The following is a 55758-nucleotide window of genomic DNA, read 5'->3' on the forward strand; positions in this document are numbered from 1 at the left end:
CCCGTTCTTCATCCTATCGGAGGACAGCCAGCCGGCCAGATGTTCGAACATCGCCGCCACATCTCAGGTGGCCACCGCTTCCGCGATTACTTCATGTTCGTTCCCTGACGCATGCCGGACATCGCTCATGGAACACGGTCGGCGAGCGCGGCCGAGTATCCCGCTTGCCGGCCAGCGAGCGCCCTGACCGGCCGCCTTATCGTACCGGCCGAGGCTTAGCTGGCCCGCAACCGGTACGACACTTGCCGGCCTGGCCGGTCGCCGCCGTCAAGCAGCCGGCCGGATGTTTTGGTTCACCCGGAAGAGGTTGTTTGGGTCGTATTTCTTCTTCAGCGTAGCCAGGCGCTCATAGTTGTCGCCATAAGCCGCCTTGAGCCTTGCATCGCCCTCGTCATCCATCATGAAGTTCAGGTAGGCGCCACCCAGGTCGAACGGATGCACGGCCTCCCAGTAGGCCTTGGTCCAGCGCGTCACCGGCCCCGCTTTCTGTGGGTCCGGATCGATCCCGGCGATGACCATCGACCAGGTCGCATCGCGATAATTCCAGGGTGTCTCGTCTTTGCCGACGCGATGGACCGCACCATCGATCGGATAGAGGTGCATGAGCGATAGCTCGCTCGGCGTCTTCGCCGCCTGCTCGAGATGGGCGTCGATCGCCTCGTCGGACAGCGTCTTGACGAAATCGCCCCGCCAGTACCACTGCATTCCCTTCGGGTAGAGCCCATCGAACATGCTCTGCACCGCGGGATAGGACATCGTTCCCATCCAGTTGAACCAGGGCGCGGGCAGCGCATCGAGCAGCGGGGCCAGCGCCTCTCTGCCCTTTTCCTCCGGGCCGTTGTAGCAGCACATCAGCAGACACATCCGCTTTCCCCAAAACTCTTCCGGGAAGGGTGCGCTCGAGAGGACGGTCTTGAGCCCGAGAAAGATCCCGAGTTCTTCGGGCGCGTTCGGCAGGAACTCGCGATAATGCTGCATGATGGTGCGGGCGTGGCGCTGATCCCATGCGATCGGCCCCGCAAAGACCATGCTGACCTGGTGGAGCTTGAACACAAAGCTGGTGACGATGCCGAAATTGCCGCCGCCGCCGCGAAGCGCCCAGAACAGGTTGGGGTTCCGCTCCTTGCTGGCGGTGACGAAGCTTCCATCGGCAAGCACGACATCGGCCTCGATCAGATTGTCGATGGTCAGGCCATATTTGCGCGTCAGATAGCCATGGCCGCCGCTCAGCGTCAGTCCGGCGACCCCGGTGGTCGAGATGATGCCCGCCGGTACGGCCAGGCCAAAGGCATGGGTGGCATGGTCGAGGTCGCCCTGAGTGCAGCCCGGGCCTACCCGCGCCGTGCGGGCATCCGGATCGACGCGCACGCCGTTCATCGCCGACAGGTCGATCACCAGACCGTCGTCGCAGCTCCCCAATCCTGGTCCGTTATGGCCGCCGCCACGTACCGCAACCAGCAAATTGTTGTCGCGGCCGAAATTCACCGCTGTGATTACGTCGGCGACGTCGACACAGCGGGCGATCATCAGCGGCCGCTTGTCGATCATGCCGTTGTAGAGCTTGCGGGCCTCGTCATAGCGGGCGTCGCCGGCGCGGATGACTTCGCCTCGCAGGCTTGCTGCGAATTTGGTGATGTCTTCATCGTTCATGACATTCCTCCCTGTTATTGGACCTGTCGGCCGGCCGATGAAACGCTAATCCCGCCCGCTGTTCCCGCAAATGTCACATCGTCCATTTCTGTTGCCCGATCGTTCAGAGTAGGATTAGACCGGATGGATAGTTGCTCGGGCGGCCATATTGCCGGATAGTTCGAGATGCCTGGCGGAAAAACTCGTTGTCAAAGGGAGTAGCCGATCGTTTCCGGAGGTGTAGTGCATGGATGTCCTTTCCGATGTGCTCCGAGCCGTTCGCCTCACCGGTGCGATCTATTTCGACGTCGACGCCAGCTCTCCCTGGGTTGGCGAGTCGCCGGGCACGGCCGACATTGCCGCCGCCGTCATGCCGGAGGCAGAGCACATCATTTCTTTTCATGCCGTGATGTCGGGCTCGTGCTGGGCCGCGCTGGGAGACGATTCGGTGCCGCCGGTGCTCGTCAACGCCGGTGATGTCGTTGTCTTCCCCGGTGGTGTTCCGAACGTGTTGAGCTCCTCGCCGGGGGCGCGGGGCGAACCCAATATGGCGATGTATTATCGGCCGATAGACGAGAGCCTGCCGTTCGCGGTGATCCATGGTGGCGGCGGAGACGAGCGGACCCGGTTCATTTGCGGGTATCTTGGCTGCGATGCACGTCCCTTCAATCCTCTCCTGGCCGCATTGCCGGCCATCCTGTGTGCCCGCAAGCCCGCCGATGGAAGCAGTTGGGTTATCGACCTTTTTCGGCTGGCGCTGGCCGAAGGTGGCAGTGGGCGGGCGGGCTGTGAAACGATACTCGCCAAGCTGAGCGAGCTGATGTTTGTCGAGATCATCCGCCGCCATCTCGAGACCCTCCCCGACGATTCGCGCGGCTGGCTGTCAGGCCTACGGGATCCACATGTCGGCGAGGCGCTCCGGCTCATCCACGCTCGCCCCAGGGAGGAATGGACATTGGACCGGCTCGCCCGCGAAGTAGGGCTCTCGCGCACGGCGTTTGCGAGCCGCTTTACCCACTATGTCGAGGTCTCGCCCATGCACTATCTTGCTCGCTGGCGTCTGCAACTGGCAGGACGCTTGCTCGAACGGCCCGAAATGAGCATCGCGCAAGCGGGTGCCGAGGTCGGCTACGAGTCGGAAGCCGCCTTCAATCGCGCCTTCAAAAAGTTCGTCGGCATTCCACCTGGCACCTGGCGAAAGGACGGTCGGCGTTGCTCGAGGCTCAGAGATTGCCCGCTGGCGTCGTGCAATAGGAAAGAACTGGCAGGGCGTTGACGCTTCGGTCTGCGTGCAGCGTCCCAATGCCCGAAAGCCCCTGGCACAAAGCGGTAGACGATGACCGGCCGCCGCGACGCTTTCGGCGAGGCGTTTCAGGCTTCGCGCCTCAATCCTTCGCGCGCTCGACATAGGCGCCATCGGCCGTCATCACCACCACGCGGGTGCCGGCGCTGATGTGTGGCGGTACCAGGGTGCGCACACCGTTGGACAGCGTTGCCGGTTTATACGACGAGGACGCCGTCTGGCCCTTGGTCACCGGCTCGGTCTCGACCACCTCGAAGGTGGCGCGCTGCGGCAGTACCAGCGAGATGGCGATGCTGTTGTATTGCGAGATCTGCACCGGCATGCCTTCCACCAGATAAGGCGCCATGTCGCCGACCACGCTTTCCGGCACCGCGACCTGGTCGTAAGTCTCCGGATTCATGAAGTGAAAGCCTTCGCCGTCACGGTAGAGGAACGTGTGCTCGCGCTCCTCGACATAGGCGCGCTCGACCTGCTCGGTGGTGCGGTAACGCTCGGAAACCTTTACCCCGTCGGAGATACGCCGCATGTCGAGCTGGGTGACCGGCGTACCCTTGCCAGGATGAATGTTTTCGGCAAAGAGGATCACATAAAGCTTGCCGTCCTTTTCGACGACGTTGCCTTTGCGTAAGGAGCTGGCGATGACCTTCACGGGTTTCCATCCTGATAAAATTTGTTGGCGCAAATCGGCTGGAGAGGCCGTTGCGTGCGGCCTAGCGCATCTTGGCCGCAATCGCCAGCCCTCTGTGCAATTCCCCTGAAGCCGATGACCGCCGCCTCGCCGTGGTGGACGCCGCATGTCCACGCCGACCGCCGGCCGCGGCTGATCCTGCGCAATGCCATTGCCGCCGGGATGCGCGACTGGTTCGCCCGCCGCGACTTCGTCGAGGTGGAGACATCGGCCCTGCAGGTCTCGCCCGGCAATGAAGCGCACCTGTCGGCCTTTGCCACCGAGGCGATCGGGCCGGACGGGCAGCGCCAGCCGCTCTACCTCCACACGTCGCCGGAATTCGCCTGTAAGAAGCTGCTTGCCGCCGGCGAGGAGCGCATCTTCAGCCTCGGGGCTGTCTGGCGCAACCGCGAGCGCGGCCCCTTGCACCATCCTGAGTTCACCATGCTCGAATGGTACCGCGTCGGCGAGACCTATGAGAGCCTGATGCGCGATTGCGCCGAGCTCGTAGCGCTGGCGGCCGAACGGGCCGGAGCGAAGCGTTTTAGCTTCCGCGGCCGTGAAGCCGATCCGTTCGCCGAGCCGGAACGGTTGAGCGTCGCCGAAGCCTTCATGCGCCATGCCGGCATCGATCTGCTGGCGACGGTTGCAGCCGACGGCAGCACCGACCGCGCGGGGTTGCATGCCGCCCTGGTCCAGGCCGGATTGCGGACCGCGCCCGACGACAATTGGGCCGACCTGTTCAGCCGGGTGATGGTCGAAAAAATCGAGCCGGCGCTGGGGCAGGGGCGCAACACCATTCTTTTCGGATATCCGATCTCGGAGGCGGCATTGGCCCGGCCGAGCGCCGACAATCCGCGCACTGCCGAGCGCTTCGAGCTCTATTGCTGCGGCGTCGAACTCGCCAACGCCTTTGGCGAGTTGACCGATCCGGCCGAGCAGCGCCGGCGCTTTGCCGCCGAAATGGATGAGAAGCAGCGTGTCTATGGCGAACGCTATCCGATCGACGAGGACTTCCTCGCCGCGCTCGCCATCATGCCGCAGGCGAGCGGCGCCGCGCTCGGCTTCGACCGGCTGGTGATGCTCGCCACCGGCGCGCTCAGGATCGAGGACGTGATCTGGACACCGGTGGCCGCTTCCTGAGGGATTGTCGATCTCGCTCGCCGTTCATCCGCCTGCGGCCTGCGGTTCTGTTTCGGCGCTTGATGCACCCGGTTTGCCCGCTTCTCCCATTGCAGAAGCGGCATCGGGACAATAGATGGGGCAGCAGCGGCTGCCCTTCAGCCGGCCGGAAATAACAGGATCATGCGCATGACCGATACGCTCGACGCAGCGAAACTGACCGATCGCGTCGCGGCCCTGGTCGAGGCTGCCAAACGGGCCGGCGCCGATGCCGCCGATGCCGTTGCGGTACGCGGCCGCTCGACCGGCGTGTCGGTGCGGCTTGGCAAGGTCGAAGGCACAGAGGCGTCCGAGAGCGAGGACGTCTCGCTGCGCGTCTTCGTCGGCAAGCGGGTAGCGAGCGTTTCGGCAACGGCGGCATCCGACCCCAATATGCTGGCCGAGCGCGCGGTCGCCATGGCCAAGGTGTCCCCCGAGGATCCCTATCAGGGCCTCGCCGACCCGGCCTTGCTGGTCAAGAAACCGCGCGACCTCGATCTGTTCGACGCCACGGAGGTATCGGCGGACCAGTTGAAGGAAGCAGCGCTTGCCGCCGAAGCGGCGGCGCTTGCCGTCAAGGGCGTCACCAATTCGGCCGGCAGTGGCGCCAGTGCCGGGCTCGGCGGCCTGGTGCTCGCCACCTCGCACGGCTTCGTCGGCCATTACGTCGCCTCGCGTTTTTCACGCTCGACCAGCGTGATCGCCGGCGAGGGCACCGGCATGGAGCGCGACTACGAATTCTCCTCGCGCCAGCATTTTTCCGATCTCGACGCGCCGGAAGACATCGGCCGCAAGGCCGGTGAGCGCGCCGTACGCCGCATTGGCGCGCGCAAGGCGGCGACCGGGCCTGTCGACGTGGTGTTCGATCCGCGTGTGGCGCGCGGCATTGCCGGCCACCTTGCCGGTGCCATCAATGGCGCCGCGGTCGCGCGCAAGACCAGCTTTCTCCGCGACATGATGGGCAAGAAGGTGGCTTCGGCCGCAATCACCGTCACCGACGAGCCGCTCCGGCGCCGTGGACAGGCCTCGCGCCCGTTCGACGGCGAAGGCGTCGAGGGCGAAAAACTGTTCATGGTCGACAAGGGCGTGCTCAACCACTGGTTCCTGTCGACTTCGGCGGCTCGGGAACTCGGCCTCGTCACCAATGGGCGCGGCTCGCGCAGCGGCTCGTCGGTCTCGCCGTCGTCGACCAATCTCGCCATCGAGCCCGGGGAAAATACGCCGGAAGAGCTGATCAAGTCGCTCAAGACCGGCTTCTACGTCACCGAAGTGTTCGGCCAGGGCGTCGACATGGTGACGGGCGAATATAGCCGCGGCGCTTCCGGCTTCTGGATCGAAAATGGCGAGCTGGCCTATCCCGTCGCCGAGGTGACCATCGCCTCCAATCTGAAGACGATGTTCCTCAACATGGTTCCGGCGAGCGATCTCGACCGCAATTTCGGCACCGCCGCACCCACGCTTTTGATCGAAGGAATGACCCTTGCCGGAGCTTGACCCGGCCGTCACGGCCGGCGCTACTGAAGACCTGGAGCTGCTGCGCGACGCCGCCCGCGAGGCGGGGCTCATCGCCATGCAGTACTTCAACAACAATCCGCAGGTGTGGATGAAGGGCGGCACCTCGCCGGTCAGCGAAGCCGATCACGCCGCCGACAAATATCTGCGCGAGACCTTGCTGGCGGCCCGGCCGGACTATGGCTGGTTGTCGGAGGAAACCGTCGACGACCCGATAAGACTTATCGCGCGCCGCACCTTTGTCGTCGATCCGATCGACGGCACGCGCGGCTTCCTCGAAGGCCTGCCGACATGGTGCGTCAGCGTCGCGGTGGTCGAGAACGGCCGCACGCTTGCCGGCGTGCTCGACTGCCCGGCGAAGGGCGAAATCTATTGGGCGCTGCCGGGCGAGGGCGCGTTCCTGAACGGCAGGCGCATCAGCGTGCGTCCGCCGTCGGAAACGGCCGAAATCGCCGGACCGAAGGCGATGATCGACCTGATGCCGGCGAAATGGCACAAACGGCTGAAGCGCGTGCTCTATATTCCTTCGCTCGCCTACCGGCTGGCGATGATCGCCGGCGGCCAGCTCGATGCCACCTTCGTCAAGGCCAACGCGCATGACTGGGACATCGCCGCGGCCGATCTCATCCTGCGCGAGGCAGGCGGCGCCTTGCTCGATCGGCATGGCCGCGCGCCGCTCTATGCCGGCGAAGTGATCCGTCACGGACCGCTCGCCGCCGGCAGCGGCGAACTCCTCGCCGTGCTCGCCGGCGTCATCGCCGGGCTTGACAATTGACCACTATCAATAGTTCCAAAGTCGGCGGCTTTGGTCTAGACCTGTCCCAAACTCACGATATGTGAAGGATCGACATGGCCGCTGAAGACGGAAAGAAACAGCTTTTGCACCTGGTGTTCGGCGGCGAACTCAAGAAGCTGGGCGGCGCCGAATTCCGCGATCTCGACGCGCTCGATATTGTCGGCATCTATCCGGACTATCAATCGGCGCACGCCGTCTGGAAGGCCAAGGCGCAAGCTAGCGTCGACAATGCCCATATGCGCTATTTCGTCGTTCACCTGCACCGCCTGCTCGACCCCGAAAACAAGGCTGTCGGTTGACATCGATGAACCATGAAGCGGTCAAGCGATCAGCCCCGCGGTCGGCGGTCAGACGTCGCAAGCCGAAGACGTTCTGGCGCAAGATCCGCGAACCGCTGGCGCAGTCGCGATTCGTCAAGAATGCGCTTGCCGCGCTGTTTGCGTATTTCGTCCGCCTTGTCCGCTTGACCAACCGCATGGTCGACGGATCGGCCAAGTTTTCCGGCGGCGCCTATGCGCAGCTCGAGCCTGGTATCATCGCGCTCTGGCACGGCCAGCACCTGCTGACCCCGGCTTACTATCCCAAGGGACGGCCGCTGGTTGCCATGGTATCGCGCAGCGCCGATGCCGAGCTCAACGCGCTGATGGTCGAGAAATTCGGCATCGAGGCGGTGCGCGGCTCTGGCGGGCGCGAAAGCGCAAGGCATCTCGACAAGGGCGGGGCCAAGGCGCTCATCGCCCTCAAAAAGTCGCTCGCCACCGGCAAGAATGTCGCCATGATTGCTGATATTCCCCACGGCACGCCGCGCGATGCGGGGCTCGGCGTCGTCCTTCTGGCGCGGCTGTCAGGCCGGCCGATCCTGCCTGCCGCGATAGCCACCAGTCGCCGCAAGGTGATCGAGGGCAGCTGGGACAAGACGACGATCAACTTGCCCTTCGGCCGCTCCTCGATTGTCGTCGGCACGCCTGTCTTCGTGCCGGCCAACGCCGACGCCGCGGAAATGGAACGCAAGCGCCAGGAGGTCACGGCCTCGCTCAATGCCGCGACCGCCGAGGCCTATCGCCTTGTGGACGGTTCGAAATGAGTATGCGCTGGGCCCGCGCCTTCCTGACGGCCTACCGCTTCGCCGGGGCCGCCGCTTACCCGCTGGTCGGACCTTACGTCGCCTGGCGCACTTCCAGAGGCAAGGAGGACCGCATTCGCCGGCGTGAACGCTACGGCGTCGCCGGACGCGAGCGTCCCGAAGGCCCGGTGATCTGGATCCATGCAGCCAGCGTCGGCGAGACCATCGCCGTCGTGCCGCTGGTCGAGAGCATTCTCGATTACGGCGTCAACATCGTGCTGACGACGGGCACGGTAACCTCGGCGCAGGTCGCCGAAAAACGGCTGGGCGACCGCATCATCCACCAATATGTGCCGCTCGACCTCAAGCCGGCGGTCAGCCGCTTCCTCGACCATTGGCAGCCGGACCTGGCGATCATCGCCGAATCGGAGATCTGGCCGATGACCATCCTGGAACTCGGCGCCCGCCGCGTGCCGCAGGTTCTGGTCAACGGCAGGCTGTCCGACCGCTCCTTCAAGTCCTGGAAGAAGCGCGCCAACATTGCCGAAGCATTGTTCGAAAATCTTGCCCATGTCGTCGCCCAGTCGGATCTCGATGGCGAGCGGTTCCTGTCGCTCGGCGCCCGGCCGGTCACCGTATCCGGCAATCTCAAGGTCGACACCGCGCCGCCGCCGGCCGACGAGCGGGCGTTGGCGGCGCTGAAACGCCAGATCGGCGGTCGCCCGACCTGGGCGGCGACCTCGACCCATGACGGCGAAGAGGCGGTCGCCGCCGAAGTTCACGCCATGCTGCACAAGCGCCACCACGGGCTTTTGACGATCATCGTGCCGCGCCATCCCGATCGCGCCGGGCAGCTGGCCGCCCAGATTTCCGGCATGGGCCTGAAGCTGGCGCAGCGCAGCAAGGGCGACAGGATCACCGCCGACACCGATATTCTGCTCGGCGACACGATCGGCGAGATGGGGCTTTATCTGAGGCTGACGGAAATCGCCTTTGTCGGCCGTTCGCTGACTTCCGAGGGCGGCCAGAACCCGCTGGAACCAGCCATGCTGGAGACAGCGGTGCTTGCCGGCCGCAACGTCCAGAATTTTCGCGAGGCCTATCAGCGCCTGCTCGATAGCGGCGGCGCCAAGCTGGTGCGCGACCGCGATATGCTGGCCGGCGCCGTTAATTTCCTTTTGACCAACGAGGCGGCCCGCCATGAGATGATGGCGGCGGGTGCGGCGACGGTCGACGAGATGCGCGGTGCGCTGGCGCATACGCTCAGGTCGCTCGAGCCCTATATCCAGCCGCTGGTCGTCAAGTCGCGCCTGAAGGGCGCGAACGGGCGCTGACGTGACCTCGGAAGCGCCACCCTTCTGGTGGGAAGAGCCGGACTGGCGTGTCACGGCGCTGTCGCCGCTTTCCGCCGTCTATGCGCTTGTCGCCGGTCGCCGCATGCGGCACGCGCCGCGCGAAAAGGTCGAGGCGCCGGTGCTCTGCGTCGGCAACTTCACCGTCGGCGGCACCGGCAAGACGCCGGTGGCGATCGCGCTGGCCGAGCAGGCCAGGCGCATGCAGCTCAATCCGGGTTTCCTGTCGCGCGGCCATGGCGGCTCCTTCGCGCAGCCGCATATCGTCGATCCGCACCACGACGCCGCCAAGCATGTCGGCGACGAGCCGCTGCTTCTGGCCGAACACGCGCCGGTCGCGGTGACGCCGAACCGGGCCGCGGGCGCCAGGCTTCTGCTGGAGAAGCTCGGCTGCGATTTCTTGATCATGGATGACGGTTTTCAGAGCGCGCGCATCCACATCGACTATGCGCTGGTCGTTGTCGATGCGCGCCATGGCATCGGCAATGGCCGCGTCATCCCCGGCGGGCCTCTGCGGGCAAAGATCGTCGACCAACTGGTCTTCACCAGCGCCTTGCTGAAGATGGGCGAGGGCACCGCGGCCGACACGGTCGTGCGCCAGGCAGCGCGCGCCGGCAGGCCGATCTTCGAGGCGCACACTGCCCCGAGCAGCAAGGTGACGCTGGCCGGCAGGCGTTTCCTGGCGTTCGCCGGCATCGGTCATCCCGATAAGTTTTTCGACACTGTCCGCGAGGCCGGCGGCGAGCTTGCGCTGACCAAATCGTTTCCTGACCATCATTTCTATGGCGAGGACGAGCTTGCCGAATTGGCGGCGACGGCACGTAAAGCCGGGCTTGGCCTCATTACCACCGCCAAGGACGCTGCCCGCCTGCGTCACGGCGCAGCACCGCCGGAATTCCTCGACGGGCTCGATGTGCTGGAGATCGACACCGTCTTCGAGCTCGACCATGTGCCGCAACGCATCATGGACGAGACGCTGGATGCCTGGCGGCAGCGCCGGCTTAAAGGCTGACCAGAAGCTTGAGCACCGAGGCAATGCGGGACTGGAATTTGCAGCTTTCCGCCGGTCGAACGTATTTTGTTCTTGCTTTGTGCCGGCAGCTATGCTAGTAATTTAGCTATGGTGATGATTCGCCGGTGACCCGCCCTCGAGCCTGAGGCGGGTTTTTTATTTCAAGATAGCCTCTAAGGTTTCGGTGTTGCCGGCCTGACGCCGCGGCAGAGGGCGCAGGATCGCAACGGGGCGACTTCCATTTGCGCTGGACTAGCGTCGGCGGCGCAGTTCCGGATGCGCTTCGATCTCGCGGCGCAGCGAGGCGGCGGCATTCACATAGGGTTCCTGCCTGGCGACACTCCAGTATTTGAGCTCGTCGAGCGGGATGCTCTCGCCGGTCACCGCGCAGCGCACGAAGGCGCCGGGGCTGGTCACCTGGAAGTCGCCGTCGAGATAGCGGATGCGGGCTTCCTTGCCGCCGGGTCCTTCGAAACGGTTCATCATGGGGTGGTGCCGAAATTCATGACGATGTCATCGCCACAAATTGCGGCGAGGTCAAGCTCGGTTGGCCTTGCCTGGTTCTGTTTCTGGTGGCACTTGCTCGAACAAGCCGGCAAACCGGATGCCAATGCATGTCGCGCAAAAGTGTGCAGCGGTTTTGCGCGACATGCATAAACACAAGAACCTGAAGCGCGTCGCATGAGGCCGGTCGAACGCAACGCGCCTTAGGCATCTCATTCTTCGGCGATGATAAACTCTTCGATCTTCTCCGCTGCTAGTCCTGCCTGGACCGCGATGCGCCGGGCGAGTTCGGCGGCGGCGGCGCGCGGGCGCCCCAGCGGCCGGTCGAGCCAGTAAGATATCGGGCTGAGCGCACTGCGCTCGTCTACGGCGACGATGCGGCCCGATTTCAATTGGTCCACCGTCAACGGCGGACGTGCCAGCGCAATACCGAGCCCGTGCGCGGCGGCGTCGAGCACGAGGTTGTAGTCCTCGAAACGGCGGTCGTGCGGCCGCGGCCGATAGTCCATCTCCTGCGCCGCAAACCAGGCGCGCCACGCCGAAGCGTCGGAATCATTGATAACCGGATAGTTGAGTAGCCGGGCGGGATCTCCGCGACCGATCTGCCTGGCCAGTCCCGGCGAGGCGACCGGGAACACATATTCTTCGAAAAGCTGCACCGAGATCCGGCCCGGAATGCGACCGCGCCCGCAGCGGATCGACAGGTCGATGCCCTCGTCGGCAAGATCGCCTTGGCGGATGTCGACGTCGAGCACGATACGCAGCTTGGACGGGTGGTTCTCCAGCGCCGCCATGCGCGGCATCAGCCACAGCCCGCTGACCGAAGGGATCGAGGTCAGCCGCACCACCGCCGTGCCGCGCGGCTCGACCCAACGGTCCGAATTGCTGGCGATCAGGGCAAAGGCTTCGGTGGTGCGCAGATGCAGGCGATTGCCTTCGACGGTCAGAGAGACGCCGCGGGCGCCGCGATCGAAGACTTTCAGCCCAAGCCAGCCCTCGAGCTTGGCGATCTGCCGGCTGACGGCGCCGTGGGTGATGTTGAGCTTCTCGGCCGCCGCCGAAAAGCTGCCGGTCCGAGCCGCGGCGTCGAAGGCGCGCAGCGTTTCGAGCGGCAGCATCGGGTCTAAGCTGTGATCCATAGTCACAGGTGATCCTCGATTTGTTCGTTTGTCAACCGACCCGCAATAGCGTTTCTCTACTTCATGGCATTGGATCGCGAGGACACCCAGATGAGCGCTTACACCGGCACGTTGAATACGACACAGCGCATGGATGCCACGGCTGCCATCGCGGTGGCGCTGACGGTGGTCGGCTGGGCCTCCGCCTTTCCGGCGATCCGCGCCGGCCTTGCCGCTTTCGGGCCGCTGGAACTTGGCGCGCTGCGCTTTGCCATCGCCGCGGTTCCGGCGGCGATCTTCCTCGCGGTCAAGCGGCCGGCGCTGCCCAGGCTCGATGAACTCTGGCGCTTTGTCTTCAGTGGTGCCGTCTTCGTCGCACTCTACACGGTGATGCTCAATTTCGGCGAGCTGACCGTTTCGGCCGGTGCGGCCGGCTTCATCATCAATGTCAGCCCGATCTTCACCGCCATCATGGCCATGGCGCTGCTCGGCGAACGCTTCTCGGGCCTGGCCTGGGCCGGCACATTCCTGTCCTTCGCCGGTATCGGGATCATCGCCATGGGCGAGGGGCAAGGGCTGCATTTCAACAATGGTGCGCTGCTTGTCCTCGGCTCGGCGCTGTGCTCGGCCGTCAACACCATCGTCCAGAAGCCGCTGTTTGCCCGCCATCACCCGCTGACCATCTCGGCCTCGAACATGGTGCTTGGCGCGCTCTGCCTGTCGCCGTTCCTGCCGAGCGGTCTGGCGCAAGCGGCGGTCGCCGACACCGCCGGGCTCGGCGCCGTCATCTTTCTCGGCATCGTGCCCAGCCTCATCGCCTATGCCGCATGGGCAACAGCGCTGTCCCGGCTGCCCGCGGCGCGCGCCTCGAACTTCCTCTATCTGGTGTCGCCGATGGCGACGCTGATCGGCTTCTTCTGGCTGGGCGAGGTGCCGACGCTGCTCGGCATCCTCGGCGGCGCACTGGCGCTCGGCGGCGTCATTGTGGTGAATTTGAAGAGATGAGCAAAGGGTTTGGGGCTGTGCCTGACTCGAAAAGAGCCGCTGTACAGCGGCTCTTTTCGTACCCCCACCCCGCTGCTTCGCAGCGACCCTCCCCACAAGGGGGAGGGTAAGCTCCTCGCGAGGCGTCGGCGGGTAGGCTCCCTACCTCCCCCTTGTGGGGAGGTCGGACCGAAGGTCCGGGTGGGGGCTGCGCCCTGCGAGTTTCTTATCGCCGCCCGAACAATCTCTCGATATCCGCGAGCTTGAGCTCGATATAGGTCGGGCGGCCGTGGTTGCAGGTGCCGGAGCCCGGCGTCGCCTCCATCTGCCGCAGCAGCGCATTCATCTCTTCCGGTTTGAGCAGCCGGCCGGAGCGCACCGAGCCGTGGCAGGCCATGGTCGCGGCTATCCTGTCCAGCCGCTCCTTCAGCGTGTCGACCGTGTCGTTGTCGGCGATCTCGTCGGCGAGATCGCGCACCAGCTGCTGGACGTTGGTCTCGCCGAGCATCGACGGCGTCTCGCGCACCGCGACGGCACCGGGGCCGAAGCGCTCGATGCCGAGGCCGAAGCGGGCCAGCGTCTCGGAATGCCTGGCAAGCCGCTCGGCATCCTCTTCCGACAGATCGACAATCTCGGGCAACAGCAGCATCTGCGACGGCACCGCGCGTGAGTGGAGGGCGTTCTTCAAGGCCTCGTAGACCAGCCGCTCATGCGCCGCATGCTGGTCGACGATGACAAGCGAATCCCTGGTCTGGGCGACGATATAATTCTCGTGCACTTGCGCGCGCGCCGCGCCCAGCGCCGTGCCGAGCAGCGTTTCCGCCGCTTCGTTTTGCCCGGCGCGCGCATCGGCGCTGTGCAGCGGCCCCGCGTCGAAGGCCGCCTGCTCGTCCTCGCCGAACCCGTCGCCCATATCAAGCGGCCGCTGCGGCGAACGGGCAGGATCGAACCCGGAAAAGCCCGATGCCCGATAGGCGGCCTCGTAGCTGCGGTGACCGTTGGCGGGGCCACCATGCGCAGAGGATGCCGCGCCTGGCCGGAACGCCGCCATCATGCCGGCGGCCCCGGTGGTGGCGGCGCGGATGCCGGCATTGGCCAGCGCTTCGCGGATAGCGCCGACGATCAGCCCGCGCACCAGCCCCGGGTCGCGGAAGCGCACGTCTGCCTTGGCCGGGTGGACATTGACGTCGACGATCGCCGGATCGAGCGTCAGGAACAGCACGCTGACGGCATGGCGGTCGCGCGGCAGCACGTCGGCGAAGGCGCCGCGAATGGCGCCGGCGATCAGTTTGTCACGCACCGGGCGGCCGTTGACATAAGCGTATTGCTGCAGCGCGTTGGCGCGGGTGAAGGAGGGGACCGAGACATGGCCGGCGAGATGCACGCCGTCCCGCATCGCGTCGATGGCGATCGCATTGTCGGGAAAGTCGACGCCCATCACCTGCGCCACCCGGCGCAACCGGCCTTCCGGGCTGTCGTCGGTCGCCGGCAGTTCCAGCGTCGAGCGGTCCGGGCCGGCCAGGGTGAAGCGCACGGCGGGGAAGGCGATGGCGATGCGCTTGACCACGTCGCCGATGGCCGAGCTTTCGGCGCGCTCACCCTTCATGAATTTGAGCCTGGCGGGTGTGGCGAAGAACAGGTCGCGCACCTCGACCGTGGTTCCGCGATTGGCCGCCGCCGGCCTGACCGCGGAGACGCGGCCGCCGTCGATGCCGATCTCGGCGGCGTTTTCACTGGACGCGGTGCGCGAGCGGATCGACAGCCGCGCCACCGAGCCGATTGACGGCAAGGCCTCGCCGCGAAAGCCGAGCGAGCGGATGTCGTGAATGTCGTCGGCGAGCTTGGAGGTGCAATGGCGCGCAATCGCCAGCGCCAGTTCCTTTTCCGGAATGCCCGAGCCGTCGTCGCTGACGCGGATCAGGTTCAGCCCGCCGCCGGCGGTCACGATCTCGACACGGCTTGCACCGGCATCGAGCGCGTTCTCGACCAGTTCCTTGACCACGCTTGCCGGACGCTCGATGACTTCGCCGGCGGCGATCTGGTTGATCATCGTTTCGGAAAGCTGGCGGATCGGCATGGGGCACTATAGGCGGATTCGTGGTCGATGCGGGAGGGCGGAATTGAGGAAATCCACGCAGCCGACTGCGGCCGTGCACTTCAACTCATGAGCTTGGGCAGCGCTGCCGACAGTGCATCGACGGCAAGGCGGACTTTCATCGGCAGATGAGGCGTCTGCAACCACAGGGCATGAACGTCGTAGAGAAACCGGGATTGTTCCGGCAACAGCGGGACAAGTGCGCCCGCCTGGATGCGCTGGCGAACCATCCAGTATGGCAGCCACGCGAGGCCCATGCCGGCGGCCGCGGCATCGGCGATGGCATCGAGGTCGTCGAGCCGCAATCTGCTGACTGGCCTGACCTCAATCGCGGGGTGGCCATTGCGCGGAAACAGCCACGGCTGAACGGCACGCCCGGAACGGCGGTAGATGATCGCCTGATGGCTGCCGAGGTCATCTATTTCATGTGGCTCGCCGTGCCGGTCGAGATAGGGCGGGGACGCGCAGACGACCATGTGCTGGCGCGCGATGCGACGCGCCATCGCCCCGGTCTGGTCCTCCAGATCGCCCGTTCGGATGGCAAGGTCGCAGCCATCCTCTGCGAGATCGGCGATGGCATCGCTGAACGATAGGTCAAGTTCCAGCGCCGGATATTGCTGCGCAAGGCCGAACAGGATCGGGGCAACGCAGCGCCGGCCGAAATGCACCGGCATCAGGACACGCAGCTTTCCGCGCGGTTCGGCAAGCTGGTCGGCGGCGAGTGCATCGGCGGCCTCCGCTTCGGCAAGCACCAACCGGCAGCGTTCATAATAGGCGCGCCCGAAATCGGTCAGGCTTTGGCGGCGCGTGGTCCGGTTGATGAGGCGCACGCTCAGGCGCTCCTCGAGAAACCGGACATGCTTGCCGACCATCGGCCCGGACAGATCGAGAGCCGCCGCCGCAGCTGCGAACGAGCCCAGGTCGACGGCTTTGACGAACACGGCCATACTCGTAAGGCGATCCATATTCAAAACCTATAGTTTCTACTGATCTACTCAAGCGGCTATTTATCCGCCTGATCGCCGCTGGCATAGCAAATTCAGTTCAAATATTTTGGAGTTATGACCGATGGCACGTGTCGTTCGCTTTCATGAGCTCGGTGGTCCCGAGGTCCTGCGCATCGAGAATGTTGACACGCCTGCGCCCGCGACCGGTGAGATTCAGATCCGCGTCAAGGCGTTGGGTATAAACCGCGCCGAGGCGCTGCTGCGTTCGGGGACCTACATCCAGACCGCGCCGTTGCCCTCCGGTCTTGGGCTCGAGGCGGCGGGTATCGTCGAGATGGTCGGCGAAGGCGTGGACGGGTTTGCGCCTGGCGATGCCGTCAGCATCGTGCCGCCATTATCGATGGCCCGCTGGCCTGCCTATGGTGAGATTGCCACATATCCCGCCGAGCTCGTCGTCAAACATCCACCATCGCTGAGTTGGGAAGAAGCCGCCGCAGCGTGGATGCAATATCTCACCGCCTACGGTGCGCTGATCGACATTGCCAACCTCCAAAGCGAGGACTTTGTTGTCATTACCGCGGCCTCGAGCAGCGTCGGACTTGCCGCGATCCAGATCGCCAACATGATTGGCGCGACCCCGATCGCGGTCACACGGACATCTGCCAAGAAGCGGGCTTTGCTTGAGTTCGGCGCGGCCCACGTCATCGCCTCGGCAGAGGAGGACCTGGAAGCCAGGCTGAAGCGAATCGCCGGCCCGGAGGGCGTGCGCGTGGTGTTCGATGCCGTCGGCGGCGCGATTTTCAAGCCTCTGACGGCAGCGATGGCACGGGGTGGCATTCTCATCGAATATGGCGGCTTGAGCCCCGACCCGACACCCTTTCCGCTACCTGCAGTGCTGGCCAAGACACTGACGCTGCGCGGTTATCTCGTCCACGAGATCGTGCGCGATCCGGTCCGGCTGCAGGCCGCCAAGGCGTTCATCCTTGACGGACTGAGCTCGGGTTCGCTGAAGCCGGCAATCGCCAGAACCTTTCCGTTCGACCAGATCGTCGAGGCGCACCGCTATCTCGAATCGAACGAGCAATTCGGCAAGATCGTCGTGACCGTTTGACCGGGCATTTATCGGCCTCACGCCTGCGCCGCCAGCCAGTCCCGGACCTTGCGGGCGTTGTCGCTGAGTTCGCGGTTCTTCGACCAGATGACATGAAAACCCTTGCCGGTCGTCATCGTGTGGCCGGTGACGCGCACCAGCAGCCCTGATGCCAGCAGCCGCTCGGCGAGGTGACCCCAGCCGAGCGCGATGCCTTGCCCTTCCATGACTGCCTGGATCACCAGCGCATAGTCGTTGATGCGCAAGCCGCGTCCGGCATCGGCGATGTCGACACCGGCCGAGGCGAACCACTCGTCCCAACTGGCGGCCTCGCGAAACGGCTCTTCAAGATGGATAAGGCGGTGCGATTGAAGGTCCGCGACACGCTCCGGCAGCCCGAACCGTGCCACATAACTAACGCCGGCAACGGGGAATATCACCTCATCGGCCAGCGGCAGCGAATGATAATCCGGCCATTCCTTGGGCTCGCCGCCGCGGACGCCGAGCGGGATGTCTTCGGCGATGATGTCGAGATCGCGGTCGGCGGTCTGGATGCGCAGGTCGATGCCCGGCAATTCGTCGCGAAACTGCTGCAGGCGCGGCATCATCCAGAACGAGGCGAAGGCGGTCGAGGCGGCGAGCGTCACATGCGCGCCGACGGCGATCTGGCGCAGATCCTCCGCCGACTTGCGAATGTGCGACAGGCCGAGCGAGACGTCGGCATGGAAGCGGTCGCCGGCCTCGGTCAGGCTGACTTGCCGGTGGCGGCGCTGGAAGAGTTTGGCGCCGAGCTGCTCTTCGAGCCCACGGATCGCATAGGAGACGGCAGCCTGCGTCATGCCGAGCTCGCGCCCGGCGGCGGTAAAGCTCGACAGCCGCCCGGCGGCCTCGAAAACGATCAGGCTGCCGGCCGACGGCAGCAGGTGGCGCAAGCTTCGCATAAGCTGAGCTTATACAAGAGATCAGGATTTTCCAGCGTCACAGCTGCATTTTGTCTGGCTAGATTGGTCACCAACAGGAATATGGAGCCTTCATGAACGCACCGGCCGTTGAAGTGAGCGAACACGCCAACCGCCGCAGCGGTGGCCGCCTGGGGCGCAAGGCGCTGCGGGGCGCACCCATAGCGTCGTTTCCAACCCTGGTCCGCCAGATTCCCGTCTATCAGATGGTTCCGGACGAGGCGGTTGAGCTGATCCACCAGGAGTCGCTCTCCATCCTCGAAGAAGTGGGATGCGAGTTCCGCGACGACGAGGCGATCGCAATGTGGAAGGCGGCGGGCGCCGATGTCTCGGAGACAAGGGTCCGGATCGACCGCGCCCTGCTGATGGAGCTCATCTCGAAGGTCCCGTCGGAGTTCACGCTCAATGCGAGGAATCCCCAGCGTTCCGTACGTGTGGGTGGCAACAACTCCATCTTCGTGCCGATGTACGGGGCGCCTTACGTACGCGACCTCGACAACAACAGGCGCTACGGCACACTCGCCGACCTCAACAATTTCCACAAGCTCGCCTACATGGCGCCGGCGCTGCATTCGTCGAGCTCGATCATCTGCGAGCCGATGGAAATCGCGGTGCCGAAACGTCACCTCCACATCATCCATTCGGCGCTGAAGCACTCCGACAAGCCGTTCATGGGCATCGTGACCTCCAGGGATCGAGCCGAAGACACGATGGCGATGGCAGGCATCGTGTTCGGCGAGGACTATGTCCGCGACAACCCGGTCCTGGTGTCGATCACCAACTGCAATTCGCCGCTGGTGTGGGACGCCACCATGCTGGACGCGATGAAAGTCTATGCGCGCCACAACCAGCCGCTGATCCTCGCCCCCTTCGCCCTTTGCGGCGCCTCGACTTCGGCCTCTGCCGTCGGTGCGGTCGCGCAGGTCAATGCCGAAGCGCTGGCGGGCGTCGCGTTCACACAGCTCCTGCGTCCGGGTTCGCCGCAGATCTACGGACAGTTCATGGTGACGGTCGACATGAAGACCGGCGCTCCCATGGGCGGCACGCCGGAGGCGGCCCAGATGATGTATCTCATGGGCGCGCTGGCGCGGAGGTATCGTCTGCCGTGGCGCACGTCCGGTTTCCATGTCGGCTCGAAGCTGAACGACGCCCAGGCGGGCTACGAGGCGAACATGCTGATGCATGCCGCCATCCTTGCCGGCGCCAACTACATCTGGCACTCTGCCGGTTGGCTCGAGGCCGGCCTGACCTGCGGCTATTCGAAATTTGCCACCGACTGCGAGCAGCTTGTCGGCTGGTACAAATATGCTGGCGGGCTGCCATTCGACGATTTCAAGGAGGCTATGGCGGCTATCCGCGAGGTCGGACCGCAGGGCCATTTCCTCGGCACCCAGCACACGCTTGAACATTTCGAGTCCGCCTTCTTCATACCGAGCATCATGGACTTCAATTCGTTCGAACAGTGGAAGGCGGAAGGAGCAAAGGACCACGACACCCGCGGCCGCGAGAAAGCGCGCAACATGCTCGCCGATTATGAGGAGCCGAAGCTCGATGAGGGCATCGCCGATGGTCTCAAAGATTTGATTGCGCGGCGCGAGGAGAAACTGCCGGACAGCGTTAGTTGATCACGGGCGAAGACCCGATGCGAACCATAAGGGAGGAAAAAATGACACTCTTCAGAAGCAACGGCGATCGCGTACCGAGCGCCATCGAAGCAATGGCCAGCGAGGCGCGCGCCGGTCGCGTCGACCGGCGGGAGTTTCTGGCCCTGGCAAGCGCTTTCGGCGCATCGACGGCCCTTGCCTACGGCATGATTGGACTTGCCGTGCCGGAGCGGGCTTTGGCTGAAGAGCCGAAGAAAGGCGGAACGCTGCACGTTTCGATGTCGGTGAAGGCGCAAAAGGACACGCGCACCTACGACTGGGTGGAACTTGCGAACATTTCACGCTGCTGGCTCGAGCCGCTTGTCCGCTACACCCGCCAGTTCACATTCGAGCCGGTTCTGCTCGAAAGCTGGGAGGTCAACGACGACGCCACCGAATACGTGCTGCATGTGCGCAAGGGCATTACCTGGAACAACGGCGATGCTTTCAACGCCGATGACGTGGCCTACAATCTGACGCGCTGGTGCGAGAAGGCTACCGCCGGCAATTCGATGGCCGCGCGCGTCGGTGCGCTGATCGATGCAAAGACCGGCAAGGCCAGGGAAGGGGCGATCACCAAGGTCGACGACAACACGGTGAAGCTGAAGCTGAACGAACCGGACATCTCGCTGATCCCGAACTTCACCGACTATCCGGCGCTGGTGGTCCATCGCAACTTCGACGCCGACGGCGCCAATCCGATCGAGAAGCCGATTGGCACCGGGCCGTTCGAACTGGTGTCTTATGCGGTCGGCCAGAAAGCGGTCGTCAAGCGTCGTGAGAATGGCAAATGGTGGGGCGGTGAAGCGCTTCTCGACGGCGTCGAATTCATCGACTACGGAACCGATTTCAACGCCTCGATAAATGCGTTCGACTCCGGCGAAATCGATCTCAACTTCGAGACGCCTGCCGACTTCATAGACATCCTCGACAAGATGGGGCTGGTCAAATCGGAGGTCGCGACAGCGACCACGCTCGTCGCCCGGACCAACATCACGAACAAGCCCTATGACGACAAGCGGGTTCGCAACGCTCTCCAGATGGCCGTCGACAACAAAGCGGTGCTCGAACTTGGCTACGCCGGGCGAGGCACTGTTGGTGAAAACCACCACGTCAGCCCGATTCATCCGGAATACTACGCGCTGCCCAAGAAGACACGCGACGCCGCGGGCGCCAAGAAGCTTATGGCCGATGCCGGGCAGGACGACTTCGAGCATGAACTGATCACCGTCGAGGACGATTGGCAAAAGAACACCGGCGACGCTATTGCCGGCCAGCTGCGCGATGCCGGGATCAAAGTGAAGCGCACCGTGCTGCCGGGGTCGACGTTCTGGAACGACTGGACGAAATACCCCTATTCGATGACCATCTGGTACATGCGCCCGCTTGGCGTACAGGTGTTGGCGCTCGGCTATCGCACCGGCGAGGCCTGGAACGAAACCGGCTACTCGAACCCTGATTTCGACGCCAAGCTCAAGCAGGCTCTTTCGCTCATCGACGTGGAAAAGCGCCGCAAGGTCATGAAGGACATCGAGCAGATCCTGCAGGATTCGGGCGTCATCATTCAGCCGTTTTGGCAGAAGCTGTTCAGCCACATGAACGAGAAGGTGAAGAACTACGGTGTCCACCAAACCTTCGAGATGGATCTCCAGGATGTCTGGCTGAACGCCTGAGTTGCCAGCAGAGGACGCGTTGCAGGATTTCATGGACCGCAAGAAAGCCGACGGGCAAGATGCGTGGTACTGATAGCTTCCGTCAGTGAACAATCGGGGACACCCATGAAACTGCCACTTTTTGTTGCCGCGCTTTCGATGGCCTTGCCGGCGGCCGCGTTTGCCGGCCCTGCTACCAACGCCGTGAAGTTCTTTTATGTCCCGTCGGTCAAATTCGAGGCCGATACGCAATATCGCGACCGCTTCACCGCGCCGGTGACGAAACTGTTCGAATTGAACGACAATGCGGCAAAGAACCATCCGGATGAAGTTCCCTGCATCGACTTCGCCCCTGGTCTCGATGCGCAGGACTATGACGAGAAGACCGTGGCCAAGACGCTGACGCTGGCCGAAACGCTGGATGGCGACAGCGCCGAGGTGACGGCGACGTTCAACCTTTTTCCGGAAGGCGATGATTCCAAACGCGAAATGGTCTGGTCGTTGAAGAATATCGACGGCCATTGGAAGATCGCCGACATCACCTCGAAGACCAGCGGCTGGACCCTGAGTGCGCTCGAATGCCTTGCCGGGCAGTCGCCGGAGTGATGCCGTGCTCCGCTGCCGTCCCTGGGTTCTGGCGACTGCGTGCCTGCTGGCCGGATTGAGCAGCGCCGCCGCTCAGGGCCTGTTCGGCGCGCCGCCCGCAAACGCGCCGGCCGACAGTGCGGCACCTCCGCCGGCAGTTTCGCCGCCGGCAGAAGACGCGCCGGCCGCAGCCGTGCAGCCGGGCTCGCCGACTGCGGTAGTGAAGCCGTTCTACGAGCATGCCGGGCTCGAGGTCGATCCGGCTCAGCGGGGCCATTTCACCGACCCGGCAAAGTCGGTGCTCGACAAGAGCGACGCGCTGCGGAAGTCGGGGCAGGGCGAGTGCCTCGATCCCAACATGGCGCTCGACAATTCCGAATACGAAAAGGCGGAGATCGACAACAGCCTGAAGACCATCGAAGCGGTCAAGGGCGACGAGGCCAAGGTCGTCGTCGCTTTTGTCGTCTCCGGCAATCCGCACCGGCTGGAATGGAAGTTCAAAAAAATCGACGGCGACTGGAAGATATCGGACCTGCTCTCGGTGACAGGCGAATGGTCGCTAAGCCAATACCAGTGTGAGTGAGAACGGAACCGATGAAGATCAGCAACATCCGCGTCACCCACGTCAACGTCCCGCTCGATGCTCCGTTTTGGTGGACGGCTGGTCTCTACGGCGGCGCCTCGAAATCGATCATCGAGGTCGAGACGGACGAAGGCGTGGTCGGACTGGGCGAGGCGCCATGGTGGCATTTCGGCGAGGTGATCAAGGCCGAGATCGCGCCGGCGCTGATTGGCGCCGATCCGCTCGACATCGCCGACTGCGAGACGCGCTGCGTGCCGCCCTGGCAGATTACCGCCAACACCGGCGAGAATGCAGCCTCGGTGGCGTTCGCCGCCGTCGAACTGGCGCTGTGGGATATAAGAGGCAAGGTCTTCGGCATGCCGCTCTACAAGCTGCTCGGGGGCGCGGTGCGCAAGGACATTCCGTTTTCGGAATATTTCGCCTTTCGCCCCGCTCAAGGCGGAGCCGGCGGCGAGATGACCGCCGAAGCGATCGTCGACTACTGTCTCGGCATGCGAGAACAGCACGGCTCGACGATCTTCGAGGGCAAGCTGATCATGGGCGATCCCGAGCTCGAGATCAGGACAGTGCGCATGCTGCGCGAGGCGCTTGGCGATAAGGCGCAGATCAAACTCGATTCCAACATGCAGTGGTCGCTGACCACAGCGCGCTGGGTGCTGCGCGAGATCGAGCCGTTCAACATCCGCAACTACGAGGATCCGGTCGCGACCTTCGAGGAGATGGCTGCGCTGCGCCAGCATTCGCGCATTCCGTTCTCGACGCACATCCCGGATCTCAGACGGGCAGTCGCGCTCGGTGCGCCGGATTACTTCGTCTGCAATTTCGCAGCACTCGGCGGATTGTCGAAAACCCTGAAATTCATCGCCGCCTGTGAGGCGATGGGCAAGGGGTTCTGGTGCTATTCGAACGATCTCGGCATTATGACATCGGCCTATCTGAACGTCGTAGCGGCGACGCCGTGGATCACGGAAGCGTCGCAGTCGCTGTTTCGCTGGCAGACCGGCGACGTCATCAAGGATGGCCCATTCCGGCAGACCGGCAACACGGTGCGTGTGCCGGAGGGTGACGGGCTGGGCGTCGAACTCGATCCGGCCGCCATGAAACGCTGGTCAGCACACTTCGCCGAACACGGGCCGATGCACCATTTCAGCGACCCGAACAACCCCAGCCGCTACCGGCGGCTGCCGCTCAACTGATGCGAAGTGCACGTGACCGATCGATGAGAAGAGGTCCTGTCGTGGTTGCTTTATTCGCGGCGGTTTGCGTCCTGGCCTGCGCTGTCACCTGGGAGGCAGGAAGCCGCGCGGTGGCCCGCGTGCCTCAGCAAAGCTTCACGCTGCCTGTGGGGTTACCGGTGGAGCGCATCGTTCTGCAGCAAGAGGGCGCGCCCGACCTTGCCGGTTGGGTGGCGGATCGGCAGGACAGTTGCGGAACAATCGTGCTGTTACACGGACGCGGTTCAAACAAGCTGGCCACGGTTCCAAGAGCGAAGCTGCTTTTCGAAAGCGGCTACTCGATCGTGCTGTTCGATCTGTCGGGACATGGCGAAAGCGGCGGTGATATCAGAGGCTTTGGTTACATCGAACGGCAGGACGCCAGCCGCATCCTCGCCTTTGCGCGGCAACGCTTCGCCGGTCGCAAGGTGGCGGCCATCGGCTCGTCGCTCGGTGCGGCTGCTTTTGTATTTGGCGCTCAGCAGGAGCATGTCGATGCCTATGTCCTGGAGCAGCTCTACGCGACTTTGCTGGAAACCACGGCGTTGCGAGCGCCCTTGCCTATGTTGCGCGACGTACAGGCGACCATCCTCTTGGCGCAGATGCAGCTCCGCCTTGGCTTCGGGGTAGATGATGTCAGGCCGGTCGATCGCATCGGCGCGATTGATCGGCCGATATTGCTGCTAGCAGGCAATTCGGATCCGTTTGTCGCTCGCAGCCAGACACTGGCGTTGAAAGATGCGGCAGGCGCTGACGCAAAGCTGGTCTGGTTCGACGGCGCGCGGCATGTTGATCTCTATCGCTATGACCAACAGCGGTACCGCGACGCGGTGATGCCTTTCCTGGAGACCAACCTGTGCCGGACCGGGATCAGGTGAGCCGCTCCGTCCGATTAGCCGCGCCCGCGATAGGGGGCGACGCCGGTGTCGGGCAGCCACACACCTTCCGGCGGCGCGCCGGTTTGCCAGAACACGTCGATCGGAATGCCGCCGCGCGGATACCAATAGCCGCCGATGCGCAACCACAATGGCTTGGTCGCGGCGATGATGCGGCGGCCGATCATGACGGTGCATTCTTCGTGGAAGGCGCCATGGTTGCGAAACGAGGTCATGAACAGCTTGAGCGACTTCGATTCCACCAGCAGCGCATCGGGTGCGTAGTCGATGACGATATGGGCGAAGTCCGGCTGGCCGGTGACCGGGCAGAGCGAAGTGAATTCCGGGCAGGTGAAGCGAACGATGGCCGGCGGGCCGTCGCCGCGCGAAAACGGCACGGTTTCCAGGACTGCCGCTTCAGGGCTCTGTGGCGCCTCGACGTTGGTGCCGAGCTGGGTGAGGTTTTTCGTATCGGTCATGAGCAGGTTCCTTGCTGCATGTCGCCCAAAACTGCGCAGCGATTTTGGGACAGCGACATGCGTAAAAACAAAAATTTGCCGCTCATTAGCACAATTTGAAACAGCAGGAAGACGATGACTAGCAACGACCCGCTCCTCCAGCCCTATCGGCTCAAGCATCTGACGCTGAAGAACCGGGTGATGTCGACCAGCCATGAGCCGGCCTATTCCGAGGACGGCATGCCGAAGGAACGCTACCGGCTCTACCATGCCGAAAAGGCCAAGGGCGGCATGGCGCTGACCATGACCGCCGGTTCGGCGATCGTCTCGCGCGACAGCCCGGCCGCTTTTGGCAATCTGCATGTCTATGACGACCGCATCGTGCCATGGCTCGCCGAGCTTACCGATGCCTGCCACGAGCACGATTGCATGGTGATGATACAGATCACCCATCTCGGCCGCCGCACCGGTTGGAACAAGGCCGACTGGCTGCCCGTCCTGTCGGCTTCGCCGGTGCGCGAACCGGCCCATCGCGCCTTTCCCAAGACTATCGAGGACTGGGATATCGAGCGCATCGTCGCCGACTATGCGGCGGCCGCGCAGCGCTGCCAGGCTGCCGGCCTCGACGGCATCGAGTTCGAAGCCTACGGCCATCTGATGGACGGTTTCTGGTCGCCGGCCACCAACCAGCGCGACGACGATTTCGGCGGCTCGCTCGACAACCGGCTGCGCTTCACCGGAATGGTGCTCGACGCAGTGCGTGCCGCGGTCGGCGAAAAGTTCGTCGTCGGCATCCGCATGGTCGCCGACGAGGATTTCGAGAAAGGCCTGTCGAAACAGGAGGGCGTCGAAATCGCCAGGCGGCTGGCCGGCTCCGGCAAGGTCGATTTCCTCAACATCATCCGTGGCTCGATCGAGACCGACGCGGCGCTGACCAAGGTCATCCCGGTGACCGGCATGCGCTCGTCACCGCATCTCGACTTCGCAGGGGAGGTGAGAGCGGCGACGAAATTCCCGACCTTCCATGCGGCGCGGATTTCCGACGTCGCCACCGCGCGTCACGCCATCGCCACCGGCAAGCTCGACATGGTCGGCATGACGCGTGCCCACATTGCCGACCCGCATATCGTCAAAAAAGTGATGGAGGGCCGCGAGCACGAGATCCGGCCTTGCGTCGGCGCCACCTATTGCCTCGACCGCATCTATGAGGGCGGCGAGGCGCTGTGCATCCACAATGCGGCGACGGGCCGCGAGGCTGATATCCCGCATATTATTCCGAAAACCGAGGGACCGAAGCGGAAGGTGGTCGTCGTCGGCGCCGGCGCCGGCGGGCTGGAGGCGGCGCGCGTCGCCGCCGAGCGCGGGCACCAGGTGACGGTGCTGGAAGCATCGAGCCAGGCCGGCGGCCAGGTGCGGCTGGCAACGCAAAACCCGCGCCGCAAGGAATTGATCGGCATCATCGACTGGCGCCTGGCCGAACTCGACCGGCTCGGCGTCGAGATCCGCTATGACAGATGGGCGGAGACGGACGACGTGCTGGCGCTGTCGCCGGACGTGGTGGTGATCGCCACCGGCGGGCTGCCGCAGAACCCGCCTCTGACGGCGGGCGACGATCTCGTCACCTCGAGCTGGGACATCATGGCCGGCAGCGTCAAGCCGGCCGAGAACGTGCTGCTCTATGACGACAATGGCGGCCATCAGGGCATGGGTGCCGCCGAACTGATCGCCAATAGCGGCGCCAGGCTTGAGCTGGTTTCGCCCGAACGCTTCTTCGCCCCGGAAATGGGCGGCATGAACCATGTGCCCTACATGCGCGCCTTCCAGGAAAAGGGGGTCACGGTGACCATCAACACACGGCTGCGCTCGGTGCGGCGCGAAGGCAACCAGCTGATCGCCGAGCTCGCGTCCGACTTCGCCGATGGCTGGCGCGGCGAGCGGCGGGTCGACCAGGTGGTGGTCGAGCACGGCACGCTGCCGCTCGACGATCTCTATCTGGCGCTGAAGCCGCTGTCGAAGAACGCCGGCGCGATCGATTACGAAAAACTGGTCAATGGCGGCGACATCTTTCCGGTGCGCAATCCGCAGAGTGGTTTCGTCGTCTTTCGCATCGGCGACGCGGTAGCCTCACGCAATATCCACGCCGCCATCTATGACGGCATCAGGTTCGGCTTGCGGATCTGAGGAATATTTTGGATTGATTGGTGGCGCGCAGCCGAACCTCCGTACGGAGAGCCACCAGGCACGTCGGTCCGGTCTGCGCGCCGCGCACGCCGCCGGCCATCGCCGGGCACCGTACGATCTTGCGATTGCGGCAGGACGTTCAAAACATCCTGGCGGTGGCCATGCAGAACACGGTGATGACCAGCAGGCCGCCGGCGATGCGTTCGCCTTTTGTCATCTTGGCGCGCAACTGGGTTTGCTTCGCCGCATCAGCGCCGGCCAACTGCCTGCTGGCGGAACCCACCAGCGCGCCCTGAACCCCGGCGGCGATTAACGCCGTCAAGATGCCCAGCGCCAAGACCTTCTCCATCGAGCCGAAAGAGCCGTTGTGGAAGAAATACCACAGCAGCAAGCCGGTGAGGAAAACCACGCCGGCTGCGCCCATTTGCGGCCGGAAGAAACGTTCCGCCCTGATCTCCGGTTCGCGGGCGACCGCGATGGTGGTGCCGGCCCAGAACACGCCCGCCATGACGTGAAGGCCGAGGACGATGATGTAGACATATTGCATGACCGCATTTCCTCTCTTGCCCACCGCCAGGCATATTGATAGATATCAAATGATTAGATGTCAACGCATAAGCTCGAGCCGGTTCCATAGGCTTTGCCCTTGTTCTAGTGTCGGATCATGACGCCCTTTGACCGCCCGCCGATCGGGATGAATCTCGCGCGCACCGCCAAGCTGGTTGCGCAGGCTTTCGACGCTGCCTTGGTCGAGGCAGGCGGCACGCTGCCGGTCTGGGTCACGTTGCTGTCGGTCAAGTCGCGGGAACTGGCCAACCAACGCGAGCTCGCCGGCATGATCGGCATCCGGGGCGCAACGCTGACCCACCACCTCAACGCCATGGAGACGCAAGGCCTGCTGATGCGCCGCCGCGATCCCGAGAACCGCCGGGTTCACCAGGTGGAGCTGACCCAAGCCGGAGAAGCGCTGTTCCTGAAATTGCGCACCGCCGCGTTAGCCTTCGACAAACGGCTGCGGAAGGGATTGTCCGACGACAGGCTGGCAGAGTTTACAGAGGTGCTGGCCGCGCTACGGGCCAATGTCGAGGGTTAGAAATTAGGATAGGAAACGCCATGCGCGAAATTTCGCTGAAGGATGCCGGGGCTACACTCTCGGCGCTGCTCGATCAGGTCGTCGCGGGAGAACCGGCCATCATCACCCGGCACGGCCGCAAGCAGGCGGTCATTTTGTCGTTTCAGGACTACGAAAGACTGGCGCGTGTGCCCAGCTTTGGACAATTGCTGGCAGGATTTCCCGGTGATGAGGATGACCTTCCGCCTCGGCAGATCAGGTCGGTTCGCAAGTCCGAACCATGACGGATCTACGCCCGGCAGCCCTGCAGCACCGTCAGCCTGGCCTTCTTGGACGTTCGCGCCACCAGCCATTCGCGCACGCTGTCCGGCGGCATCGGGAAAGCGATGGAATAGCCTTGCACCTGGTCGCAGCCGATCGCCATCAGTGAGTCGAGCTCGGCTTCGGTTTCGGCGCCCTCGGCAACGATCGAGATGCCGAGAGCGCGGGCGAGTTCTGTGAGGGCACGCACGATCTTGGTGTTGCCGCTGTTCTCGTTGATGTTCTGGACGAAACGGCGGTCGATCTTCAGCCGATCGATCTCGTTTGGATTGACATGGCTGAGCGATGCGTAGCCGGTGCCGAAATCATCGAGCTCAAGATGGATGCCGGCGGCGCGAATGTGCCGCAGCTTTGCCGCGATACCGGTCTTCTCGTCGTCGAGGATGACGGATTCGACGATCTCCAGCGACAGTTTGTGCGCTGGCAGGCCAGCCCTCTCCAGCATGTCGAACAGGAAGACTTCGAAATCTGTCCCGCGCAGCTCCGAGCCGGATACATTGACGGCGATCCGTCCGAAGGCGATGCCTGCGCGGTTCCATTCGGCTGCTTCGTCGATCGCCTTGGCGATGACGATGCGGCCGATCTCGGACATCAAGCCGCATTTTTCCGCGATCGGAATGAACTCGCCCGGCGCGATCATGCCGCGTTCGGCATGCCTCCAGCGAGCCAAAGCCTCGATGCCGCTGATGGCGCCGTCCGACAGCGACACCTGCGGCTGGAAATAGACCTCGAACGCCTTCTCCGAGATGGCGGTCCTGATGTCGAGCTCGAGCTGCTTGCGATAATCGAGTTCGTGCCTCAGCTCCTCGGAGAAGAACGACAAGCTGCCGCCGCCCTGCTTCTTGGCGGAATACAGCGCCAGATCGGCATGGACGAGCAGATCCTGCGCATTGTCGGCGTCGACAGGGTAGACCGCAATCCCGGCACTTACGCCCGGATGCATTGTCGTGCCTCGAAAGACGATCGGCTTGTTGAGCTTGGTCAGGATGCGCCGGGCGACGGTATCGATGTCCTCGGTGCTGCCGGCGCCGTTGAGAATCATGACGAATTCATCGCCGCCGAGCCGCACGTTGAGATCCGACGTACGGCACGAATCACGCATGCGCTGCGCAGCCGCCACCAGCACATAATCGCCGGCGGCGTGGCCGAACGTGTCGTTGATCTGCTTGAACCGGTCGAGATCGAACTGCACCACGGCAACCCGTTCACGCCGTCGCTGCGCGGCATTGATCAGCGTATCGAAATGCTCGGTCAAGAAGGTGCGGTTGTGCAGGCCGGTCAGCCCGTCATGCACTGCGATAAAGGCCATGGAATTGCGCGCATCGACCAGCTCGCGCGTCCTGCGCAGGATGGCATTCGACATTGGCCTGAAAATGAAAAGCGCCACCAGCACGATGACGCCGATGGTCGAGTAGAACAATGTGCGGTTAAGATCGAGAAGTGTTTCGGATCGCTGGTCTGCAAAGGCGCTGATGCGCTGGCCAAGTGCGGCATAGCCCGACAATGTTGCGTTGGCAACGGAAGCGTTCAGGTTGACGCGCTCCTCTCCGCCTTTGTAGCCACCATTGCCGGCCATGTTGAGCCGCGATTCGAATGACGAGATCAGGCGTTCGCCGTTGGCGATAAGCCCGACCGAGAAATAGTCGAGATGGTACGGCTTGGCGAAAAGCACGCTCTCGATCGATTTCGGATCGAACCTTGCCGGCGACGCCGGATCGGCGGCGGTCCGTTCGAGCAGCAGATCGTAGTTTTTCTCGAACTCCACCGTCGCTTGCTTGAGCGCGCTAACCAGTGCCGGCTGCTGGTCGCGTGAGGCGGTGCCGGTCGCGCCGGCAAGGAAGACGATGCGCTGCGACAGGGCTTTTTGTGTGCTGACCACATCGAGCAGTGCATGGTTGTGCTGCTGGGCCGCCATCATCTGCTGCAGCAGGATGAAGGAGGCCACTACCATGGCGGCGATGATCAGCAGAGCCAGCCAGTAGCCGGATTTGATCAGGAGTATGAGCCTGCCCGAAACGGCGTGCACCGGCTGCTGTGACATTTTCTGAGGCGGCCCTCTCGCCAACGAATTCTTGTGCGATAACCTTTGGCTTCAAAGTGTTAACAGGTTTGGGACGGCAACAGGCCGGCGGCGGCGGCCGCGGCGGGAAATCCGCGAAGTGGTTATTGCAATCTTTCGCGGCACCTCCGCATTTGAACATCGTTGCCTTGCCGTGCCATTGCCGCCACCGAAGCGGTCGTTTTTGCGATGGATTTTTCGCCCGCACGGCGCGACAGTCCACCCAATCTCAACAGGGCTTAATCATGAGCGCGGCATTCCTCTCCCACATCGACAGCGAGCTTGAAGGGCTGAAATCGGCCGGCCTTTACAAATCCGAACGGGTGATAACCTCGACCCAGTCGGCCGAGATCGAGGTCGGCGGCGAGAAGGTGCTGAATTTCTGCGCCAACAATTATCTCGGCCTCGCCGACAGCGCCGAACTGCGCGAGGCGGCCAAGCAGGCGCTCGACCATTACGGCTACGGCATGGCGTCGGTGCGCTTCATCTGCGGCACGCAGGAAGAACACAAGCAGCTCGAGGCGACCATTTCTGACTTCCTCGGCACGGAGGACACCATCCTCTACGGCTCCTGCTTCGACGCCAATGGCGGCCTGTTCGAGACGCTGCTCGGCGAGGAGGATGCGGTCATCTCCGATGCACTGAACCACGCCTCGATCATCGACGGGGTACGGCTGTCGAAGGCAAAGCGCTTCCGCTACGCCAACAACGACATGGCCGATCTCGAAGCGCGGTTGAAAGAGGCGCGCGACTGTCGGTTCCGGCTGATCGCCACCGACGGCGTGTTCTCTATGGATGGCATCGTCGCCAATCTGAAGGGCGTCTGCGACCTCGCCGACAAATATGACGCAATGGTCATGGTCGACGACAGCCATGCAGTTGGTTTCGTCGGCACGAATGGCCGTGGCTCGGCCGAACATTGCGGCGTCGAGGGCAGGGTGGACATCATCACCGGCACGCTGGGCAAGGCATTGGGCGGCGCGTCCGGCGGCTACACATCGGGCAGGAAGCAGGTGGTCGACTGGCTGCGCCAGCGCTCGCGGCCCTATCTGTTTTCCAACACGCTGATGCCGGCGATCGCCGGCGCTTCGATCCGGGTTTTCGAGATGATCCGCAATGGCGATGCGTTGCGCCAGCGCCTATATGCCAATGCCGCGCGGTTTCGCTCCGAGATGGGCAAGCTCGGTTTTACGCTGGCCGGCGCCGACCATCCGATCATCCCGGTGATGCTGGGCGACGCGACGCTGGCGCAGGAGATGGCGGCGCGGATGCTGAAGCGCGGCATCTACGTCATCGGCTTCTCCTTCCCGGTGGTGCCGAAGGGCCAGGCGCGCATTCGCACGCAGATGTCGGCCGCCCATTCCGGCGCCGACATCGACCGCGCGGTTGAGGCGTTCGCCGCAGTCGGTCGCGAACTCGGCGTGATTTCCTGAGCGGCCGGATCAAGAGATTCAAGCGACTGAGATTCAAGCGACTGAGGTTCAGGCGACTAAGGTTCAGGGGACAAGAGAATGTCAAACATGATGAAGGCGCTGGTCAAGGCCAAGGCCGAGCCGGGCATCTGGATGGAAGAAGTGCCGGTGCCGGAAATCGGTCCGAACGACGTGCTGATCAAGATCAGGAAGACGGCGATCTGCGGCACCGACGTGCACATCTACAATTGGGACCAGTGGGCGCAAAAGACCGTGCCGGTGCCGATGGTGACCGGCCACGAATTCGTCGGAACCATCGCCGATTTCGGCACGGCGGTGACCGAGTACAAACTCGGCCAGCGCGTTTCCGGAGAAGGCCATATCGTCTGCGGCCATTGCCGCAACTGCCGGGCGGGCAGGGGGCATCTGTGCCGCAACACGCTTGGTGTCGGCGTCAACCGGCCGGGCGCCTTTGGCGAATACCTTGCGATTCCACAGCACAACGTCGTGCCGATCCCCGACGACGTGCCGGACGAGATCGCGGCAATCTTCGATCCCTTAGGCAATGCCGTTCACACGGCATTGTCCTTTGACTTGGTTGGCGAGGACGTGCTGGTCACCGGCGCCGGGCCGATCGGCATCATGGGAGCACTGGTGGCGCAGTGCGTGGGCGCGCGAAAAGTGGTCATCACCGACATCAACCCGGTGCGCCTGGCACTGGCGAAAAAGCTCGGCGTCCAGCATGTCGTCGATGCGTCGAAGGAAAAGCTGCGCGACGTGATGCCGGCGCTCGGCATGACCGAGGGTTTTGACGTCGGCCTCGAAATGTCGGGTGCCGCGCCTGCCTTCCGCGACATGATCGACACTATGAACAATGGCGGCAAGATCGCCATTCTCGGCATTGCGCCGACCGGCTTCGAGATCGACTGGAACAAGGTCATCTTCAAGATGCTGCACCTGAAGGGCATCTACGGCCGCGAAATGTTCGAGACCTGGTACAAGATGATCGCGCTGGTGCAGGGTCCTCTCGATGTCAGTGGCCTGATCACCCACCGCATCGGTATCGACGACTACATCTCCGGCTTCGAAGCGATGAAGAGCGGCAATTCCGGCAAGGTGGTGATGGATTGGTAGGCGATTAGAAACGCCGGCGGGACAGCACCCCCCTCTGGCCTGCCGGCCATCTCCCCCTCAAGGGGGGAGATTGGCAGCTTCGCCGACATCGCTCTTCTTTGGAGATTGGCGAAAGCCGAAGCGACGTCCAATCTCCCCCCTTGAGGGGGAGATGGCCGGCAGGCCAGAGGGGGGTGCTGTCCCGCCTGCATCAAAAGTTGCTGAGGACCTAATCCCCGTACAAAGCCGTCTCAAGCGCGGCCACCCCTTCCGCGACTGCTGTACGTTCATCTGCGCTCAATCTCTCCAGCAGCTCCCGCTCGAACTCCTTCGCCAGCGGCACCATTTCGCGATAGGCGGCAAGCCCCGCTTTGGTCAGCGTCAGATGCTCGACGCGACGGTCTTTCTCGTCTGGCGTGCGGGTCAGCCAGCGGCGCCGCTCGAGTTCGGCGACCGCGCGCGAAACCTTGGTCTTGTGCATGGCCGATTGCTCGCCGAGCGCCGTCGCCGTCATCGTGCCGTGCTGTCCAAGCCCGGCCAGTGTGCGCCATTCGGGCCGGGTCAGGCCGTGGCGGTCCTTGTATATTCTTGAAAATTCGCGGCTGACGGCATCGGCAAGCCGATAGAGCCGGTAAGGCAGGAAGGATTCCAGCTCGAGGATTTCCATGGTTGGCCCTGACTGGGCATGCTGGCGGCTCATGCCGAAATCACCGTTGATGGTTACATTTTCAATGGTTACAAATGAAACCGGTATGGTCAACTCTGAGCATCTTTGCGGATGCGCAAACGATGCTCCGAGACTATGAATTCGGGAGGATTCCATGGCCTATTCCTACATGCCGGGTTTCGGCAACGACTTCGAGACCGAAACGCTGCCCGGCTCGCTGCCGCAAGGGCGAAACTCGCCGCAGCGGCCGGCTTACGGCCTCTATGCCGAGCAGCTTTCGGGCTCTCCATTCACCGCGCCGCGCGGCACCAATGAGCGCTCCTGGCTTTATAGGATAAGGCCGAGCGTGAGGCACACCGGCCGCTTCAAAGCGGCGAATTATCCGCTTTGGAAAAGCGCGCCGAACGTCGGCGACCACCAGCTCGCGCTCGGCCAGTATCGCTGGAGCCCAGTTCCGATGCCGACCGAGCCGACCGATTTCATTGCCGGCATGCGCTCGATCACCACCGCCGGCGACGTGCTCGGCCAGACCGGCATGGCGGCACATGTCTATGTCGCCAACCGTTCGATGGCCGACGATCATTTCTTCAACGCCGACGGCGAGTTGCTGGTCGTGCCCCAGGTTGGAGCCTTGCGCTTCGTCACCGAAATGGGCGTCATCGAATTGCGGCCGGGCGAGCTCGCCGTGCTGCCGCGTGGTCTGGTGTTCAAGGTCGAACTGGTGGATCCGCAAGTGCGCGGCTATGTCTGCGAGAATTACGGCGCCAAGCTGACGCTGCCGGATCGCGGCCCGATCGGCGCCAATTGCCTGGCCAATCCGCGCGATTTCAAGACGCCCTGCGCCTGGTTCGAGGACAAGGACACGCCCTGTCGGCTGATCGCGAAATGGTGTGGCCAGTTCCATGTCACCGAGATCGATCATTCGCCGCTGGATGTGGTGGCGTGGCACGGCAATTATTCGCCCTACAAATATGATCTTGCGACCTTTTCGCCGGTCGGTGCGATCCTGTTCGATCATCCCGATCCGTCGATCTTCACCGTGCTGACCGCGCCGAGCGGCGAGGAAGGCACCGCCAATATCGATTTCGTCATCTTCCCGCCGCGCTGGCTTGTGGCGGAAAACACTTTCCGGCCGCCCTGGTATCACCGCAACATCATGAGTGAGTTCATGGGCCTGATTCATGGTCAGTACGATGCCAAGGAAGAGGGCTTCGTGCCCGGCGGCATCAGCCTGCACAACATGATGCTGGCTCACGGACCCGATGCGTCTGGCTTCGAAAAAGCCTCGCGAGCGGAGCTGAAACCGGTCAAGCTCGACAACACCATGGCCTTCATGTTCGAAACACGCTTTCCGCAGATGGTGACCCGCTATGGCGCCGAGCTCGAAACCCGGCAGGACAACTACATCGACTGCTGGGCCGGCCTGAAGAAGCGCTTCAACGGCACGCCAGAGGGCGACTGGTCTTGAGCGCCGTCGCATGACGGATCGTCTGGTGCTTCTGGGTTCGAAGGGTGGCCCGGCGCTCCGGCCGGGCGGCCCGTGGCCGAGTTCGTCGCTGCTGGAGATTGGCGGCCGCACCATCGTCGTCGATTGCGGGCTGGGCGTAACGCGCGGGCTGACCGATGCCGGCATCAGCCTGAAGGCGCTCGACCTGATCTTCATCACGCATTTGCACTCCGACCATGTGCTGGAACTCGGACCGTTGATCCACTCCGCATGGACGGCCGGCCTGGCAACAAAGGTCGCCGTGTTCGGCCCGCCCGGCACCGGCTACTATTGGCAGCGCTTTTGCCAGGCGATGGAATTCGACATCGAGATCCGCATCGCCGATGAAGGGCGGCCGGATCTCCGCGACATGGTTTCGATCGTCGAGTTTGGTGAAGGCCAGGTGGCGGAAGAGCGCGGTCTCAAAATATCGGCGCTGCGTGTCGACCACCCGCCGGTGACGGATTGCTTTGCGCTGCGCTTCGATCATGCGGGGCAAGGCATCGTCTTTTCGTCGGATACGGCCTTCTTTCCGCCATTGGCGGATTTCGCCCAAGGCGCCGACATACTGGTCCACGAGGCCATGCTGGAAGTGGGTATCGAGCGGCTGGTCGCGAAGACCGGCAACGGCGCAAGGCTGAGGGAACACCTGCTTGCCAGCCATAGCTTTGCCGACGAGGCGGGCCGCATCGCCAGCGACGCAGGCGTCAAAAGGCTAGTCGTCAACCACCTCATTCCGGCCGACGATCCGGAGATCGGCGAGGCCGACTGGATTGCCGCCGTCAGGAAAACATGGGCCGGCGACTTGACGATCGCCCGCGACGGCCTTGTTGTGGGGCTGGAGCATGATCCCGAAAAGTGGGAACCGGTTTTCGGAAGAGATCATGCGTAGAACAAAAAATCAAAGCAGCGCCAAAGCTGCGCCAGGAGAGGAAACCGCATGAAGCTTGCCACATTGAAGGACGGGACGCGCGACGGAAAGCTCGTCGTCGTCTCGCGCGACCTGACGCGGTTTACCGACGCTTCGTTCCTGGTGCGGACGCTGCAGGCCGCGCTCGACGACTGGCATCGCATCGCGCCGCATCTCGCTGCGATGGCCGAATCGCTGGAGAACAACGCGGTGCCGTCTGCCCGCTTTCACGAGCATGACGCTCATTCGCCGCTGCCGCGCGCCTACCAATGGGCCGACGGCTCGGCCTATGTGAACCACGTCGAACTGGTGCGGAAGGCGCGCGGCGCCGAGATGCCGGCAAGCTTCTGGACCGATCCGCTGATCTACCAGGGCGGCTCGGACGCTTTCCTCGCACCGCGCGACCCGATCCGCATGGTCGACGACGCCCTTGGCATCGACATGGAAGGCGAGGTCGCCGTCATCGTCGACGATGTGTCGATGGGCGCAAGCCTCGATGAGGCGCGGGCAGCGATCCGGCTGGTCACGCTGGTCAACGATGTAACGCTGCGCGGCCTGACCGGACCCGAGCTCGCCAAGGGGTTCGGCTTCTACCAGTCGAAACCGTCATCGGCCTTTTCGCCGGTTGCGGTAACGCCGGACGAGCTGGGCGATGCCTGGGACGGCGGCAAGGTCAGCCTGCCGCTGCTGGTCGATCTCAACGGCAAACCGTTCGGCCGGGCGAACGCCGGCATCGACATGACCTTCGATTTTCCGGCGCTGATTGTCCATGCCGCAAAAACGCGGCCGCTGGCCGCCGGCACCATTATCGGTTCGGGCACCGTCTCCAACAAGCTCGACGGCGGGCCGGGCAAGCCTGTCTCGGCGGGCGGCGCCGGCTACTCCTGCGTCGCCGAGCTGCGTATGATCGAGACCATCGAAACCGGCGAACCGAAAACGCCGTTCCTGCGCTTTGGTGATACCGTGCGCATCGAGATGAAGGACAGGGGCGGGCATTCGATCTTCGGCGCCATCGAGCAGAAGGTCGAGAAATACGAGGGGGCAAGAGAATGACGGGCGAGACATTCTATCTGCTGTGCGGTGTCTGGGCCATTGTCATGCTGGCGATCTTCATCCAGGCGATCCGGCTGAGCTATCGGATCGAGGCGCGCTCGCCCGGCCTGACCAACCGCAGCGGCTTTCCGCGCAAGGCGATGATGTTTCACACCGTCACCAACACGAATGTCGCGCTGGACCAGGAAACGCAAGGCACGCGGCGGCGCATGATCGGGCTGCTGCTGATTGTTTTGGCTGGGTTTGCGCTTCTATGGGCGGGTGTGTCGCTATTCCGGGTCGCGCCGTGAAGTCATGGACCTACTGAACCATTTCCGCCGCATGGCGCGCAACAATCTGTGGTCCAACGACCGGCTCTATCGTGCCGTGCTGCAGCTTGAGCCCGGCGAATTCGAAGCCGAACGGACGAGCTTCTTTCCGTCGATCAAGGCAACGCTCAATCACATCCTGGCGGTCGATCACCTCTATCTCGATTTTCTCGAAGAGGGCGGCGTCGGGGCCGCGGTCTACGATGAGTTTTTGCTCTTCGACGAAGCGGACGCGCTCTTTGGCAAGCGGACGGAGGCCGACCGGCGGCTGATCGCCTTTTGCGACCGCCTGTCGGCCGACGATCTCGAGCGCCGCGTTCTCACCGACCGGCGCGAGGACGGCATGATACCGGAACGGATCGGCGACCTGCTCGCCCATCTCTTCATCCACGACATCCATCATCGCGGCCAGGTGCACGCGATGCTGTCCGGCACCTCGGTGAAACCGCCGCAACTCGACGAGTTCTTCCTCGATTATGATCTGAAACTCAGGAAAGCCGAGGTTGAGAGGTTGGTGCTCGAAGGTCGCAATTAGTTGTAGTTACGAAAATTATTGACTTAATTATTGTAGGTACATAAATTCTGATGAAGATCGTTTGGGACGAACCGAAACGGTTGGCCAACATTGACAAGCACGGCTTGGATTTTGCGGCGCTTGATGACGAGTTTTTTTCTTGCCTCGACAATCCGCACTGCCAAGGCCGGTCGTCTCATGGCAATTGGCCGGATCATCGATGGCATCGTTGCGGTGGTGTTTGCCCGGCTCGGTTCCGAGGGCATCTCGATAATTTCGATGCGCCCGGCAAGTCCCGCGGAAAGGAGATTGTTCAATGGCAAAGCGTAAGGTGCGCACCGAGTTCGAAGCTGGTCGCGGCTACAGCAAAGAAGACTGGGAAGCCGTTTCGGAGAATCCGGAATGGACAGAGGAGGATTTTCGAAACGCTCGTCCTTTCGCCGAAGCGTTCCCTGAGCTTGCCGAAAGCATTCGCCGTTCGCGCGGCCGGCCGGCTCTCGATAATCCGAAGAAGCAGGTAACACTCCGTCTCGACAGTGACGTAGTCGCCCGCTTTCGTGCCGGCGGCCCCGGCTGGCAGAGCCGCATCAACGAGATTCTGCGCAAAGCCGCCGGCCTCGCCAAATAGACGTTTGCCTGTGACAACGTCATTTGACATACCCGTCCCATTCGGGACCGAGTTCGTCAAAATCGTCGGCAATCCTGATTTTGCCCTTCATGGCGCCGACACGAGGCAGGGACTCGGGCACGGCTAGCGGCACGAGGCGCGCCGCAACCTTGCCGCGACGGGTAATCACAATCTCTTCGCCAGCTTCCGCGCGGCTGACGAGTTCCGACAGTCTTGCCTTGGCCTCTGCGATAGCAATGTTCATGGCCAAAGTCTGAGCTACTACTGACCGAATCGCAAGAAGTCCGGTTAGCCTACTCCGCCGCCTGCACCTTCAGCACGCCGCGCTTGATCTGGTCCTGCTCGATCGATTCGAACAGCGCGCGGAAATTGCCCTCGCCAAAACCTTCGTCGCCCTTTCTCTGGATGAACTCGAAAAAGATCGGCCCGATCACGGTTTTCGAAAAGATCTGCAGCAGGATCTTGGTCGTGCCGCCGTCGACCACGCCTTCGCCGTCGATCAGGATACCGTGCTTCTTCATGCGCTCGATCGGCTCTTCGTGGCCGTTCACGCGGGCATAAGACATGTCGTAATAGGTCTCGGGCGGGCCCGGCATGAACTTCAGGCCGTTGGCGGCCAGCCTGTCGGTGGCACCGTAGATGTCGTCGGTGCCGACGGCGATGTGCTGGATGCCCTCGCCATTATACTTCTTCAGATATTCGGCGATCTGGCTGGTCTCGTCCTTGGACTCGTTCAGCGGGATGCGGATCTTGCCGCAGGGTGAGGTGATGGCGCGGCTGACCAGGCCGGTGATCTTGCCGTCGATGTCGAAGAAATGGATCTGCTTGAAGCCGAACAGGTCGCGATAGAAATCCCACCATTTGTCCATCTGGCCGCGATAGACATTGTGGGTGAGGTGGTCGAGGTAATAGAAGCCGACGCCTTCCGGCTTCGGGTCACGCTCGCCCAGCCAGTCGAACTCGGCATCATAGGCCGAGCCCTTCTCGCCGTAGGTTTCGATGAAATAGAGCAGCGATCCGCCGATACCGACGATCGCCGGCACATCGAGCGTCTTGTCGTTGCCTTCATAGGGCGTCGCGCCCTTGGCCACCGCGTGATCGAAGGCATGCCTTGCATCGACCACCCGCCACGCCATCGAGGCGGCGCAAGGGCCGTGCTTGTCGACGAATTTCATGGCATGCGAGCCGGGTTCGGCATTGACGACATAGTTGATGTCGCCTTGCCGCCAGACGGTGATATTCTTGCTGCGGTGCTTGGCCACCGGCACATAGCCCATGCGGGTGAACAGCTCGGCGAGCTTTTCCGGCTCGGCATGCGCGAATTCGACGAACTCGAAGCCGTCGGTGCCGGCGGGATTGGTTTTGCTGATCTTGGCGGGTGGTGCGTCGTGCGGGAAGGGACCCATGGCATTGCTCCGAAATCTGGAACTGGCCGCGTCGGCCATCTGAACTCAATTATAGCGCGGAGCGAGTGCAAATTGCTTGCATTCAAACGCTTGAAATGGTCTGATCATGCGCGAGTTGTGCACTGCGGACCCGAAATTCATGGATGAGGCGCGCATCGACCAGTTTGACCGCAAGATAATGGCTCTTTTGCAGGGCGATGCACGGCTGACCAACAACGATCTGTCGGAACGGGTGAACCTGTCCGCGTCGCAGTGCTCGCGTCGTCGCCAGCGGCTGGAGGAGGACGGCTATATCAAGGGTTACCGGGCGGTGCTCGACCGCGACAAGCTCGGTTTTTCCCTGGTCAACGTCATCTCGGTGACGCTCGCCACCCACAACCGCGACAATGCGCAGCGTTTCGGCGAACTAGTGGCGCGACTGCCGCAAGTGCAGGAAGCGCACGCGCTGACCGGCGAGATGGATTATATATTGAAAGTGGTGACGCCGGACCTGAAGTCGCTGTCGGAATTCGTCAATAGCGTGCTCCTGCCGCACGAATCGGTGCAGCACGTGAAGACGGCGATCGTGCTGGAGACGCTAAAGGAAACCGGCGCGCTGCCGATTTAGCCCAGACGGCTTTTCGTTAGATATGGCGGAGGGACAGCACCCCCCTCTGGCCTGCCGGCCAATCTCCCTCTCAAGTGGGGAGATTGGCAGCTCTGACCTCGCTGCCCACTCCGCAACGCTGAAAATTGGCGAAAGCCAACGCGACATCCAATCTCCCCACTTGAGGGGGAGATGTCCGGCAGGACAAAGGGGGTGTGAAGGATCGCCACAGTGCGGAACTTGACTTCCTCCGCTCGGAATGTGAGGCCTCTCACCCCTTCGACTGCTGGATCAGCCCATAAAGATTAGTGCAGCGCGCGCCGGAACGGCAATAGGCGAAGACCGGGCCATCAAGCTCATCCAGTGCCTCGGCCTGGTCCTCGACATTTTCGGCCGTGATCTGGCCGCTGATGACAGGGATGTAGCGGAAGGCGAGCCCGGCGCCCTCGACCGCCGCTTTGACGGTGTCGGCCGATGGCTGGCCGGGCTGCTCGTCGTCCGGCCGGTTGCAGATCACGCTTTTGAAGCCGGCGGCCTTGATGGTCGCGACATCCTCGGGCTGGATCTGGCCCGAGACCGAATAGTCCTCGCTGATTTGACGGTATTCCATGGCGGTGTCCTCGCAATCTGGTTAGCGGCAGTCTTGCCACTCCCTGACCCGGTCGGCAATCCGCGCGAAAAGAAATCCATCCGCGCAGATAGGGATTTCGATGCCGGAAATCCAGCCGGGCTAACGCGGTACGTCGCCAGGACGCATCATGCGCCAGCCCGGCTGGATGAACCGGATCGGTCGGCTCAGCTGCCGAGGATCGCGCCTTTGATCTGGGCGATGTTGTTGTGCATCAGGTCGATATAGGTCGCGGCCGGGCCGTCGGGCTGCGACAACGCATCGGAATAGAGCGTGCCGCCCACCTTGATGCCGGTCTCGCTGGCGATCTGCTCGATCAGCCGCGGGTTGGTGATGTTCTCGACGAAGATCGCCGCCGCCTTGTCCTGCTTCACCTGGCTGACCAGCTTGGCGACGTCGGCGGCGGAGGGCTCCGACTCGGTCGACACGCCTTCCGGGGCCAGGAACGTCAAGCCGTAGGCCTGCTCGAAATAGCCGAAGGCGTCATGCGAGGTGATGACGACGCGCTTCTCCTGCGGGATCGACTGGATCGCCGCCTGCACTTCGCCCTCAAGCGCCTCGAGTTTCTGCGTATAGGCGGCTGCATTGGCCTTGTAGCTGTCGCAACCCGCAGAGTCGGCCGTGCAAAAGGCGTCGGCGATGTTCTTCACATAGATCTTGGCATTGGCGATCGACTGGAAGGCATGCGGATCGGTGACCGTCTTGCCGCCATCGGTTTCCGCGCCTTCGGCGGCATCGGCCTCGGCGAATTCGGGTTTGAAATTGATCGGCGTGACCCCCTTGGTCAGCACGGCAATCGAAGCCTTGGTGGCGCTGGCGTCGACCAGGCGCTGCAGAAAACCTTCGAAATGCAGGCCGTTGACCAGCACGATGCCGGCCTTGGCCATCGTCACAGCATCGGCGGGGCTCGGCTCGTAGACGTGGGCGTCGCCGTCCGGCCCGACGATGGTGGTCAGATCGATGCGGTCGCCGCCGACATTCTTGGCGAAATCGGCGATGATCGTGAAGCTGGCGACCACCTTCAAAGGCTCAGCAAAGGCCGAAGATGCGCCAAAGGCGGTTAATGTTATAACACTCACGGCCAAAGCGGCGCGGATCGATTTCAGCATGGACAGTTTCTCCTTGTTGGGATCAGGCAGTTCTGTGGCGGTGATGGACGATGCGGGCGCGCAGGATGCCGCGCGTGCCGAACAGGATCGAGGCGAAATAGACGACGCCGGCGGACAGGATGATGGCCGGGCCGGAGGGCAGCGACGCATGGTAGGACAACAGCAGCCCGGCAATGCAGGAGGCAAAGCCAATCACTGTGGCCAGCACGCACATCGGCTCGACGCGCGAGGTCCAGAAGCGGGCCGCCGCTGCCGGCAGCATCATCAGCCCGACCGACAGCAAGGTGCCGAGCGCCTGGAAGCCGCCGACGAGGTTGAGCACGACGAGGCCGAGAAAGATGAAATGCACCGGGCTGCCCATCCGGCTGACCGAGCGCAGGAACAAAGGGTCGAGGCATTCGGCGACCAGCGCCCGCCAGAAGATGGCGAGGCTGACCAGCGTCACCACGACGATACCGCCGATCAGCGTCAGCGCCTCGTTGTTGAGCGCCAGCACGGTGCCGAAGAGCACATGCATGAGATCGACGCTGGAGCCGCGGATCGACACCATGAGCACGCCGATGGCCAGCGAAATCAGATAGAAGGCCGCCATAGAGGCGTCTTCGCGCTGAATGGTGAAGCGCGAGACGGCGCCGGCGCCGAGCGCCACGATGATGCCGGCGATCAGTCCGCCGATCGTCATCGGCAGGATCTCCAGGCCATAGAACAGGAAGCCGGCGGCAGCACCCGGCAGGATGGCATGCGCCATGGCATCGCCGGACAGGCTCATGCGCCGCAGCATCAGGAACACGCCGACCGGGCAGGCGCCGAGCGACAGCATCATCGAACCGGCGAGCGCCCGCTGCATGAAGGCGTAGTCGGCGAAAGGAGCGACGAACAGACCGTAAAGCACCTCCATCATGCCGCCCTCGGCCCGGAGCCGTGATAATGGTCGTGGTCATGGCCGTGCTCGTGGCCACCGTGCTCGTGATCATGCTCGCTGGGCTCACACCACGGCGCGTTGTCCTCCCAGGCTTCATGGAAGCGGCGCGCGCGCAACAGATTCTCCGGCTGCAGCGTCTCCCTGGTCTCTCCCCAAGCGATCGGCTGGCGCGCCAGGAGCAGTGTTTCGGGGAAATTCTGCCGCACCAGATCGAGATCGTGGACCACAACCATGATCGTGCGTTCCTCGCCATGCCAGCGCTTGATCAGCGCGATCAGGTCGCCGACCGTCTTGCTGTCGACCGCGTTGAACGGCTCATCGAGCAGGATGAGCTCGGCATCCTGCAGCAGCACGCGGGCAAACAGCGTGCGCTGCAGCTGGCCGCCCGACAGTGTGTCGATGGGCCGCTTCTCGAAGCCGCCGAGGCCGACGGCCATCAGCGCCTTGCTGACCGAGTCGCGATCTTCCCTCGTATAACGGCCGAGCATGCCGCGCCGCGGCCACAGACCAAGCGAAACCAGGTCGACGACCCGGGCCGGAAAGGAGCGGTCGAGTTCCGATTGCTGCGGCAGATAGGCGGCGCGCACGCCCGGCGCCCGGATCACCGCGCCGGCCATCGGCTTCAGGACGCCGACAATGCCCTTCATCAGCGTCGATTTGCCGGAGCCGTTGGCGCCGACGACCGCCGTCAGCGATCCCTTGCGGATCGTACCATTGAGGTGGTGGACCGCAGGATGGCTATTGTAGCCCAGCGTCAGGTCGCGGAAGGTCAGGCAGGTTTGGCTCATGTGACGATCCATGGGGCGATGATCGGTGCTGCAGGGGCGGATTCGATATGTGATGTTATTACATTAGTCAACAAGCCAATCGGGCGGAATTGCGGCCGGGGCGTCTTGTTGTGTGCTTTGGCTTGGCTCAAGAAGTTCCGCTCGAGCGGCCTTGCCGCCGGCGAACCCGGCCCCTAAACAGGCGCAGCGACAAGAGGAGAAGGAATATCCAATGAGCATTCGTCGTATCGATGTAGGCCCGCGCATGAGCCAGATCGTCATCCACGGCAACACCGTCTATCTGGCCGGTCAGGTCGGCAAGCCGGGCGGAAACGTCGGTGCCCAGACCAGGGACATTCTGGCGGCGATCGACGAATTGCTGGCCAAGGCCGGCACCGACAAAACCAAGATCCTGCAGGCGATCATCTGGCTGGCCGACATGAGCACCTTTGCCGAGATGAACGCGGAATGGGACAAATGGGTACCGCAGGGCAACACGCCGGCCCGCGCCACCGGCGAAGCCAAGCTTGCCGGACCGGAATATCTGGTCGAGATTATTGTTACCGCGGCGATTTGAGGCGTAGCTCCTAACCCTCCCCCTCGAGGGGAGGGTCGGCGAGTAGTCGGAGCGAAGCGGAGACTGCGAGACGGGGTGGGGTCGGCGAGGTTGCACCGACCCCACCCCGCGTCACAAAATGCCGCCACGCGGCAATTTGCTCCGCGACCCTCCCCTCAAGGGGGAGGGTTTACCCCTGCGACGGCGTGAACCGCGCCACCAGCGTGTGGTTCTCTGCCGCATAGGTGAAGCGGACATGGGTGACGGGGTGCTCGGCGCTCCATGTCCGCCGCTCGATCACCAGGCACGGCGCGCCCGTCGCGATGTCGAGTGCCGCCGCTACGTGCTTTTCGGCGGCAACCGCGCGGATGCGATGCTCGGCCGCACTCCACGGCACACGGCCGATCAGCCACGGACCGGGCGCGGTGTCGAAAAACGCCTCTTCGGCGGCCTCCGGCACGGCAGCCAGGTTGATCAGCCGCTGCTCGTGGGCGAACGGCCGCTTGCCGGCGAAATGCCGGCATTCCAGCACCAGCACCGGCCCGGCGACGTCGAGTTCCAGCAGGGCGCGGTCGTCGGCGCTGCTGCGCCTTCTGTTTCGCGCCATGCGCTCATAGCGGTAGGGCAGGCCAAGTGCCTCGACCTCGATCCGGATGTCGTGGATTTCGAGAACGGCTGCCTGCGACTGCGGCCGGCGGACAAAACTGCCGGAGCGACGCCGGCGCTCGATCAGCCCGGCCTTGGCCAGTTGCGACAGCGCCTTGTTTACTGTCATGCGCGAACAATTGTATTCGGCCGTCAGTTCATGCTCGAACGGAATGCGGTGGCCGGGCGCCCAGGCACCCGACAGGATCCGTTCGCTGATGTCCGACAGGATGCGCTGGTGCAGCGAAAGAACCTCGCCGCCGTCCGCGCTTCCAGAATCCGCGCTTATTGTCCCGATCATGCTCATGCCGAAAGCGCCGTCATGACCTTGCGGAAGCGCTCGGCGATAACATCGCGCCTGGCATGCATGCCGCCGCTGACCAGTTTCTTGCCATGCACCCAGACGCAATCGATCTTGGTGCCGTTGGCAAAAATCCAGGCGTCGAGGATTGCATCGCCCGTCTTGCCGGCCAGCGATGGATGCTTGCCGTCGAGCGAGACGAAATCGGCCGAGGCACCTGCTGCGATCTGCGAGAGGCCGGCGCCCAACGCGGCACTGCCGCCATCGAGCGCTGCATCGAACAAAGCACGGCCGGTCGAGCCACCGGCCACCGCCAGCACGTTGCGGGCGCGGTGGGCGAGGCGCTGCGAATATTCGAGCTGCCGCAACTCGTCCGGCAGGCCGATCAGTACGTTTGAATCCGAGCCGATGCCGAAGCGGCCGCCATGCTGCATGAACAAGGACGCGGCAAAGGTGCCGTCGCCGAGATTGGCCTCGGTGATCGGGCAGAGACCGGCAACGGCGCCGCTGTTCGCCAAATCGGTCGTCTCGGTGTCGGTCATGTGGGTGGCGTGGATGAGGCACCAGCGCTGGTCGACCTTGGCGTTGGCAAGCAGCCATTCGACCGGCCGCGCGCCGGACCAGGCAAGGCAGTCCTCGACCTCCTTCATCTGCTCGGCGATGTGGATGTGGATAGGCCCCTCCGGCGCCATCACCGTGATGTTTTCCAGTTCCTCCGGTGTCACGGCACGCAGGCTGTGCGGGGCGACGCCCACGACGCCTTGATTCAGCGCGCGAATGGATTCGCGGCATTTCTCAACAAGCCGCGAGAACTGGTTCACATCGTTGATGAACCGGCGCTGGCCTTCATTTGGCGCAGCGCCGCCGAAAGAGGAATGCGCGTAGAACACCGGCAGCAAAGTCAGCCCGATGCCTGTCTCGGACGCTGCAGCAACAATGCGCTCCGCCATCTCGGCGATGTTGGCATAGGGCCGGCCGTCATGGTCGTGGTGGAGATAGTGAAACTCGCCGACGCGCGAGAACCCGGCCTCCAGCATCTCGACATAGAGCTGGGCCGCGACCGCCTCGACTTGGTCCGGCGTCATCGACAGCGCGAAACGGTACATCACCTCGCGCCAGCTCCAGAAACTGTCGGCGGAAGGGCCCCGCAATTCGGCAAGGCCGGCCATGCCGCGCTGGAAGGCATGGCTGTGCAGGTTCGGCATCCCTGATAGCAGGATGGCACGGCGCTCGTCGCCAGGCAGGAGCGAGGTATTCGCCTTGACCGTGGCGATCCTGCCGTCGGAGATGACGATCCGCACATTGCTGTGCCAGCCGTCGGGCAGAAGCGCCTGTTCCGCAAAGATTCCTGTCACGTTTTTCTCCAAATCCCGGTCTGCCGTGCGATGATAGCGCTTGCAGTGCCTTTTCATATGTATATACATAATCGTCACCTATTGAAACGGAAAAGATGATGGCTGCAGAGAGCAAAAGCCGGGCAGGAGAGCTTCGCCTCTGGCGCAATGCGCGCCTCGCGACCATGGCCGAAAGCAGCGCCGGGTCAGGCGTCGTCGAGCACGGTGCGGTCGCCGTGCGCAACGGCCGGATCGTCTATGCCGGGCCGGAAGTCGACATGCCGGCGGCTCTCCGCGAGGGCGCCGAGGCGACCGACTGCGAAGGCCGCTGGATTACGCCCGGCCTCATCGACTGCCACACCCATCTGGTCCACGCCGGCAACCGTGCCAATGAATTCGAGATGCGGCTGGCCGGCGCCAGCTATGAGGAGGTTGCCAAGGCCGGCGGCGGCATCGTCTCGTCGGTCAAGGCGTTGCGCGCGGCGAGCGAGGACGAACTGGTCGGCCAGTCGCTGCCGCGCCTCGATGCGCTGATTGCCGAAGGCGTCACCACCGTCGAGATTAAATCCGGCTACGGTCTCGACCTCGAAAACGAGAAGAAGTCGCTGCGCGCCGCACGACGGCTGGGCGGTGAGCGGCCGGTGACAGTCAGGACCACTTTCCTCGGCGCTCATGCGCTGCCGCCCGAAGCAAAAGGTGACAAGGACGCCTTTATCGATCTTGTTGCAAAGCAGATTTTGCCGGCCGTCGCTGCCGAGGGCCTGGCCGATGCCGTCGACGGTTTTTGCGAAGGCATTGCCTTTTGGCCGGAGCAGATCGCCCGCGTGTTCGATGCCGCGAAGGCGGCGGGCCTGCCGGTCAAGCTCCATGCGGACCAGCTGTCCAATCTGCACGGCGCCGAACTTGCGGCGCGCTATGGTGCGCTATCGGCCGACCACCTCGAATACACCGACGAGGCCGGTGCGGCGGCGATGGCGAAGGCCGGAACCTTGGCGACCATCCTGCCCGGCGCCTACTACTTCATCCGCGAGACCAAGAAGCCGCCGATCGCCTTGTTTCGCCAGCATGGCGTCAGGATGGCCGTTGCCACCGATAACAATCCCGGCACGTCGCCGCTGACCTCGCTGCTGCTGACCATGAACATGGCCGCGACATTGTTTGGCCTGACCGTCGATGAATGCATTGCCGGCGTTACCCGCGAGGCTGCCCGCGCGCTCGGGCTGCTTGGACAGACCGGCACGCTGGAGGCCGGAAAATCCGCCGATCTGGCGATCTGGAACGTCGAGCGCCCGGCCGAACTCGTCTACCGCATGGGCTTCAACCCGCTGCATGCCCGCATCTGGAGGGGACAATGACCGAACTCAAGCTAAGGCCGGGCAATGCCACGCTGGCCGATTGGCGCGCCATCTATCGCGGCGCCGCACTGAGGCTCGACGATGCCTGCCGGCCGAAGATCAAGGCCAGCGCCGAGGCCGTCGCCAGGATCGTTGCCAAGGGCGAGCCGGTCTATGGCATCAATACCGGCTTCGGCAAGCTGGCCAGCGTCCGCATCCCCGCCGCCGATCTGGAAACGTTGCAGCGAAACATCGTGCTGTCTCATGCCGCCGGCGTCGGCGAGCCGATGCCCGTCGCAATCTGCCGGCTGATGATGGCGCTGAAGCTGGCCAGCCTGGCACAGGGCGCCTCCGGCGTGCGGCCGCGGACGATCGAACTGATCGAGGCGATGCTGGCCAACGACGTTATCCCCGTGGTGCCGGCGCAAGGCTCGGTCGGCGCTTCCGGCGACCTTGCGCCGCTGTCGCACATGACCGCCGTGATGATCGGCGTCGGCGAGTGCTTTACCCCGCATGGCCGCTTTCCCGCCAAGGTCGCCTTCGTTTCGCATGGGTTGGAGCCGGTGACACTAGGCGCCAAGGAAGGCCTGGCGCTGCTCAACGGCACCCAGTTTTCGACCGCCTATGCGCTTGCCGCTTTGTTCGAGGCGGAAGTGCTCTACCAGTCGGCACTGGTCGCCGGCGCGCTGTCGACCGATGCCGCCAAGGGCTCCGACGCTCCGTTCGATCCACGCATCCATCTGCTCAGGAAACATCGCGGCCAGATCGAGACGGCCGAGGCGTTGCGCAATTTGATGGCCGGCAGCGCCATCCGTGAATCGCACCGCGTCGGCGACGAGCGCGTGCAGGATCCGTATTGCCTACGCTGCCAGCCGCAGGTGATGGGCGCAGCACTCGACGTGCTCCGCAAGGCCGCCGAGACGCTCGGCACCGAGGCCAACGGCGTCACCGACAATCCGCTGATCTTTGCCGAGGACGACTCGGCACTTTCGGGCGGCAATTTCCATGCCGAGCCGGTCGCCTTCGCCGCCGACATGATCGCACTCGCCGTCTGCGAGATCGGCTCGCTGTCGGAGCGGCGCATCGCCATGCTGGTCGATCCGGCGCTGTCGGGCATGCCGGCCTTTCTGACGCCCAAGCCGGGTCTGAATTCCGGTTTCATGATCCCTCAGGTCACGGCGGCAGCACTGGTTTCTGAAAACAAGCAAAAGGCCTATCCGGCCAGCGTCGATTCGATCCCGACCTCGGCCAACCAGGAAGACCACGTCTCGATGGCGGCGCATGGCGCGCGCCGCCTCATCGGTATGGTCGAGAATGCGACGGCCGTCATCGGCATCGAATTGCTGGCCGCCGCGCAAGGCTGCGATTTCCACGCACCGCTGGCCTCGAGCGCGGCACTGGAGGCGGTGCGCCGGCTGGTCAGGGCAGAGGTGCCGCATCTCGACAACGACCGGCACTTCCACCCCGACATGGAGAAGGCCATCGCCATGATACGCAGCGGCGCGGCGATCGAAGCGGCAAGCGCGGTAAGGCTGCCGGGGGTGACGTCGTGAGGCCGTCGTCGCTGCGTTACGCCGGCATGGGTCGTGTTCAGTCGCGCCCCCCTCTGTCCTGTCGGACAGTCCGGCAGGACAGAGGGGGGCGCTGTCCCGCCAACCTCAGCCCGGCAACACCGAAACTTTCAAATCCAGAAACAAAAAACCCGCCTCAAAGGCGGGTCGTCGGGCCGAATCAGCACCATACGCAAATTAGTAGCATAGCTGCCGGCACAAAGCAAGAACAAAATGCGTTCCGACCGGCAAAAAGCGAGGTCGGTGTTCACGGACGATTGCAAGGTCGCGTTCCTTCGCGCCCCCCTCTGTCCTGCCGGACATCTCCCCCACTTGGGGGGAGATTGGCAGTTTCACCGACAACGCCTTTTCTTCAGCGTTGGAGATTGGCGAAAGCCGAAGCGACATCCAATCTCCCCCCGCGTGGGGGAGATGTCTGGCAGGACAGAGGGGGGCGCCGTAGAGCTCCAGTGCAAGGAGACTTTTCATGAACGAGCGCGACTGGCTTACCGTCCATGAAGGATCCAAGCCGCTGCTTGTCAGCTTGCCGCATACGGGCACGGATCTGGCTGGCCTGGAAAATCGGTTTGTTTCGCCGTGGCTCGCACGCCGCGACACCGACTGGTGGATCGAGCAACTCTACGATTTTGCGGCTGATCTTGGCGCCAGCGTCATCCGCACGGCGATTTCGCGCACCGTTATCGACGTCAACCGTGATCCGTCCGGCGTTTCGCTCTATCCCGGCCAGACGACGACTGGGCTCTGCCCGACAGAGACCTTTGACGGCGATCAGCTCTACCGCAAGGGTGAAGAGCCGGGACCGTCGGAGATCGACGAACGCCGCGAGAAGTTCTTCGTACCCTATCATGCCGCTCTGCAGGCCGAGATCGACAGGCTGCGCGCTTTGCATGGGAAGGTCGTCGTCTATGACTGCCATTCGATCCGCTCGGTGCTGCCGCGCCTTTTCGAAGGCAAATTGCCGGTCTTCAATCTCGGCACCAATGACGGCAAGAGCGCCGATCCGACGCTGCAAGCGACGGTTGGCCAGATCCTCGCCGAAACCGGCGAGAGCTACGTCGTCAACGGCCGCTTCAAGGGCGGCTGGATCACGCGCCATTTCGGCCAGCCGCAAGCCGGCGTCCACGCGCTGCAGATGGAACTCTCCAACCGCGGCTATATGCGCGAGCCCGAAGGCAAGGGCGAACCGGCTAACTGGCCGGTGCCTTACGAGGCCGAATTCGCGGCGCCGATCCGCGTCACGCTGAAGAAGATCCTGGAAACCGCGATCGCCTGGGCCGAACGCTGACGCGCGGTGCACCTCACTCGAAAGGGACAATCATGACCGATCCTCGCCACAACATCCGTGAAGTGCGCAGCCCGCGCGGCAGCGAGCTCAACGCCCGCACCTGGCTGACGGAAGCGCCGTTGCGCATGCTGATGAACAATCTCGACCCAGACGTCGCCGAAAACCCCAACGAGTTGGTCGTCTATGGCGGCATCGGCCGGGCGGCGCGCACCTGGAACGATTTCGACCGCATCGTTGCCTCGCTGAAGACGCTTGGCGACGACGAGACGTTGTTGGTGCAATCGGGCAAGCCGGTCGGCGTGTTCCGCACTCATCCTGACGCCCCGCGCGTGCTGATCGCCAATTCCAACCTGGTGCCGCACTGGGCGACATGGGAGAAATTCAACGAGCTCGATAGAAAGGGCCTGATGATGTACGGCCAGATGACGGCCGGCTCGTGGATCTACATCGGCACGCAAGGCATCGTGCAGGGCACCTACGAGACCTTCGTCGAGGCCGGCCGCCAGCATTATGGCGGCAATCTCAGGGGCAAGTGGATCCTGACCGGCGGTCTCGGCGGCATGGGCGGTGCCCAGCCGCTCGCCGCGGTCATGGCCGGCGCCTGCTGCCTGGCCGTCGAATGCGATCCCGACCGCATCGATTTCCGGCTGCGCACCCGCTATGTCGATGAGCGCGCCGACACGCTCGACGAGGCCTTGGAAAAGATCGAGCGCTGGACCAAAGCCGGTGAGGCGAAATCGGTTGGCCTGGTCGGCAACGCCGCCGACATCCTGCCGGAACTGGTGCGGCGCGGCGTGCGCCCTGACATCGTCACCGACCAGACCTCGGCGCATGACCCGCTCAATGGCTATCTGCCCAAGGGCTGGTCGCTGGCCGAGTGGCGCGAGAAGCGCACCAGCGACCCGAAGGCGGTTGAAAGAGCTGCCCGCGCGTCGATGCGCGAGCATGTCGAGGCGATGGTGGCGTTCTGGAATGCCGGCGTGCCGACGCTCGACTACGGCAACAACATCCGCCAGGTGGCGAAGGAGGAGGGGTTCGAGAATGCTTTTGCCTTCCCGGGTTTCGTGCCGGCTTATATCCGTCCGCTGTTTTGCCGCGGCATCGGCCCGTTCCGCTGGGCAGCGCTTTCCGGCGATCCCGAGGATATCTACAAGACCGACGCCAAGGTGCGCGAGCTGACCCCCGGCAACACCCATCTGCACAACTGGCTCGACATGGCGCGTGAGCGCATCGCCTTCCAGGGCCTGCCGGCGCGCATCTGCTGGGTTGGGCTTGGCGATCGCCACCGGCTCGGCCTCGCCTTCAACGAGATGGTCGCCAGGGGCGAACTGAAGGCGCCGGTGGTCATCGGCCGCGATCACCTCGATTCCGGCTCGGTCGCCTCGCCGAACCGCGAGACGGAGGCGATGAAGGACGGCTCCGATGCCGTCTCCGACTGGCCGTTGCTCAATGCCTTGCTCAACACAGCGTCCGGCGCCACCTGGGTGTCGCTGCACCATGGCGGCGGCGTCGGCATGGGCTTTTCGCAGCATGCCGGCATGGTCATCGTCGCCGACGGCACGCCCGAGGCGGCCAAGCGCCTGGAGCGAGTTCTGTGGAACGATCCGGCGACCGGCGTCATGCGCCACGCCGATGCCGGCTATGACATCGCGATCGAGTGCGCCCGGGAGAACCAGCTCAATCTGCCCGGCATTTTGGGCTGAGCCGCGCCTTGCGCATCCTTCGGGCAGCCGAATACCGGTCGATGCCGTGGAAGAACGGCGGCGGGGTGACGACGGAGATTGCCGTCTCGCCGGCAGGTGCCGGGCTCGACGATTTCGACTGGCGCGTCTCGATGGCGCTGGTCGAGGGCGGCGGCCCATTTTCCGGATTTGCCGGCGTCGACCGGACCTTGGCGTTGCTGGAAGGCGAGGGCATGATCCTCGACATCGCCGGCCGGCTACCGGTCGAAATCATCAAGACTTCCGCACCGCTTGCCTTTCCGGCCGACGTGCCGACGCAAGCCACGCTGATCGCCGGTCCGATCACCGACCTCAACGTCATGACCCGCCGCGACCGGGCGATCCACACGGTCGAGCGCCTGCTGATTTCGGCTCCGACGGAGATCCAGGCCGAAGCCGATGAAACACTCATCCTGTGCGTCGACGGCGAACTCAGCGTGGCCGGCGCGGCGCCCATGCAACTTGGGCCGCTCGACGCGCTGTTGCTCGGGGCGCAAGCGCCGGAACTGCGCCTGGATCCGGTCCGGCCGGCCATGCTGTTCGTGATCCGCATCGACCGCATTGCCGGCAACGATTAACGTCTGTTTCCAAACATGATCGTGACGCCGGCCAAATATCGCGTAAGCTGGTCGCTGCATCACGAAAAAGCCTGAATCTTCCGCCGATCAGAAGCCGAAACGATGCTCATAGTGCCCGCCTGGAAGTTGTCGAAAGACGGCATCTTGTCGTGGTGCGGAAACAAACTTTCGGCCAAGTGTTGCGATGCAACCAATTGCATTTGGACCGGTTTTAGGGACATTGCCGTGGCGGTGACGCCGCACTGCGTCCCCAACACGGAACCTTAGATGAATATCCAGACCAATCTCGCACAGATCGAAAAGACGAGCGCCAGCTTCCCGGCTGTCACCGACGTGCCGATACGCTCCAATTTCCTGCCGGAAGATCGGCTGCGCGCTTTGGGCGCAGCCCTTGCCAATGGCGACGCCAAGGACTTGTTCGGTCTGACGCCTTTCGATTTTCAGGCGCGCATCCGCGACAGTGCCAGGAAAATTCTCGATGTCTACCGTTCCACCAACGCTGCCCAGGCGAGGGGCGAAACGATCACGCCCGCGGCGCAGTGGCTGCTCGACAACAACTACCTGGTCGAGGAGACCATTTTTCAGGTCAAGCGCGACCTGCCGCGCCGCTTCTACCGCCAGTTGCCGACGCTGAAACTGTCGGATGGATCCAGCGTGCCGCGCGCACTGGCGGTCGCGTGGACCTATGTCGCGCATTCCGACAGTTCCGTCTCGTCGGCCATGTTCAAGGCGATTGTCGAAGGCTTCCAGTCCATCGAGCCGCTGAAGATTGGCGAATTATGGGCGCTGCCATCGCTGCTGCGCTTCGTCCTGATCGAGAACCTTCGCCGGATCGCGGTCCGCGTCAATCGCACGCGGGAACTGCGCCAGATCGCCAACGAGGTCGCCGATCGTGTGCTGGCGACGGACGACAGCGCCGACCGGCAGGCGATACTTTCCCACTACAGCGCCCATGCGCAGGACACCACCTTCGCCACCCAGTTGCTCTACCGGCTGCGTGACGGCTCGCAAAATGCCGGCAGGGCGCTGGAATGGCTGGAGGGCGAGCTGGAAAGGACCGGCTCCGACGCCGAGGAGATCATCCTCAGCGAGCACCACACGCTGTCCAGCGGCAACGTGACCACCGGCAACATCATCCGCGGCCTGCGCCTGATCAACGACATCGACTGGACGGTGTGGTTCGAGGGCGTCAGCCGCATCGACACCTTGCTGCGCGAACGCACCGATTTCGCCGCGCTCGATTTCTTTTCGCGCGACCAATACCGGACTGCGATCGAGGAGCTGGCGCGCCGTTCCGATCTCTCCGAATTTCGCGTTGCCGAAAGGGCGATCGAGCTCGCCGGCCATGCTGCCGATGCACCGGGCTCCGAAAGCGGTCCGATCGCTCACACCGACGTCGGCTTCTTTCTGGTCGGCCCGCGCCGGCAGGAGCTCGAGCGGTCGATCGGCTACCGGCCGACCATCGGCAAGGCGCTCAACCGGACCTTCCGCAAGACCGGATGGCTGGGCATCGTCGTGCCGGTGTTTGCGCTGACGGTCCTGCTTCTGGTCGTTTCCGGCAATGCGCTTGCCAATCTCGGCCTGTCGGTGCCGTCGATCGTCCTGATGCTGGCCCTGTTCGCGGTGCCGGCCAGCGAAGGCGCGCTCGCATTCTTCAACACCGTCGTCTCGCTGTTTTTGAAGCCGACGCGTCTCATCGGCTATGATTTCAGGCACGGTGTGCCGCCCGAGGCGCGCACGCTGGTGGTGGTGCCGTCGCTGATCGGCTCGCGCGACGATGTCGAGGAGAACATCCGCAACATCGAGGTGCATCACCTCGCCAACACGGCGGGCGAAGTCTATTTCGCGCTGCTTTCCGACTGGCCGGACTCGAAGACCGAGATCGATACGGCGGATGTCGAAATCCTCGAATTCGCCCGCGCCGAAATCGCCAGGCTGAACGCCCGCTATCCCTCGGAAGGGGCGCCGCGCTTTTATCTGCTGCATCGGCGCCGGCTCTACAACGCATCGCAAGGCGTCTGGATGGGCTGGGAGCGCAAGCGCGGCAAGCTGCACGAATTGAACCTTCTGCTGCGCGGGGACAGCGACA

At 63.5% G+C, this 55758-nt stretch carries 54 protein-coding genes and 1 pseudogene (1 of these 55 only partly in view); 36 read left to right on the forward strand and 19 right to left on the reverse strand.

All coding sequences use genetic code 11. From position 1 onward, the window contains the following. Positions 1–267 precede the first annotated feature (267 nt). A complete protein-coding gene (locus NKJ91_RS20995; protein ID WP_352457101.1) occupies positions 268–1650 on the reverse strand; it encodes an FAD-binding oxidoreductase in 1383 nt (460 codons plus the stop codon). A 226-nt stretch (positions 1651–1876) separates the two neighbouring features. Between NKJ91_RS20995 and NKJ91_RS21000 the strand changes: the two genes are divergently transcribed. Beyond that, the gene (locus tag NKJ91_RS21000) at positions 1877–2905 is read left to right on the forward strand and encodes an AraC family transcriptional regulator (protein ID WP_352457102.1); all 1029 of its coding nucleotides are present in this window, start codon (positions 1877–1879) and stop codon (positions 2903–2905) included. A gap of 109 nt (positions 2906–3014) precedes the next feature. On the opposite strand, the gene efp is transcribed toward NKJ91_RS21000, so the two are convergent. After that, entirely contained in the window at positions 3015–3581 is a 567-nt protein-coding gene (gene efp / locus NKJ91_RS21005) for an elongation factor P (RefSeq protein WP_352457103.1), read from the reverse strand. A 114-nt stretch (positions 3582–3695) separates the two neighbouring features. On the opposite strand from efp, the gene epmA reads away from it, so the two are divergent. The 7 genes from epmA to lpxK all read left to right on the forward strand — a co-directional run bounded on the left by epmA (position 3696) and on the right by lpxK (position 10495). Then, positions 3696–4742 carry an EF-P lysine aminoacylase EpmA gene (gene epmA, locus NKJ91_RS21010; protein ID WP_352457104.1) on the forward strand — a complete coding sequence of 349 codons (1047 nt, stop codon included), beginning with the start codon at positions 3696–3698 and terminating at the stop codon, positions 4740–4742. A 168-nt stretch (positions 4743–4910) separates the two neighbouring features. Beyond that, on the forward strand, positions 4911–6254 hold the full coding sequence (locus tag NKJ91_RS21015; protein ID WP_352457105.1) for a TldD/PmbA family protein: 1344 nt from the start codon (positions 4911–4913) through the stop codon (positions 6252–6254). Next, on the forward strand, positions 6241–7047 hold the full coding sequence (locus NKJ91_RS21020) for a 3'(2'),5'-bisphosphate nucleotidase CysQ (protein ID WP_352457106.1): 807 nt from the start codon (positions 6241–6243) through the stop codon (positions 7045–7047). Before NKJ91_RS21015 ends, NKJ91_RS21020 begins: the two co-directional genes overlap by 14 nt. A 74-nt stretch (positions 7048–7121) precedes the next feature. Next, a complete protein-coding gene (locus tag NKJ91_RS21025) occupies positions 7122–7367 on the forward strand; it encodes a DUF4170 domain-containing protein (protein ID WP_352457107.1) in 246 nt (81 codons plus the stop codon). Positions 7368–7372: 5 nt separating this feature from the next. Further along, positions 7373–8152, forward strand: coding sequence for a lysophospholipid acyltransferase family protein (locus tag NKJ91_RS21030; protein WP_023717166.1), 780 nt, complete (start codon positions 7373–7375; stop codon positions 8150–8152). Then, positions 8149–9465: a lipid IV(A) 3-deoxy-D-manno-octulosonic acid transferase gene (gene waaA / locus NKJ91_RS21035; protein WP_352457108.1), complete on the forward strand. Its 1317-nt coding sequence runs from the start codon at positions 8149–8151 to the stop codon at positions 9463–9465. The genes NKJ91_RS21030 and waaA overlap by 4 nt, the downstream gene beginning before the upstream one ends. Before the next feature lies 1 nt (position 9466). Then, positions 9467–10495, forward strand: a complete 1029-nt coding sequence (gene lpxK, locus NKJ91_RS21040; protein WP_352457109.1) for a tetraacyldisaccharide 4'-kinase — start codon at positions 9467–9469, stop codon at positions 10493–10495. 252 nt (positions 10496–10747) lie between these two features. Here the strand turns inward: lpxK and NKJ91_RS21045 are convergent, their stop codons facing one another. Both NKJ91_RS21045 and NKJ91_RS21050 read right to left on the reverse strand, forming a co-directional pair. Then, positions 10748–10981, reverse strand: coding sequence for a DUF2093 domain-containing protein (locus tag NKJ91_RS21045; protein WP_031211156.1), 234 nt, complete (start codon positions 10979–10981; stop codon positions 10748–10750). A 230-nt stretch (positions 10982–11211) separates the two neighbouring features. Continuing rightward, positions 11212–12138: a LysR substrate-binding domain-containing protein gene (locus NKJ91_RS21050; protein WP_352457110.1), complete on the reverse strand. Its 927-nt coding sequence runs from the start codon at positions 12136–12138 to the stop codon at positions 11212–11214. A gap of 90 nt (positions 12139–12228) precedes the next feature. Between NKJ91_RS21050 and NKJ91_RS21055 the strand changes: the two genes are divergently transcribed. Further along, a complete protein-coding gene (locus NKJ91_RS21055) occupies positions 12229–13122 on the forward strand; it encodes a DMT family transporter (protein ID WP_352457111.1) in 894 nt (297 codons plus the stop codon). 205 nt (positions 13123–13327) lie between these two features. On the opposite strand, the gene mutL is transcribed toward NKJ91_RS21055, so the two are convergent. Both mutL and NKJ91_RS21065 read right to left on the reverse strand, forming a co-directional pair. Further along, positions 13328–15178, reverse strand: a complete 1851-nt coding sequence (mutL, locus tag NKJ91_RS21060; RefSeq protein ID WP_352457112.1) for a DNA mismatch repair endonuclease MutL — start codon at positions 15176–15178, stop codon at positions 13328–13330. An 80-nt stretch (positions 15179–15258) separates the two neighbouring features. Then, positions 15259–16161 carry a LysR family transcriptional regulator gene (locus tag NKJ91_RS21065; RefSeq protein WP_352457113.1) on the reverse strand — a complete coding sequence of 301 codons (903 nt, stop codon included), beginning with the start codon at positions 16159–16161 and terminating at the stop codon, positions 15259–15261. A 103-nt stretch (positions 16162–16264) separates the two neighbouring features. Here NKJ91_RS21065 and NKJ91_RS21070 point away from each other — a divergent pair, with 103 nt between their 5' ends. Next, positions 16265–17254, forward strand: coding sequence for a zinc-dependent alcohol dehydrogenase family protein (locus NKJ91_RS21070; RefSeq protein ID WP_352457114.1), 990 nt, complete (start codon positions 16265–16267; stop codon positions 17252–17254). A gap of 17 nt (positions 17255–17271) precedes the next feature. Here the strand turns inward: NKJ91_RS21070 and NKJ91_RS21075 are convergent, their stop codons facing one another. Continuing rightward, the gene (locus tag NKJ91_RS21075; RefSeq protein WP_023674388.1) at positions 17272–18174 is read right to left on the reverse strand and encodes a LysR substrate-binding domain-containing protein; all 903 of its coding nucleotides are present in this window, start codon (positions 18172–18174) and stop codon (positions 17272–17274) included. Positions 18175–18266: 92 nt separating this feature from the next. Here NKJ91_RS21075 and NKJ91_RS21080 point away from each other — a divergent pair, with 92 nt between their 5' ends. The 6 genes from NKJ91_RS21080 (at position 18267) to NKJ91_RS21105 (ending at position 24747) form a co-directional block, all read left to right on the forward strand. After that, the gene (locus tag NKJ91_RS21080) at positions 18267–19817 is read left to right on the forward strand and encodes a trimethylamine methyltransferase family protein (RefSeq protein ID WP_352457115.1); all 1551 of its coding nucleotides are present in this window, start codon (positions 18267–18269) and stop codon (positions 19815–19817) included. Positions 19818–19858: 41 nt separating this feature from the next. Beyond that, a complete protein-coding gene (locus tag NKJ91_RS21085) occupies positions 19859–21508 on the forward strand; it encodes an ABC transporter substrate-binding protein (RefSeq protein ID WP_352457116.1) in 1650 nt (549 codons plus the stop codon). 105 nt (positions 21509–21613) lie between these two features. Next, entirely contained in the window at positions 21614–22093 is a 480-nt protein-coding gene (locus NKJ91_RS21090; protein WP_352457117.1) for a DUF3828 domain-containing protein, read from the forward strand. A gap of 4 nt (positions 22094–22097) precedes the next feature. Then, on the forward strand, positions 22098–22655 hold the full coding sequence (locus NKJ91_RS21095; protein WP_352457118.1) for a hypothetical protein: 558 nt from the start codon (positions 22098–22100) through the stop codon (positions 22653–22655). A gap of 11 nt (positions 22656–22666) precedes the next feature. Then, positions 22667–23851 (forward strand): mandelate racemase/muconate lactonizing enzyme family protein, encoded by a 1185-nt coding sequence (locus NKJ91_RS21100; RefSeq protein WP_352457119.1) that lies wholly within the window; start codon positions 22667–22669, stop codon positions 23849–23851. Between the two features lie 110 nt (positions 23852–23961). Beyond that, the gene (locus NKJ91_RS21105; protein ID WP_352457120.1) at positions 23962–24747 is read left to right on the forward strand and encodes an alpha/beta hydrolase; all 786 of its coding nucleotides are present in this window, start codon (positions 23962–23964) and stop codon (positions 24745–24747) included. Between the two features lie 14 nt (positions 24748–24761). On the opposite strand, the gene queF is transcribed toward NKJ91_RS21105, so the two are convergent. Continuing rightward, entirely contained in the window at positions 24762–25223 is a 462-nt protein-coding gene (gene queF / locus NKJ91_RS21110; RefSeq protein WP_023674394.1) for a preQ(1) synthase, read from the reverse strand. Between the two features lie 114 nt (positions 25224–25337). Between queF and NKJ91_RS21115 the strand changes: the two genes are divergently transcribed. After that, positions 25338–27383: an oxidoreductase gene (locus NKJ91_RS21115; RefSeq protein WP_352457121.1), complete on the forward strand. Its 2046-nt coding sequence runs from the start codon at positions 25338–25340 to the stop codon at positions 27381–27383. 139 nt (positions 27384–27522) lie between these two features. Here NKJ91_RS21115 and NKJ91_RS21120 read toward each other — a convergent pair whose 3' ends face one another. Beyond that, on the reverse strand, positions 27523–27930 hold the full coding sequence (locus NKJ91_RS21120) for a hypothetical protein (RefSeq protein ID WP_023674396.1): 408 nt from the start codon (positions 27928–27930) through the stop codon (positions 27523–27525). A 117-nt stretch (positions 27931–28047) separates the two neighbouring features. Here NKJ91_RS21120 and NKJ91_RS21125 point away from each other — a divergent pair, with 117 nt between their 5' ends. Beyond that, positions 28048–28476, forward strand: a complete 429-nt coding sequence (locus NKJ91_RS21125) for a MarR family winged helix-turn-helix transcriptional regulator (protein WP_352457122.1) — start codon at positions 28048–28050, stop codon at positions 28474–28476. Between the two features lie 20 nt (positions 28477–28496). After that, the gene (locus NKJ91_RS21130) at positions 28497–28739 is read left to right on the forward strand and encodes a type II toxin-antitoxin system Phd/YefM family antitoxin (RefSeq protein ID WP_352452273.1); all 243 of its coding nucleotides are present in this window, start codon (positions 28497–28499) and stop codon (positions 28737–28739) included. Between the two features lie 5 nt (positions 28740–28744). On the opposite strand, the gene NKJ91_RS21135 is transcribed toward NKJ91_RS21130, so the two are convergent. After that, on the reverse strand, positions 28745–30817 hold the full coding sequence (locus NKJ91_RS21135) for a putative bifunctional diguanylate cyclase/phosphodiesterase (protein ID WP_352457123.1): 2073 nt from the start codon (positions 30815–30817) through the stop codon (positions 28745–28747). Positions 30818–31080: 263 nt separating this feature from the next. Here NKJ91_RS21135 and NKJ91_RS21140 point away from each other — a divergent pair, with 263 nt between their 5' ends. Continuing rightward, positions 31081–32268 carry a glycine C-acetyltransferase gene (locus NKJ91_RS21140; RefSeq protein ID WP_352457124.1) on the forward strand — a complete coding sequence of 396 codons (1188 nt, stop codon included), beginning with the start codon at positions 31081–31083 and terminating at the stop codon, positions 32266–32268. A gap of 78 nt (positions 32269–32346) precedes the next feature. Beyond that, on the forward strand, positions 32347–33381 hold the full coding sequence (tdh, locus tag NKJ91_RS21145; protein ID WP_352457125.1) for an L-threonine 3-dehydrogenase: 1035 nt from the start codon (positions 32347–32349) through the stop codon (positions 33379–33381). Between the two features lie 208 nt (positions 33382–33589). Here tdh and NKJ91_RS21150 read toward each other — a convergent pair whose 3' ends face one another. Further along, on the reverse strand, positions 33590–34027 hold the full coding sequence (locus tag NKJ91_RS21150) for a MarR family winged helix-turn-helix transcriptional regulator (RefSeq protein WP_352457154.1): 438 nt from the start codon (positions 34025–34027) through the stop codon (positions 33590–33592). A gap of 154 nt (positions 34028–34181) precedes the next feature. Between NKJ91_RS21150 and hmgA the strand changes: the two genes are divergently transcribed. The 7 genes and pseudogenes from hmgA (at position 34182) to NKJ91_RS21185 (ending at position 38926) form a co-directional block, all read left to right on the forward strand. Further along, a complete protein-coding gene (gene hmgA, locus NKJ91_RS21155) occupies positions 34182–35495 on the forward strand; it encodes a homogentisate 1,2-dioxygenase (RefSeq protein WP_352457126.1) in 1314 nt (437 codons plus the stop codon). Positions 35496–35505: 10 nt separating this feature from the next. Continuing rightward, entirely contained in the window at positions 35506–36405 is a 900-nt protein-coding gene (locus tag NKJ91_RS21160; RefSeq protein WP_352457127.1) for an MBL fold metallo-hydrolase, read from the forward strand. 48 nt (positions 36406–36453) lie between these two features. Beyond that, positions 36454–37476 (forward strand): fumarylacetoacetate hydrolase family protein, encoded by a 1023-nt coding sequence (locus NKJ91_RS21165; protein WP_352457128.1) that lies wholly within the window; start codon positions 36454–36456, stop codon positions 37474–37476. Beyond that, positions 37473–37766 carry a hypothetical protein gene (locus NKJ91_RS21170; protein ID WP_352457129.1) on the forward strand — a complete coding sequence of 98 codons (294 nt, stop codon included), beginning with the start codon at positions 37473–37475 and terminating at the stop codon, positions 37764–37766. The genes NKJ91_RS21165 and NKJ91_RS21170 overlap by 4 nt, the downstream gene beginning before the upstream one ends. 4 nt (positions 37767–37770) lie before the next feature. Continuing rightward, positions 37771–38319: a DinB family protein gene (locus NKJ91_RS21175; RefSeq protein ID WP_352457130.1), complete on the forward strand. Its 549-nt coding sequence runs from the start codon at positions 37771–37773 to the stop codon at positions 38317–38319. 50 nt (positions 38320–38369) lie between these two features. Then, a pseudogene (locus NKJ91_RS21180) lies at positions 38370–38628 on the forward strand (BrnT family toxin). Beyond that, a complete protein-coding gene (locus NKJ91_RS21185; protein WP_352457131.1) occupies positions 38615–38926 on the forward strand; it encodes a BrnA antitoxin family protein in 312 nt (103 codons plus the stop codon). The pseudogene NKJ91_RS21180 and the gene NKJ91_RS21185 overlap by 14 nt, the downstream one beginning before the upstream one ends. Before the next feature lie 19 nt (positions 38927–38945). Here NKJ91_RS21185 and NKJ91_RS21190 read toward each other — a convergent pair whose 3' ends face one another. Both NKJ91_RS21190 and hppD read right to left on the reverse strand, forming a co-directional pair. Beyond that, positions 38946–39170 (reverse strand): type II toxin-antitoxin system Phd/YefM family antitoxin, encoded by a 225-nt coding sequence (locus NKJ91_RS21190; RefSeq protein ID WP_352457132.1) that lies wholly within the window; start codon positions 39168–39170, stop codon positions 38946–38948. Positions 39171–39219: 49 nt separating this feature from the next. Further along, positions 39220–40332 (reverse strand): 4-hydroxyphenylpyruvate dioxygenase, encoded by a 1113-nt coding sequence (gene hppD, locus NKJ91_RS21195; RefSeq protein WP_352457133.1) that lies wholly within the window; start codon positions 40330–40332, stop codon positions 39220–39222. Between the two features lie 139 nt (positions 40333–40471). Between hppD and NKJ91_RS21200 the strand changes: the two genes are divergently transcribed. After that, complete coding sequence (locus tag NKJ91_RS21200) at positions 40472–40939, forward strand: Lrp/AsnC family transcriptional regulator (protein ID WP_352457134.1); 468 nt, start codon at positions 40472–40474, stop codon at positions 40937–40939. A 250-nt stretch (positions 40940–41189) separates the two neighbouring features. Here NKJ91_RS21200 and NKJ91_RS21205 read toward each other — a convergent pair whose 3' ends face one another. The 4 genes from NKJ91_RS21205 to aztA form a co-directional block, all read right to left on the reverse strand. Then, positions 41190–41528, reverse strand: a complete 339-nt coding sequence (locus NKJ91_RS21205) for a protein tyrosine phosphatase family protein (protein WP_352457135.1) — start codon at positions 41526–41528, stop codon at positions 41190–41192. A 185-nt stretch (positions 41529–41713) separates the two neighbouring features. Beyond that, a complete protein-coding gene (gene aztC / locus NKJ91_RS21210; RefSeq protein WP_352457136.1) occupies positions 41714–42655 on the reverse strand; it encodes a zinc ABC transporter substrate-binding protein AztC in 942 nt (313 codons plus the stop codon). A 22-nt stretch (positions 42656–42677) separates the two neighbouring features. Then, on the reverse strand, positions 42678–43553 hold the full coding sequence (gene aztB, locus NKJ91_RS21215) for a zinc ABC transporter permease AztB (RefSeq protein WP_352457155.1): 876 nt from the start codon (positions 43551–43553) through the stop codon (positions 42678–42680). Then, complete coding sequence (aztA, locus tag NKJ91_RS21220) at positions 43553–44365, reverse strand: zinc ABC transporter ATP-binding protein AztA (protein ID WP_352457137.1); 813 nt, start codon at positions 44363–44365, stop codon at positions 43553–43555. The genes aztB and aztA overlap by 1 nt, the downstream gene beginning before the upstream one ends. 211 nt (positions 44366–44576) lie before the next feature. Here aztA and NKJ91_RS21225 point away from each other — a divergent pair, with 211 nt between their 5' ends. Beyond that, positions 44577–44921 (forward strand): RidA family protein, encoded by a 345-nt coding sequence (locus tag NKJ91_RS21225; protein ID WP_023674415.1) that lies wholly within the window; start codon positions 44577–44579, stop codon positions 44919–44921. Positions 44922–45090: 169 nt separating this feature from the next. Here the strand turns inward: NKJ91_RS21225 and hutC are convergent, their stop codons facing one another. Further along, positions 45091–45852, reverse strand: a complete 762-nt coding sequence (gene hutC / locus NKJ91_RS21230; protein ID WP_352457138.1) for a histidine utilization transcriptional repressor HutC — start codon at positions 45850–45852, stop codon at positions 45091–45093. Then, on the reverse strand, positions 45849–47201 hold the full coding sequence (locus NKJ91_RS21235) for a formimidoylglutamate deiminase (RefSeq protein ID WP_352457139.1): 1353 nt from the start codon (positions 47199–47201) through the stop codon (positions 45849–45851). The genes hutC and NKJ91_RS21235 overlap by 4 nt, the downstream gene beginning before the upstream one ends. A gap of 98 nt (positions 47202–47299) precedes the next feature. Between NKJ91_RS21235 and hutI the strand changes: the two genes are divergently transcribed. From hutI to NKJ91_RS21265, 6 genes are all read left to right on the forward strand, one after another. After that, positions 47300–48535, forward strand: a complete 1236-nt coding sequence (gene hutI / locus NKJ91_RS21240) for an imidazolonepropionase (protein WP_352457140.1) — start codon at positions 47300–47302, stop codon at positions 48533–48535. Next, positions 48532–50067, forward strand: coding sequence for a histidine ammonia-lyase (gene hutH / locus NKJ91_RS21245; protein WP_352457141.1), 1536 nt, complete (start codon positions 48532–48534; stop codon positions 50065–50067). The genes hutI and hutH overlap by 4 nt, the downstream gene beginning before the upstream one ends. Positions 50068–50551: 484 nt before the next feature. Then, positions 50552–51370: an N-formylglutamate deformylase gene (gene hutG, locus NKJ91_RS21250; protein ID WP_352457142.1), complete on the forward strand. Its 819-nt coding sequence runs from the start codon at positions 50552–50554 to the stop codon at positions 51368–51370. Between the two features lie 32 nt (positions 51371–51402). Continuing rightward, complete coding sequence (gene hutU, locus NKJ91_RS21255; RefSeq protein ID WP_352457143.1) at positions 51403–53073, forward strand: urocanate hydratase; 1671 nt, start codon at positions 51403–51405, stop codon at positions 53071–53073. Between the two features lie 8 nt (positions 53074–53081). Continuing rightward, positions 53082–53669 carry a HutD/Ves family protein gene (locus NKJ91_RS21260; protein ID WP_352457144.1) on the forward strand — a complete coding sequence of 196 codons (588 nt, stop codon included), beginning with the start codon at positions 53082–53084 and terminating at the stop codon, positions 53667–53669. A gap of 267 nt (positions 53670–53936) precedes the next feature. After that, positions 53937–55758: the beginning of a glycoside hydrolase family 94 protein gene (locus tag NKJ91_RS21265; protein ID WP_352457145.1), read on the forward strand. 6749 nt of this gene lie beyond the right edge of the window; only the first 1822 of its 8571 coding nucleotides appear in the window; its start codon is at positions 53937–53939; its stop codon lies beyond the right edge, outside the window.

Source organism: Mesorhizobium sp. M0040 (assembly GCF_040323505.1).
GTDB lineage: Bacteria > Pseudomonadota > Alphaproteobacteria > Rhizobiales > Rhizobiaceae > Mesorhizobium.

What these genes read in the sequence shown, in the direction of transcription:
- NKJ91_RS20995 (WP_352457101.1), bottom strand. Translation starts at nt 1,650, where the DNA reads ATGAACGATGAAGACATCACCAAATTCGCAGCAAGCCTGCGAGGCGAA.
- NKJ91_RS21000 (WP_352457102.1), top strand. Translation starts at nt 1,877, where the DNA reads ATGGATGTCCTTTCCGATGTGCTCCGAGCCGTTCGCCTCACCGGTGCG.
- epmA (WP_352457104.1), top strand. Translation starts at nt 3,696, where the DNA reads ATGACCGCCGCCTCGCCGTGGTGGACGCCGCATGTCCACGCCGACCGC.
- NKJ91_RS21015 (WP_352457105.1), top strand. Translation starts at nt 4,911, where the DNA reads ATGACCGATACGCTCGACGCAGCGAAACTGACCGATCGCGTCGCGGCC.
- NKJ91_RS21025 (WP_352457107.1), top strand. Translation starts at nt 7,122, where the DNA reads ATGGCCGCTGAAGACGGAAAGAAACAGCTTTTGCACCTGGTGTTCGGC.
- NKJ91_RS21030 (WP_023717166.1), top strand. Translation starts at nt 7,373, where the DNA reads ATGAACCATGAAGCGGTCAAGCGATCAGCCCCGCGGTCGGCGGTCAGA.
- waaA (WP_352457108.1), top strand. Translation starts at nt 8,149, where the DNA reads ATGAGTATGCGCTGGGCCCGCGCCTTCCTGACGGCCTACCGCTTCGCC.
- NKJ91_RS21045 (WP_031211156.1), bottom strand. Translation starts at nt 10,981, where the DNA reads ATGATGAACCGTTTCGAAGGACCCGGCGGCAAGGAAGCCCGCATCCGC.
- NKJ91_RS21050 (WP_352457110.1), bottom strand. Translation starts at nt 12,138, where the DNA reads ATGGATCACAGCTTAGACCCGATGCTGCCGCTCGAAACGCTGCGCGCC.
- NKJ91_RS21055 (WP_352457111.1), top strand. Translation starts at nt 12,229, where the DNA reads ATGAGCGCTTACACCGGCACGTTGAATACGACACAGCGCATGGATGCC.
- mutL (WP_352457112.1), bottom strand. Translation starts at nt 15,178, where the DNA reads ATGCCGATCCGCCAGCTTTCCGAAACGATGATCAACCAGATCGCCGCC.
- NKJ91_RS21065 (WP_352457113.1), bottom strand. Translation starts at nt 16,161, where the DNA reads ATGGATCGCCTTACGAGTATGGCCGTGTTCGTCAAAGCCGTCGACCTG.
- NKJ91_RS21070 (WP_352457114.1), top strand. Translation starts at nt 16,265, where the DNA reads ATGGCACGTGTCGTTCGCTTTCATGAGCTCGGTGGTCCCGAGGTCCTG.
- NKJ91_RS21075 (WP_023674388.1), bottom strand. Translation starts at nt 18,174, where the DNA reads ATGCGAAGCTTGCGCCACCTGCTGCCGTCGGCCGGCAGCCTGATCGTT.
- NKJ91_RS21080 (WP_352457115.1), top strand. Translation starts at nt 18,267, where the DNA reads ATGAACGCACCGGCCGTTGAAGTGAGCGAACACGCCAACCGCCGCAGC.
- NKJ91_RS21085 (WP_352457116.1), top strand. Translation starts at nt 19,859, where the DNA reads ATGACACTCTTCAGAAGCAACGGCGATCGCGTACCGAGCGCCATCGAA.
- NKJ91_RS21090 (WP_352457117.1), top strand. Translation starts at nt 21,614, where the DNA reads ATGAAACTGCCACTTTTTGTTGCCGCGCTTTCGATGGCCTTGCCGGCG.
- NKJ91_RS21100 (WP_352457119.1), top strand. Translation starts at nt 22,667, where the DNA reads ATGAAGATCAGCAACATCCGCGTCACCCACGTCAACGTCCCGCTCGAT.
- queF (WP_023674394.1), bottom strand. Translation starts at nt 25,223, where the DNA reads ATGACCGATACGAAAAACCTCACCCAGCTCGGCACCAACGTCGAGGCG.
- NKJ91_RS21115 (WP_352457121.1), top strand. Translation starts at nt 25,338, where the DNA reads ATGACTAGCAACGACCCGCTCCTCCAGCCCTATCGGCTCAAGCATCTG.
- NKJ91_RS21120 (WP_023674396.1), bottom strand. Translation starts at nt 27,930, where the DNA reads ATGCAATATGTCTACATCATCGTCCTCGGCCTTCACGTCATGGCGGGC.
- NKJ91_RS21125 (WP_352457122.1), top strand. Translation starts at nt 28,048, where the DNA reads ATGACGCCCTTTGACCGCCCGCCGATCGGGATGAATCTCGCGCGCACC.
- NKJ91_RS21130 (WP_352452273.1), top strand. Translation starts at nt 28,497, where the DNA reads ATGCGCGAAATTTCGCTGAAGGATGCCGGGGCTACACTCTCGGCGCTG.
- NKJ91_RS21135 (WP_352457123.1), bottom strand. Translation starts at nt 30,817, where the DNA reads ATGTCACAGCAGCCGGTGCACGCCGTTTCGGGCAGGCTCATACTCCTG.
- NKJ91_RS21140 (WP_352457124.1), top strand. Translation starts at nt 31,081, where the DNA reads ATGAGCGCGGCATTCCTCTCCCACATCGACAGCGAGCTTGAAGGGCTG.
- tdh (WP_352457125.1), top strand. Translation starts at nt 32,347, where the DNA reads ATGTCAAACATGATGAAGGCGCTGGTCAAGGCCAAGGCCGAGCCGGGC.
- NKJ91_RS21150 (WP_352457154.1), bottom strand. Translation starts at nt 34,027, where the DNA reads ATGGAAATCCTCGAGCTGGAATCCTTCCTGCCTTACCGGCTCTATCGG.
- hmgA (WP_352457126.1), top strand. Translation starts at nt 34,182, where the DNA reads ATGGCCTATTCCTACATGCCGGGTTTCGGCAACGACTTCGAGACCGAA.
- NKJ91_RS21160 (WP_352457127.1), top strand. Translation starts at nt 35,506, where the DNA reads ATGACGGATCGTCTGGTGCTTCTGGGTTCGAAGGGTGGCCCGGCGCTC.
- NKJ91_RS21165 (WP_352457128.1), top strand. Translation starts at nt 36,454, where the DNA reads ATGAAGCTTGCCACATTGAAGGACGGGACGCGCGACGGAAAGCTCGTC.
- NKJ91_RS21170 (WP_352457129.1), top strand. Translation starts at nt 37,473, where the DNA reads ATGACGGGCGAGACATTCTATCTGCTGTGCGGTGTCTGGGCCATTGTC.
- NKJ91_RS21175 (WP_352457130.1), top strand. Translation starts at nt 37,771, where the DNA reads ATGGACCTACTGAACCATTTCCGCCGCATGGCGCGCAACAATCTGTGG.
- NKJ91_RS21185 (WP_352457131.1), top strand. Translation starts at nt 38,615, where the DNA reads ATGGCAAAGCGTAAGGTGCGCACCGAGTTCGAAGCTGGTCGCGGCTAC.
- NKJ91_RS21190 (WP_352457132.1), bottom strand. Translation starts at nt 39,170, where the DNA reads ATGAACATTGCTATCGCAGAGGCCAAGGCAAGACTGTCGGAACTCGTC.
- hppD (WP_352457133.1), bottom strand. Translation starts at nt 40,332, where the DNA reads ATGGGTCCCTTCCCGCACGACGCACCACCCGCCAAGATCAGCAAAACC.
- NKJ91_RS21200 (WP_352457134.1), top strand. Translation starts at nt 40,472, where the DNA reads ATGGATGAGGCGCGCATCGACCAGTTTGACCGCAAGATAATGGCTCTT.
- NKJ91_RS21205 (WP_352457135.1), bottom strand. Translation starts at nt 41,528, where the DNA reads ATGGAATACCGTCAAATCAGCGAGGACTATTCGGTCTCGGGCCAGATC.
- aztC (WP_352457136.1), bottom strand. Translation starts at nt 42,655, where the DNA reads ATGCTGAAATCGATCCGCGCCGCTTTGGCCGTGAGTGTTATAACATTA.
- aztB (WP_352457155.1), bottom strand. Translation starts at nt 43,553, where the DNA reads ATGGAGGTGCTTTACGGTCTGTTCGTCGCTCCTTTCGCCGACTACGCC.
- aztA (WP_352457137.1), bottom strand. Translation starts at nt 44,365, where the DNA reads ATGAGCCAAACCTGCCTGACCTTCCGCGACCTGACGCTGGGCTACAAT.
- NKJ91_RS21225 (WP_023674415.1), top strand. Translation starts at nt 44,577, where the DNA reads ATGAGCATTCGTCGTATCGATGTAGGCCCGCGCATGAGCCAGATCGTC.
- hutC (WP_352457138.1), bottom strand. Translation starts at nt 45,852, where the DNA reads ATGAGCATGATCGGGACAATAAGCGCGGATTCTGGAAGCGCGGACGGC.
- hutI (WP_352457140.1), top strand. Translation starts at nt 47,300, where the DNA reads ATGGCTGCAGAGAGCAAAAGCCGGGCAGGAGAGCTTCGCCTCTGGCGC.
- hutH (WP_352457141.1), top strand. Translation starts at nt 48,532, where the DNA reads ATGACCGAACTCAAGCTAAGGCCGGGCAATGCCACGCTGGCCGATTGG.
- hutG (WP_352457142.1), top strand. Translation starts at nt 50,552, where the DNA reads ATGAACGAGCGCGACTGGCTTACCGTCCATGAAGGATCCAAGCCGCTG.
- hutU (WP_352457143.1), top strand. Translation starts at nt 51,403, where the DNA reads ATGACCGATCCTCGCCACAACATCCGTGAAGTGCGCAGCCCGCGCGGC.